A 56,938-nucleotide genomic window follows, 5' to 3' on the forward strand; every position below is an offset into this window, starting at 1 on the left:
TCCGCCCTCTTAACTGCCTCTCTACGAAACTCTTCCGTATACGCCTGAGTTCTTTTCTTACCCATGGTACACCTCCGCGTTAGGCCGAAACCTAACTATACAGGGTGTCTACTAAACGTGGGTAAGTCTTATGCATAACGCCCGGCTTTGGGGCGGACTTGGAGCTGCGAAGCTGCGGAAAGGACGTCCCAGTCCCGCAGGGACGGCAACAGCCGCTTGTTATGTGCCGCTACTAGCACGGAGCGTTGCCTCCTTGGGGAGGTAATGCTCGCCCGCTGGTGGGGATAGCAAGCTCCAAGTTAAAATTCCATCTTGCAATGACAGGGAAGCTCGCCCTTTACTTTCGGAGAAGTGGGTTTCAAACTCAAGTTCATACTTAGAGCGTGATACTTCCTTTATCAAAAATTCCTTTTCGTCATCAAGTCCACAATCCATCTTTAGGCCTCCCTGCGCTATTGCACAATAAGTGCCTGTAAAGTGATCGCCACTTTTTGCGATTTTTATGCCAAAAATATATCTGTCACTATTTCCTTCCCACTCCCAGCTTCCTTCTAGGCCGCTACTTGCATGGCTTATGCAGCTTAGCGATAGGGCTGCTATAAACGATATTACTATTCTCATTTCTTGTACCGATTGCACATAACAGTTTTATTCAGAAGCCAGTGGCCCTATATCATCCAGGCTCTTGAACACTGGCGCGCATTGGCACACATCTAAAATTTTTCTAAGATATCAAATAGATAGCTGAAGTGGCGTTTTGACAGCTACGTCAAAACGAGCCTGGGTCTCAGTTATCTTTTTGTTTATTTGGCAACAAGTCTCAACAGGACTGCCTTTAAAGTCAATCACTTAGCGCCCGCTTAGCGGTGTTTAAGAGCCATTGGCTCCTGAACACGGGCTTGACTGTCCTACTGAAGCGCCAATACTGTATATAAAAACAGTAAAAGGAGCTCTATTATGGTCATGGATGACATTCGGCCCAGGGTCCCCACTCGCCCAGTCCGTTTTTTAGACAAGTTGCGGCTGCATATGCGGGAGAGTGGGTTGGCGTTTGCCACCGAGCGGACTTATATTCACTGGGTGCGCCGTTTTATCCACTTCCACGGGAAGCAGCATCCCCAGGAGATGGGTCCAGCAGAAGTGGAGCAGTTCCTTACCCATCTTGCCCAACAGAGGGACTGCTCGGTTAACACGCAGCGGATCGCCTTAAACGCACTTGTTTACCTCTACCAACGCTTTTTTGAGGTGAAGCTCGATGACCTGACCTTCTCCCTGGCACGCACCCCACGGCGCTTGCCGGTGGTCTATAGCCGCAGCGAGATCTCGGCCATTCTTTCCCACCTGCATGGAGTCAGCCGGCTTCAGGTGCAGCTGCTTTATGGTGCGGGCTTGCGCTCCGCCGAATTGCTTTCGCTCCGGGTCAAGGATATCGATTTCGGTAGCAACAACATCTTTGTACGTGCAGGCAAAGGTAATAAGGACCGGACCACCATGTTGCCGCAATCCCTGGTGCCGGAACTGAAGCGGCAGATACAGAGGGTGGAGATTTTGCACTCCGGGGATTTGGCCGACGGCCTGGGTGAAGTTTACTTGCCTGATGCGCTGGCCAGGAAGTACCCCCGTGCAGCCCGCGAGACCGGCTGGCAATAGCTGTTCCCCGCCAGTAGAACCGGCCGCGATCCCCGTACCGGCGTAGTCCGTCGCCACCACCTCCATCCATCGGCCCTGGCCAAACAGGTGCACCGCGCGGTGAGGGCGGCAGGGATTCACAAGCCCGCGCGCAGCCATGCCTTCCGCCACAGCTTTGCCACGCACCTGCTGGAGGCGGGTTACGACCTGCGCACTATCCAGGAGTTGCTGGGCCACACGGACATCTCCATTACGGAGATTTACACCCATGTTGTGAACCGGGGCGGCAAGGGCGTACTCAGCCCAATGGACCGGACTTTACCTGGCGAGAGGGTCGAGGAGAGCGAAGCCGGATATCGACTCTGTCTATAAAAGGCAAAAAAAAAAGCCCCGCAAATGCGGGGCTTCTTTGGGTTTGGCCGGAAAGGCTGGCTTACATCATGCCGCCCATACCGCCCATGCCACCCATGCCGCCCATGTCCGGGGCAGCCGGCTTCTCTTCCGGGATCTCGGCGATCATGGCCTCGGTGGTGATCATCAGGCCGGCGATAGAGGCAGCCGCCTGCAGTGCAGAGCGGGTTACCTTGGCCGGGTCCAGGATACCCATATCCAGCATGTCACCGTACTCGCCAGTAGCAGCGTTGTAACCGTAGTTACCTTCACCCTGCTTGATCTTGTCGACTACAACAGAGGACTCGTCACCAGCGTTTTCGACGATCTGGCGCAGCGGCATTTCCATGGCGCGCAGCGCAGCGGCGATGCCATGGTTCTGGTCTTCGTTGTCACCGCTGACGGAGATGGCCTGAACGGCGCGCACCAGGGCAGTACCACCGCCGGGTACCACGCCCTCTTCCACTGCAGCGCGGGTAGCGTGCAGGGCGTCTTCAACGCGGGCCTTCTTCTCTTTCATCTCCACTTCGGTGGCAGCACCGACGCGGATTACCGCAACACCGCCAGCCAGTTTGGCGACACGCTCCTGCAGCTTCTCCTTGTCGTAGTCGGAGGAAGACTCTTCGATCTGGGCGCGGATCTGCTTGACTCGCGCTTCGATATCTTCGTTGGAGCCGGCACCGTCAACGATCACGGTGTTTTCCTTGGACAGGGTCACGCGCTTGGCGGTACCCAGGTGCTCCAGGGTAGTGGCTTCCAGTTCCAGGCCGACTTCCTCGGAAATCACGGTACCACCGGTGAGGATGGCGATGTCCTGCAGCATGGCCTTGCGGCGGTCACCGAAGCCCGGTGCCTTGACGGCGGCAACTTTCACGATACCGCGCATGCTGTTCACAACCAGGGTGGCCAGCGCTTCGCCTTCCACGTCTTCGGCAACGATCAGCAGCGGCTTGGAAGCCTTGGCTACCTGCTCCAGCAGCGGCAGCAGGTCGCGGATGTTGGAGATCTTCTTGTCTACCAGCAGGATGAACGGGTCGTCCAGCTCGGCAGTCATGTTTTCCTGGTTGGTGATGAAGTACGGGGACAGGTAGCCGCGGTCGAACTGCATGCCTTCAACCACGTCCAGCTCGTTCTCCAGGCCGGAACCTTCCTCGACGGTGATGACACCCTCTTTACCTACCTTCTCCATCGCCTCGGCGATGATGGTGCCGACGCTGGCGTCGCTGTTGGCAGAGATGGTGCCTACCTGGGCGATGGACTTGCTGTCTTCACAGGGAGTCGCCAGGCCGGCGATGTGGTCGACAGCGGCAACAACCGCCTTGTCGATACCGCGCTTCAGGTCCATCGGGTTGAAACCGGCGGCCACGGACTTGAGGCCTTCGGTGACGATGGCCTGGGCCAGTACGGTGGCGGTGGTGGTGCCGTCACCGGCGGTGTCGGAGGCCTTGGAAGCCACTTCCTTCACCATCTGCGCGCCCATGTTCTCGAACTTGTCTTTCAGCTCGATTTCCTTGGCTACGGATACACCGTCTTTGGTTACGGTCGGGGCACCGAAGGACTTGTCCAGCACCACGTTGCGGCCTTTCGGGCCCAGGGTGGTTTTTACGGCGTCTGCCAGGATGTTTACACCAGCCAGCATCTTCTGGCGGGCGTCGTCACCGAATTTAACGTCTTTTGCTGCCATGATTCTTCTTCCTCAGATTCTTTGTGTGCGTATCGAGTGCGCTGGGCTTAGCCTTCCAGCACGCCGTAGATGTCGCTTTCGCTCATGATGATCAGCTCTTCGCCGTCCACCTTGAGGGTGTTGCTGTCGGCATAGCGGCCGAACACCACGACGTCGCCTACTTTCACAGACAGCGCGCGCACGTCACCGTTGTCCAGCAGCTTGCCTTCGCCCACGGCGACCACTTCGCCCTGGTTCGGCTTTTCTTTGGCAGCGCCCGGCAGCACGATGCCACCAGCGGTCTTTTCTTCTTCTTCCTTACGGCGTACGACGACGCGGTCGTGTAAAGGACGAATTTTCATGGATAGGCTCTCCATTGAGTCGTTTTTAGGGTTTCCAGACCGGGGACCCTCGGTCCTCTCGACCTCCGGCCCCGGTGCCCGATCCTGTCGCCAGAACCGGGGCAAATTCTCAGGGTGCTCCCTATCTATGGGCGGCAAGGGAGATTTCAACAGTCTGGGGTAAAAAAATTGCCGAGAGATGTCGGCAGGGAAACTCACGTGGGCCGGGCCCGGCAAAGGGAGACCGACCTGTACATTTTTCACTCAATCCGGTCGTGATCGCGACTCCCGGGCTTCCTGTGGGAACCGTTACGGGCGTCATCACGGGAATAGTCTCCCTCGATGATGTCGTCATCCCCCGGCCGCCGGAAGGGCCCGGCCCCGGGCCCCTGTGGTCCGTAGGGCCGCACCACGATCACCCGGTTGAGGATGCGGCCCAGCAAAAGCTGGCGCAGGCCGGGCACCAGGCAGGCGAACCCCAGCGCATCGGTGAAGAACCCGGGAGTCAGCAGCAGCGCGCCCCCCACGGCGAGGAAGATGCCCTCGGCCATTTCCCGGGCCGGGAGCTCACCGGCCTGCATCTTCTGCTGGGCGCGCATCACGGTGGACAGCCCCTGGCGGCGCAGCATGGCCAGCCCCACGACGGCGGTGAGCAGCACCAGGCCGATGGTCGGCAGCGCGCCAATCTCCCGGCCCACAGTGATCAGCAGCCACATCTCGATGATTGGCACGACAATAAACAGCAACAACAGCGGGCGCATAGGGGTCCTCCGGGGCAGTCGCTTGAGGGATTCGGCGAAACTGCTATTTTCGATAGGGTCAGGGTATCGCATACACACCCCCTATGAATGCGGCCTGTCGCGGTATTTCTCAAGGCCTGGCGGTCCACACCCGGACCGATAACCCTATAACAACAGCATGGAGGCACAGATGGGGAGCAACCAACAGGATATTGTGGAGTCGCCAGTGTTGGCACGTAGACGTCACCTACTGGATGAGGCCCTGGCGCAAGCCGATGTTCGCATCAACGGCGACCGCCCCTGGGACCTGCAGCTGCACCGGGAAGCGGCACTGGATGAGATTCTCGCCCGTGGCAGCCTGGGGCTGGGCGAGACCTATATGCAGGGGGACTGGGATGTCCAGGCCCTCGACCAGTTCTTCTTCCGCATTCTGCGCGCCGACCTGACCCGCCTGGTGCGCCCCTGGCGCAATGCCCTGCGGCTGCTGCGCAGCTACCTGGTTAACCTGCAAAGCCGTCGCCGCGCCTTCGAGGTGGGCGAGCGCCACTACGACCTGGGCAACGATTTCTACCGGACCATGCTCGACCGCCGCATGGTGTACAGCTGTGGCTACTGGCACGGTGGCGCCGAGGACCTGGACCAGGCCCAGGAGGCAAAACTGGACCTGATCTGCCGCAAACTGGGCCTGCAACCGGGTATGCGCCTGCTGGATATCGGTTGCGGCTGGGGCAGCCTGGTCAGTTATGCCGCCCAGCACTACGGTGTCGAGTGCGTGGGAGTCACCGTCTCCCGGGAACAGCAGGCCTGGATCCACGAGCAATACGCCGACCTGCCGATCACCGTGCACCTGCAGGACTACCGCAACCTGGACCAGAAATTCGACCGTATCGCCAGTGTGGGGATGTTCGAGCATGTGGGCCACCGCAACCACCGCACCTTCATGAAGGTGGCCAGGCGCTGCCTGGCCCCGGACGGGCTGCTGCTGCTGCATACCATCGGCAAGAACCAGCGGCACTCAGCCACCGATCCCTGGATCGAGCGTTACATCTTCCCCAATGGCGAACTGCCCTCCGCCGGCCAGATCGGCGATGCCGCCGACCGGCTGCTGGTGACCGAGGACCTGCACAACTTCGGCAGTGACTATGACCGCACCCTGATGGCCTGGCACGCCAACTTCGAGCAGCACTGGGACCAGTTTGCCGACCGCTACGGGCAGCGCTTCTATCGCATGTGGCGCTACTACCTGCTGTCCTGCGCCGGCGCCTTCCGCGCGCGACATATCCAACTGTGGCAGTGGCTGTTCTCGGACCGGCTGGAGGGGGGCGTCGCCAGGGTCTCCTGAAGTAGCGCGCCGGGTTCCACACAATAAAAAGGGGCGGATACAGGATCCGCCCCTATCGGATGTGGCGCTGGCCCCGGAGCGGGGCTGCAGCCTGTTCAGTCTCTAGAGGCGTGCGCCGCCGTCGATTTCCAGCACACGGCCGGTGATGTAGTCGTTCTCAAGGATAAACGCCACCGTGGAGGCAATTTCATCCTGCTCACCGAGCCGGCGCAGGGGTACCTGCTTGACCAGGCTGTCGAGGATTTCGGGACGCATCTGCGCCACCATATCGGTGTTGATAAAGCCCGGCGCGATACCGGCCACGCGAATACCGTAACGGGCCAGCTCGCGGCCCCAGGATACGGTCATGGTGGCCACGCCCGCCTTGCTGGCCGAGTAATTGGTCTGGCCCATGTTACCGGCACGGGACAGGCTGGAGATATTCACGATCACCCCACCCTGCCCGCTCTCGGCCATGATGCCGGCGGCGGCACGACCACACAGGAAGACACCGGTCAGGTTCACGTCAATCACCGACTGCCACTGGGACAGGGACATGCGATCTGCCACCTTGCCGTCCTTCACCTTCAGCAACATGCCGTCCCGCATGATGCCGGCATTGTTCACCAGCACATGCAGCCCGCCGAAGTCGTCGCGAATGCGGGCAAAACCCTGGTCCACCTCACCTTCGTCGGCCACGTTGATCACATAGGTACGCACATCGGCCCCGTGTTCACGGCAGGCCTCGGCACTGGCCTGCAGTGCCTCCTCGTTTACATCCACCAGCGCCAGCCGCGCATTCTGTTTTGCCAGGTGCTCCGCCATGGCGCGCCCCAGGCCCTGGCCACCGCCGGTGATAACCACAACGCTATTTGCGATCTGCATGAATAATCCTCGTTTACCGTTTCGTTATTGTTTGTGTCCCCGGGGGGGGGAAGCGGGGTAGCGCGTCACCACGCTACCACTGGTAACCGACACCAATGGTCAACTTGGTATCTTCCTTTTCGCTCTCCAGCGAGGGGGTATTGTCGTACAGCCAGTGCTGGGCGATCTCCATCATCAGGTTTTCCATCAGCGGAGTACGCACGCCCAGCTTGACGTTGGTCTGGTAATCCTCACCGCTGTTCACTGACTGCAGTATCTCCTGGTCGTAATAGATCTCCGGGCCCAGGGCAAATTTGTAGCGGTAGTTGATCGCCGCCCGCGCGGCCGCGTAACGGTCGTCCTGGGCTTCACTCAGCTCGGTAGCGATAAACTGCTCATGCAGGCTGCTCACACCACCCTGGATGGACAGTGCCGCTTTCTCAGTGTCGAAGAACAGGTAGCCAAGGCCCAGGCCCACAGTCGTACCCAGGTCCAGGTTGCGTGCCTCTTCCTTTTCCGCCTCGGTATTGGCAGCGGCGAACCATTTCTCGGCAAAGATCCAGCGCAGATCATAGCTCAACTGGTACTTTTCCAGTGAATCCACTTCCTGGTTGCTCTGGCTCTGGTAGAGCGCATTTACCAGGTGGTGGAAGTCACCATGGCGCAGGTCCAGGTTAATATTGACATCCAGGTCCTCGCGCTCGCGGTTGCCGTGTTCAAACACCCCCCCGGCGCTGGCATTGCCGTGCAGGGTGTAGGGCTTGCCGATGTAGTTGATGTAAGGTTCAGCCCGGTTGATCGCGGGAAAATCCATCAGCCAGCCGCTGCCGCTGTCGCAATACAGCTCCCACTGTTCGCGGCGGTGGCCTGCCAGGGCACAGGGCTCCTCGCGCCCGGCGATTTTCAGGTCCTGGTCGGTATCCAGGGAGAGTACCTTGGCTTTCTCAATCCGCAGCTCGCCAAAGTTCTCGGACTGCCAGACCACGTGGTCCTGCTCTACCAGGACCAGCTCGCCGTAAATACGGTCGCCATTGTCGAGCGTCAGTACGCCGGCCCATGCTGGCAGGGCAACCAATTGTGCCAGGAACAGCAAAAATACGGGCATGCGTTTCAAGATATCAAACACTAATAGACCTTGTTTTTATCGGGATTGATTTCGGGAGAATTTTCAGTGGGGAACAAACCGCATTATCGTGACTATGATGCCACATCAAGAATCTGCCGTGTACTGGCGGAGGTTCCCTGCGGCCGCGTGATCACCTATGGCGACCTGGCGGAAATGGCCGGTTTTCCCCGCGCTGCCCGACTCGCAGGGCAGACCCTGCGCCGCCTGCCCGAGGACAGCCGGCTGCCCTGGCACCGGGTGATCAATGCACAGGGCCGGATTTCCCTGCCCGACCCGGGAGCACAGCACCAGCGCAAGCGACTGGAACAGGAGGGAGTGGTATTTGTCGGCGGGCGGGTGGACCTGGCGCAGTATCGCTGGACACCCTAGCCGGCGGCAGCAACGCCCGGGCGCCGCAGGGTCTTCGGCGCAGGACGCGCCTCTTACCCCCGCCCCGGAGTGGATTCGACAGGCTGCTGGCGGCTATCCCGCCACCAGATATAAATGGCCAACAGAATCGCCGGCACGCCAAGGATCGCGGCGTAGATGAAGAACTCGGCATACCCCTGGGTATCGACGACAATGCCCGAGAAGGCACTGATGAATTTCCCCGGTAGGGTCATCAGTGAGCTGAACAGCGCGTACTGCGTGGCGGTGTACTCCTGGTTCACCAGGCTGGAGAGATAGGCGATAAACACGGTGTTGGCGATCCCGGCACTGATATTGTCGGCACTGATCACCAGTGCCAGCCACGCCTTCTCCGGGCCGATCAGGGCCAGGTTGGCGAAGAGCACATTGGTTGCCGCCACCATCACCGCGCCGAGGATCAAGGGCCGCAGGATACCGTAGTGGACCACCAGCAGCCCGCCCAGGTACGCCCCCAGGATGGAGAAGAAAAAACCGTAAACCTTCACAATCTGGGCAATATCTGTCTTGCTGAAACCCAGATCCAGGTAAAACGGGTTGGCCATCACCCCCATGGCCAGGTCGCTGACGCGGTAAATACCGATAAACAGCAACAGCACCAGGGCAAAACGGCCATTGCGCTGGAAAAATTCCAGGAAGGGACACACTACCGCACGCACAAACCACTCTTTCAGTGGCCCGTGCGGGGGATTGCCCATGATCCGGTCGACCCAGGTGTGCTCGAAGGGCTCGGCCAGGTCCTGGGCACGGGTATGGTCCGGCTCGGCAACCAGCAACGTCGTGATGACACCCACGCCCATCAACGCTGCCATTGTCATATAGGAGGAGGACCAGGTGCCGATATCGGCGAGGAACAGCGCTCCTCCCCCGGCAACCAGCAGGGCAACCCGGTAACCGAATACATAATTGGCCGCCATGGCGCCCTGCAGCTCCTCGCGCACGGACTCGATCCGGTACGCATCGATCACCACATCCTGGGACGCGGCGCAGAAGGCGATTATGACGGATGCCACCGCAACCTGTGTCAGCGCGAGCTGGGGATTGATCTGTGACAGGGTCAGCAAGCCCAGGGCAACACCCAGCTGGGACACCACCAGCCAGCTGCGACGCTTGCCCATCCAGCGGGTGAGGAAAGGCAGTTTCAGGTGATCGATCACCGGCGCCCAGGCGAACTTGATGGAATAGGTTAGCCCCACCAGGGCAAAGAAACCGATGGTGGTCTTACTGACGCCGTAATCGGTCAGCCAGGCCGAGAGCGTGGAAAACACCAGTAGAAACGGCAGGCCGGCGGAAAAGCCGAGGAAAAACATCGCCAGTACACGGGGCTTTAGGTAAACCCGCAGTGCCTGTCCCCACGAGAGCGTCTGTTCTGGCATACCGATGCGCTGTCCTTCTTATTCCGGTTCGCAGCCCGCGTACAGGCCGATTGGTCCAGGACCGGGGGAACCCCGGCGGGCTTCACTGGCGTCAGCGCCCCCAGATCACTTCCAGCTCCGCCTCGGCCAGCTTGTTGGCATTGACCTGGAATCCCACCTGGGCCGGTGTCGCGTTTTCATCCAGCGGCAACTGCTCGACCCCTAGTGCGTAAAGGCGGAACTGGTAGCGATGATCGCCGTCTCCCCTGGGCGGGCAGGCGCCGCCGTAGCCGGGTGAGCCGTAATCATTGCGCACCTGGATCGCCTCTGGCACCAGGCCGTTCTTCAGGGTCCCGGCCCCTTCCCCCAGGCTGGTTGTGTCGGCGGGAATGTTGAACATGACCCAGTGCCACCAGCCACTGCCGGTCGGGGCATCCGGGTCGTAAACCATCAGGGCGTAACTCCTGGTTCCCTCGGGCGCACCGCTCCAGCTCAACTGAGGCGACAGGTTCTCCCCGCCACAGCCATGATAGACACTGGCCAGGGGCATTCGCTCCCCGGGGACGAGGCTTTCGGAAGACAAAGTCAGGTCCGCAGCGTTTGTCGCAGCTGAGAAAAACATAAGGACTGCGGCCGCCACCAGTTTAGCAGTCCGCCCCAGCTGCCTGCGGTGACGTCTCAAAAGGTCCAGATCAAGTTTCATGGCTCGCTTTCCTCTCCTGCAAAAAGGGACGCCGCCCGCACCAGGTCCATGTTGCCGCCACTCAGCACCAGTGCCACTTTCTTGTCGCGGAAGCGGGCGGGGTGTTCCAGGATCGCCGCCAGCGGTACAGCCGCAGAGGGCTCCACCAGCTGCTTGGTACGTGTCCACAACAGCTGCATCGCATCGACGATGCTTTTCTCACTGGCGGTAACAATATCCTTTACCGTCTGCCGGATGACGGCAAAGTTGCGCTCGCCCAGGGGGGTGCGCAACCCATCGGCAATGGTATCGGGCGTCTGCGAGGTGACGTGGACGCCACTGCGCAACGACCGCTGGGCGTCGTCGGCACCCGCAGGTTCGGCCCCGAGTACCAGCACCTCCGGTGCCATGGCCGCCATGGCCAGCCCGGTGCCCGCCAAAAGGCCGCCACCGCCGACCGGGGCCAGTACGATGTCCGGGGTAAAGCCGCGCTCACGGCACTGTTCGAGGATTTCCAGTGCCACTGTACCTTGTCCGGCAATAATACGGCGATCGTCAAACGGGGGCACCACATGCGCACCGGAATCGTCCACCACCTTCCTGAGCGCGGCCTCCCGGTCTGCCAGCGTGGGGCCACAGAGAACAATCTCGGCGCCGTATCCCGCCACCGCCGCCCGCTTGGCCAACGGCGAGGTTTCCGGCATGACCACCGTGCAGGCGATACCCCGGGCGGCAGCAGCCCAGGCCAGCGCGGCGCCATGGTTGCCTGAGGAGTGTGTCGCCACCATGGTGGTACCGGCCGGTAGTCGGCACAGTGCATTGCTGGCGCCGCGTGCCTTGAATGCACCGGTCTTCTGAAGGTGTTCACACTTGAAAAAGAGGTTGGCGCCGCAAGCACGATCGATCAGCCCGCTGGTCATCAGGGGCGTGCGATGTATCCGCTCCGCGATATCCTGGGCAGCACTGAAAACTTCAGCGCTGCCCGGCACGTCAAGGTTGTTATCAGGCATAGGGGGTACAGGTAATCCAGCTCTTTCAATAGTCTACCGCACCCTGGCGCGGCCCGGCGTTCAGCGCAACCAGCGCAGCAACTTGAATTTGCGCCGGCTGAAGGGAGCGTAACGCAGGTCCAGGTCAAGGAAGTAACCCCGCTTCATTACCGCCTTGTAGTGGCTGAACGTCTTGAAACCATGCTCTCCGTGGTAGGCCCCCATACCACTCTGGCCCACGCCACCAAACGGCAATTCATGCACCGCCATAAACATCATGCAGTCATTCACGCAGGCATTGCCAGAACTGCAGCGGTTGAGGATGCGATCGGCAGTGCCACTGTCAGCGGTAAACACATACAGAGCCAGAGGTTTTTCGCGCCGGTTGACGAAATCTTCCGCCTCACGAAAATCCTCCAGTTCAATCACCGGCAATACCGGGCCAAAGATTTCCTCCTGCATCACCTGGGCATCGGTACCGGTGCCCCGCAGCAGGGTCGGGGCGATATAGCGGTCTTCCACATCCACCTGTCCCCCCCAGGCAACCTCGCCCTCTTTTACATAAGCGGCCAGGCGCTCTGCGTGGCGACGGTTGATGATCCGTCCGTAATCGGGAGACTGGCGCGGATCGTCGCCGAACATCTTGCGCACTTCGGCTTCGATCGCCGGAACCAGCCGGTCCGCGGTGGTACTCGAGCACAGCACATAATCCGGTGCGATGCAGGTCTGCCCGGCATTGGTGAATTTGCCCCAGGCGATGCGCCGGGCGGTGACGGTTATATCCGCATCGTCAGCCACAATACAGGGGCTCTTGCCCCCCAGCTCCAGCGTAACCGGCGTCAGGTGACGGGCGGCCGCCTGCATGACGACTTTGCCTATACGACCGCCACCCGTGTAGAGGATATGATCCCAGCGCTGCTCCAGCAGGTCAGTGGTTTCCGGCACCGCCCCCTCGACACAGGCGAAAGCATCATTGTCGAGGTATCGGGGCAGTAATTCCGCCACCAGCGCGGAAGTGGCTGGTGCCAGTTCAGAGGGTTTGACCACTGCACAGTTACCTGCGGCGATGGCAGGCACAAGGGGCGACAACAAAAGCTGCAGCGGGTAATTCCAGGCGCCGATGACCAGGATCACGCCGAGCGGTTCCGGATGGACGTAACTGCGCGCGGGCTGGGCCACCAGTGGGGTCGATACCCGGCGTGGCTTTACCCAGTTTTTCAGTCGTTTGAGTGCATGATCGATGTCACCGCAGACAGCGGAGACCTCCGTCATGTAGCTCTCCTGCGGCGCCTTGTTCAGGTCATCACCCAGCGCCTGCAGAAAGCGGGATTCGTTGTCCTCCAGCATTTTACGCAGCTGGCGCAACTGTTGCCGCCGCCATGACAGGCCCGCCGTGGTGCCACTGCGGAAATAGGTTCGCAAACCGCCGACCAGCGCAGCCGCATTGGGGGGCTGGCCCCGGTCAGATCCATCACCGGTGGTCAGCGGAGGCTCCAGAGTATCTGCTTCCATGGAAATTTGTTCGCCCTTCACTAGAGTGTTCATTGTTTTTATTGGTACAGGGTAGTGAACGCCTGGTCCCCACTGTCAACCAGTGGTGGATCCCTCTTATGACGCCCTGATATTCAGGCCGCAATATCAGAGCCCTAACAGGCTCAAGTCAAGGCACAAAAAGGAACAAAGTTTCAAATTTGGCACTGGTTCACCAAACATTGCTCCAGTCTTGACACTCCGAAATTCAGTAGCCGAACAACACGGCCAGTGCCAGCACCGTCACCCACAGCAGCAATGACCGCGACAGTAACGCCTGCAGGCCTTCGAGCTGTGCGCCACAGAAGCGCTGGGCCTCGGCCACTTCCCCGCCGACACTGCACTGGCTGGCATCGATACCGCCGAGCGCGCCCTCGAGATAGGCCTCGAGGACCTCAGCCGTATCCCGCTCGCGGCAGGTAAGGCACTGGCGCCAGGCCTGGTAGCAACCGGCAAAATTGCCGACGATGGCAAAGCTGAAGCCCATTACCCTGACCGGCAGCCACTCGAGCAACCATAGCCAGCGGGATGCGGTGCCCTCATCCGCGGTGGCCCGCGCCTGCTCAGCATAGAGCGCGCTCAGGCGGAACAGTAACGCCCCGGGGACCCCCAGCAACAGGAACCAGAAAAGGACGGCAAAGAGTCTTTCGAAAGCCAGGTAGGCGGCGCCGCGAAATACCTGCTCGTGCAGCTGCTGCGGGCCGGCCGGCTCCTCGTGCAGGTCCTGTACCAGGGGTGCCGCAGCAGCCTGGGCCTGCTCCAGGTCGCCCCGGTACCAGGCGCGCAGGTAATCGGACAGCATCTCGTTGAAATTGCCACGGCCAAGGCAGTAGAGGAGAAGTATTACGCCGAATACGAGGGTGCCCAGCCAGCCCAGCAGGACTTCCGCCAGCACCATCAGCACCGCCGCCAGCAACACCGCCGGATACACCGTGGCCGCCAGCCGCAGGCCTGCATTCTGTTGCATGGCCGCGAGGCCCGCTATTTTCTCTCGCCAGCGTTCAAACCAGCCGTCGTGGTGCACCGGCCGACCGGAGCCCCACAGCTGCACCAGCGCCAGGGTCAGTAACACTATGATCAGTGCCATACGTTATTCTCGATTGCAGCTCTCCCAAGGTCAGAGAATAACGCCAAGGGCGACCAGAAAAAACCACCACGGCCCCGCGCTACGAAATCCCCGGCCTCAGTCAGCTGTCTGGCGCAGGGCCGCCACCGCGGCCAGGTAGCGCTGCCAGTCAAACCCGGGACCCGGGTCCAGCTTGCGCCCCGGGGCAATATCGGAGTGGCCGGTGATGTTTTCCGGTGTAATCCCCGGGTAGCTACGCATGATCGCCACCGTGGCCCGGGCCAGGGCGTCGTACTGGGCATCGGTATAGGTATCCGTATCCAGCCCCTCCAGCTCAATCCCGATGGAAAAGTCGTTACACCCCTCCCGGCCGCAGAATGCAGATTGCCCGGCATGCCAGGCACGCCGGTCAAATGGCACATACTGGGTCACGGCGCCCGCCCGGTCGATCAACAGGTGGGCGGACACTTTCAGCTCGCCGATCTCTGCAAAATAGGGGTGTGCCGAGGTATCCAGGTGGCCCTGGAAGAAGTCGTCAATCCAGGTGCCGCCGTACTGGCCGGGCGGCAGGCTGATGCAGTGGATTACCAGGAGGTCTACCGAACTCCCGGCGGGGCGCTCATTACAGTGGGGACTGGGTACCCTGCGGGCGGAAGAGAGCCAGCCGGATTCCACCTGATCGTCCATGCCCTGCCCTCCTTATTTCACTGGCACACTAACGAGGATTGCAGGTCATTCTAGGGAAGCACCAGGGGCATTGCCATATGGATACCCGGGGTAGCGGGTATTCCGGTATCTAGCTGACCGGCTCCCCGGCAGGGGCATCCACGTCAACCGCAAGCTTAATCTCGCCGATATTGCCGACGACATAGCGCAGCGCCCGCTCGAACAACGGTCCGTCCTCGAGAGGCTTGAGGTTGCTTTCACGCAGCGCGTGGGCCAGCTCCAGGCGCGAATAGACCGCCACCTTCACGCCACTGCGGTTTACAAACATGAACTGGTCCAGGTCCCGTATGATCGCCGCCAGGCGACAGCGTACAGGCACGCCCTCCACGGGCTGCAACATAAACCAGCTGCCCTTGAGGTGATAGGTCTGGCGCCAGTGCTCGTCGGTGTTCGCCAGTGTCGGCAGGTCCACCTGCGCGGGACGCACCGCCTCCCGGGACAAGCGATCCAGCTCTTCCGGGGCCGGCAGGTCTGTCTCGCTGTCTTCCAGCTCCCCATTCTCCGGCATAACAGCCGCCAGCTGCTCTTCACTGGTACCAGCGCAAGCCACTTGCTCCACGGCCGGTGAGGGATCAGCGTCCTCGCCCGGGTGCACCGCCGGGATCTGCATCACGCTGTCCGCCTCACGCAGCAGCTCCTGCACCAGGCGTTCGCGGGTGCGCCGTTCTCGCTCGGACTCGACCCGGTCGGCGAGGTTCTGCCGCTCGCGGTAAAACGCATCCAGGCCGCCCAGCAGGCGTTGCAACTCGGTCTTGTTGATGGACAGAGACTCTGCCCCGAGCCGCAACCGTTTGCGCAGCCCCGGCAGCAGCTGCTGCATTTTGAAGCCGCTTTCCGGCATGGGGGCCACGGCGCTCCAGACCAGGTCCCGGGCGGTCAATACACTGCGCCGCCAGTTCTCGCTGTCAGTACCCTCCTTCAGGCAGGCCCGGAACAAGACGTTGTTCCAAACCCGGTTCAGCCAGATATGGACAATCCTGGGCAGCTGCCGCTCGGCGGTCAGCGCCTCAAATACCGCGCCCACACGCGCCTTGGCCGCCTCGATGCGGGCCTTGCCCTGCACTTCATCGAGTGTGCGTTTTTCCATGATGCGGGCACGCACCCGTTCACGGGAGACAAACTTATCGAAATTTTCCAGCAGTTCGTCGAAGACGCCCTCGTCGCTGTCGAATTCCCGCAGCACCCGTTCGACAACCAGGCAGACCTCTCGGTAAAAGCGATCTTCCTTGTAGTTTTCCCTGGCCTGCCAGCCAATTGCCGCGTCGGCGAGCGCATTGAACAGTCGACGTGCCGGATGGCCGCCCTTGCTGAAAAATGTCTTGTCAGCCACCGCCAGCTTGAGCAGGGGCAGCTGCAGCCGGATCAGCTGTACCTTGACCGGCTCGGCCAGATTGCGGTCTTCCAGCATGAAGGAAAACAGCATGTCCACCATGCGGATGACTTCGGTATCCAGCTCTTCCAGCGAGGCCTTCTGCCGCGATTGCACCAGCCGCTGTTCCAGCAACGTATTGACATTCAGTACGGAGCCGATAGACGAAGCCTCCAGCGGCACGGTTACCTGCAGTTGCCCCAGATGCTCAAGCAGGTCCGGCGTCGCCATGGCAGCGACCCCCGGGGCCGCCGGCACCAGGCCGTAACCGCCGTCCCCCTGCACACCGCCGGGCCCATGGCCACCGGACGGGGCACTGCCCTGGTAACCGGGCGAATGCGCGCCGCCTGCGTCCCCGAAGCCACCGGGGCCTGCACTGCCAACCCCATGGCTCGTTCCGGATGTGGCAGTTCCCGCGGGAGCCCCCTGGCTGGCAGGCGTATTTCGGTCCCCCGCCCCCGTTGCTGGCGGCGCTGAACGCGAACCCCGTGCCCTGGCCCGCCGCAACAGCAGGGGATCCTTCAGGTCGGGCAGCACCCCTCTCTCAATCATGAGCTGGTTACACTTGCCGTACAGTTCTCCCAGCCGCGAGGCCAGCAGCTTCTCAAATTTTTTCAGGACGATAAGGCGTGCCCGCAGGTGGATATCCAGTGGCTGCAGTGCCTTGCGCAGGGCGCGGCAGATGGCCACTGGCGCCAGCGGCATAGTGGTGTCGTAGACTTTTACCGGCAGCAGCGTATCCAGCCGCAGCGACAGTTCGGCAATCGGGCTGGCCAGGTCCCGGCGTGCGGCAGCAATGATGCCTTTCAGGGCCACCTGTTGTTCCAGGTCTTCATCCTGGACCAGCGCCAGCCCCGTTTCCGCCGATTCCTCTGCTTCCTCCAGGGTGCCGTCGCCAGTGTCAGTAACGGCAATTTCCCCGAAGCCCTGGCCCACCAGGTTAACAAACCGGTCGATCAGCCGATGTCGTTCGAGCCGCAGTGTACGCAACGCCTGAAAGATACCGTCCTGCTCGTCCTGGCGATGCACTTTTTCCGCCGTCTCGAACAGGCTGTCATCAACTGCAGCAAACACTTCCTTCATGCGCGCAAACAGCCAGCTCACTGCGGAATCGCGCACAGCAATGGCCTCGCGGGGAAGTTTGATCTGGGGAACGACGTCGCGGCCACGTTGGCCAGGTGAAAAGCTGACAACGCGGGGAAATTCATCAGTGCTCATAAAGGCCTCAAATCGTCTTCCTGACTCGGGCAAATTCCGTTTACCGGGATTCCGCAGGACGCGGCCCCGGCCTTAATGTTTTTCTTTCGGGTTACATATCGGTGATCGGGGCCGGCTCCCGAACGCGTCTTCCTTCAGAAAGAAGTCCGGATCAAAAACCTGACACAGGTCACACTTTTATCGGTATTCGTGCACTTTTGAAATATCCGCCACTGGCGGTGGTTTGGCAAGGTCCGGGGGGGCACTTTAACGCCAAGTTAGTCGATTTTTTTCCACATTTAGAAGTAAAGTCAGTCCTGGCAACTAACTGGGGCGCCAAATTAGCACGATCGTACCAGTCATATTGAGAAAAAAGAGAAGAAATGGAGTGCCGACAGGAAAGGGGGGCTGGCAGGTGTTCGAGCGTCGTCGTGACCACCCAGTTCCTGTAAGGGCTCCAGGCGTGCCGGCCGACCCGGTCGATCGCAAAATGCAGATCAGGCGTGCTCGTCGCGCTTGCGCCGGCCACTGCCAATCACCGACTGCAGCGCGCGTTCAAACAGCATGCCGTCATCCATCGGGATCAGCTGGCTGCGGCGCAAGGCGTATGCCAGCTCCAGACGTGTGAACTGCGCAATCTTGGCACCGTTGCGATTGACGAAAATAAACTGCTCAATATCCCGGATAACCGCCGCCAGCCGGCACCGTAACTGCTCCTCCTCGCTTCGGTGCAGCTCAAACCAGCTGCCCTGGGAGAGGCGAAACGTTTGCATCCAGTGAGGGTCGTCCTCCGGCAGGGCCGGCATCTCGTCGTCGCATATCCTTGCCTCTACCGGGTCGGCTGCTGCCGCTACTTGCTCCAGTTCCTCCACCTGGGGAAGGTTATCGCGCCCTTCAGTCCCGGCCGGTGCTTCGGTGGGATTGTCACCGGCATTACCCGTGTCGCTTCCCTGTAGCGGTTCAGGCCCAGGCGGATGCTCCCGGCGCTCGATGGCAGCCCGGGCAGTATCAACCTTGTAGCGATATATTTCCTTAAGGCCTGCGAACAGTCGCCGCGCCTCAAACGGGTTCAGGGATATGGCCTGTACTCTGTCACGCAGGCGTCCCTGCAATGAGGGCAGCAGGGCCTGTAGCTGACGGGCATAGTCGGGCATCGGTACCTGCACACTCCACACCAGGTCGCGGACGGTCCGCACCTCGTTGCTCCAGGCCTCGCTGTCGGGCCCCAGGTTGACACAGGTAAGAAACAGTGTGCGCCGCCATACCTTTTCCAGCCAGTCACTCACTACCGGCGGCAGGTCTCGGCCATCGGTCAGAGCCTCCATCACGGCCTCGACCCTCGCCCGGGCGGCCTCTGCCCTGGCCCGGCCATCTGCCTCGTCGACTATTCGCTGTTCCAGTACCTGTGCACGCCTGCGCTGATTGCGCACGAAACTGCGGAACTGATCCAATAAGGCTTCAAACAGGCCAACGTCCTCGTCGAACTCGGCTGTCACCCGCTCGACGACCGCGCGCATTTCCCGATACAGGGGGTCGTCCTCGACATCGGAGGAAGGATGCCAGCCAGTGGCTGCATCAGCCATTTCATTGAGCAGTTTACGTGCCGGGTGTCCCGCCTTGCTGAAAAAGGTCCGGTCGGCGATAGCGACCTTCAAAAGCGGCAACTGCAGGCGACTGAGCAGGGACTTTACCGGTGCCGCCAGGTTACGGTCCTCAACAATGAACGAGAACAGCATCTCCATCAGCTTGATGACATCCTTGTCCGCCTTGGCCAGTGAAGCAGCCTGGTCGGCGTCCTGCAGCCTTTGCTGCAATAAGGCTGCCACGTCCAGGGGCTTGAGCTCCGCATTCTCCTGGCCCGGCACCAGTTCCTGCAGGACGCCCAGGTGAGCCAGCAGGTCCGGCACCGGCATCGGTGCGAGACCGCTGCCGGCCGGAACCAGTCCTGGCCGCAGTCCCGGGGCGGTCGCGGACCCCAAAGTTGCTGTGCCCACCTGGGAGCTACCAGTCTCCGTGGACTGCCGCTCCCTGGGGGAGTCGGGCACTGCCCCCTGCTCTTTCTTCACCTGGCGGCGCTGTTGAAGATCCGGCAGCACCCCGCGCTCCACCAACAGGCGATTGCAATTCTCATATAGCGGCCCCAGTTGCTGCATGACTTCGAGCTCAAATTTCTTGAGCAGCGTCAGGCGGGCGCGAATATGGATATCCAGCGGCCAGATTGCAGCGACAAAGGCATCGCAGAGGGCTAAAGGCCCGATGGGGAGGTTCTTCTCGTAAACCTTGCTCTTGTAAAGCGTGTCAAAACGCAGGCAAAGCTCGGAAATGATGGGGGAGAACTCGCGACTGGCGTTGTTGACCATGGTATCCACGGCCACCAGCTGTTCGAGTTCGTCATTGTGCACCAGCGACAGCCCGCTGCGAGAGTCGGCTTCACGCTCGGGGGGGCCAATATCCTTGAGGCTGAATGTGTCGCTGAGATTTTCGTCGAAACGCCGGGTGATATTACGCCTTTCCACCCGCAACAATCGCAGGGCCTGGAACAGGCCATCCTGCTCGGCCTGCCCGTGCGCCCGTTCGGCCATCGCAAACAGGGAGTCATCAACACGCCCGAACAGCCGCTTCAGTTGCCCTAGCAGCAACTCCCGCGCGCGCTCGGTCAACGCATCGAGGATCGCCCCCGACGGGTTGATTTTCGAGACAGTCTCTCCCGACTCTACGCGGCTCCTCGCATTGTCGAGAGACAGCACCTTGTCCGGCTTTTCCATTGGCACGTCGCTTACCACTCCTTGCACCCTCGCGGTCTCACGCCGGGGCGCGCAGACCGGGGACCTGGCCAATCCTCTGTTATCGGATCCCGGGTTGTGATTCGCACGGTGGAAGCTGCGTCCGTTGCCCCGCGCGATGAATTCATGGCCATTCTAGCGCGCGGGCATGGGAATAAAATGACTGTTTACCTGCATTTGCGACCCCAGTCACAGTTGTGCCTCAATAGCACTCGCAGCCCCGGATTCGCCTCAACGGGCCCCGACGCCCGCTATTTTGTTAAACTTGCGCCGTCACGATTGAGGTCCCGTCTATGCACCCGAGAGATACCACCATCCCCAACCTATTGGAGGATTTACAGCAACTGGTCACCCTTGCCTTGCGCGAGGATGTGGGCGATGGGGATATTACGGCCCAACTGATCCCCGCTGACCGGGAGGCCCGCGCCCGGGTGATCACCCGGGAGGATTGCACCCTGGCCGGCCGCCCCTGGGTTGAGGAGGTGTTCCGCCAGCTCGATGCGTCGCTACAGCTGCACTGGTATTTCCAGGACGGCGATCAGGTTCCGGCAGACGCGGTGATTTTCGAGCTGCAGGGTAACGCGCGCAGCATCCTGACTGGTGAGCGCGCCGCACTCAATTTTCTCCAGACCCTCTCCGGCACCGCCACCACGGCATCGGCGTACGCCAGCCTGGCGGGGGACTCCGGCATCAAGATACTCGACACCCGCAAAACCATACCCGGCCTGCGCAGTGCACAGAAGTACGCGGTGCTGTGTGGCGGTTGCCACAACCATCGCATTGGCCTGTACGACGCTTTCCTGATCAAGGAAAACCACATCGCTGCCGCCGGGGGTATTGACCAGGCCGTGGCCCAGGCACGGGTGATCAAGCCGGGCGCGCTGGTGGAAGTCGAGGTGGAGAACCTGGACGAGCTGCGCCAGGCGCTGGATAGTGGTGCGGATGTCATCATGCTGGACGAATTTTCCGATACGGACACTCGCACTGCCATCGAGCTGGCCAGGGGGCGGGCAAAGATTGAAATATCCGGCAGCGTCGACAACACACGGCTGGAGAAGCTCGCCGGGCTCGATGTCGATTACATCTCTTCCGGGAGCCTCACCAAGCACCTACGCGCTGTGGACCTGTCCCTGCGAATCGAAATGGAGTGAAGACCGGCCCCCGGAGCCATCCCGGGGCAGATGGCTATTTCATCCGATCCCGGGCATGGTCGACGGACCTTTTGAGCTCGTCCCACGCCCGCTCCACGCCGCCTTTCACCTCGTCCCAGGCGGCGCCGCTCTTGCTCTTCATATCATCCAGCTTGTGGCGCAGGTCGTCGCGTTTCTTGCGCACATCATCCAGCTGCTCGCGGTACTTGATCCTGGCATCCGCCTCAGCCTTATCTGCCCTGGCCTCCAGTTCGTCAATTTTTGCGTTCCATTCCTTCAACTGCGCCGCGACTTTGTCCTCGTATGCGCTTTTCTCGTCACCCTTGCTCATGGCAAATCCCTCGACTTGTTTATGGCCTCGTAGAGTGTAAACCGAAGTGCGGGCGAACGAGGGGGCTCCCCGGGGGAAGCCCGGTCGTAAATTGGCGCTGCTGCCCCTCCAATTGAGACCCGGGCCAGGGTATTCCACCTACCCTTGACTAACAGCCACGCCCAGCCGGGCCCCAACGAGGTATGACTTCAGGAGGATGACAGCGTGAACCAGTGTGAAACCTGCGGCAATGAATACGACAAGACCATGAAGATCACCATCGGCGACGAGGACCACACATTCGACAGTTTCGAGTGCGCGATCCAGGCCCTCGCCCCCCGGTGCGCCCAGTGCAACTGCCGCATACTCGGGCACGGCATGGAAGCCGGCGGCGACTTTTTCTGCTGTGCCCACTGCGCCACACGAGCCGGGCACAACGAGATTGTCGACCGGGCCTAGCCCGAGCCTATAGGCGGGTAACCGCGGAGTCCCGGAAGAAGTCAGTCATGGTGGTGGTGGCCGCCAGCGCCCTGCACAGGGGATTCCTGTGATGACATGGCAGCGTGACCGGCATGGCTTCCGTGGGGCAGGCCGCCCCAGATGGTCCAGATACCAAACAGCAGGATCAGCCCCGCGAACACCAGGCGCACCGATGGTCGCTGCACCAGGCCGCGGACCCGCGCCGCCGCCGCGCCGCTGGCGACAACCGCCGGCACCGTGCCCAGCCCGAAGGCGAACATGGCCAGGGCCGCACGCGGGGCACTCCCCTGCGCCAGCGCAAAAGTCAGCGCGCTGTACACCAGCCCGCATGGCAACCAGCCCCACAGGGAACCCAGGGCCACCGCCTGGGGCGTGGAGCGCACCGGCAGCAAACGTGCCGACAAAGGCTGCACATGGCGCCAGAGCCGTGCCCCACCCTTTTCCAGCCACACCAGGCCACGCCACCAGCCGGCCACGTAGAGCGCCATGGCGATCAGCATCGCCCCGGCAAATATTCGCATCGGCCCCAGCGCCGGCAGGGCTACGGCCCCCAGCGCCCCGGCCACGGCTCCCATCAATGAGTAACTGGCGAGGCGGCCGGCCGAATAACCCAGTAGCCGGCTCCACGCCGGCTGGCCACCGGGCACTGCCATGCCCAGCGCGCCGGAGATTCCCCCACACATACCGATACAGTGGCTGCTGCCGAGGAAGCCGATCGCCAGTGCCGCCGCCAGGAATCCCCACTCCCCGTTCACCGCTCTGCCTCCTCGCGGGAATCCGGCTGGGCGCTGGATGCCCCGGGGGGCGTGGCCCGCGTCGGGTCGAGCGGATCGTCGTCATCAAACAGGATGCGCCGCCCCTCGGTTTCCAGGTCGTCGTACTGGCCGTTATTCACAGCCCAGAAATATAGCTTGACCGCGGCCGCCACGAACAGGATCGCAATGGGAATCAGGAAATACAGGCTTTCCATCGTTTTACCTCCCGCTGTCCAGCACAGCTTCAACTTCCGCCCCGACCCGGGTCGCCACCGCCCGCGGCTGCCAGCGCGAAAGGCGCAGGGCGTTGAGGACTACAACCAGGGAGCTGGCCGACATACCCAGCGCCGCCATCCAGGGCGGCACCAGGCCGCACACGGCCAGCGGTAACGCCAGCGCATTGTAACCCAGCGCCCATCCCAGGTTCTGGCGCACCACCCGGCGACACCGCAGGGCCAGCGCCAGGGCCTGCGGCAGCACCTGCAGGTCGCCCCGCAGAAGGATGGCATCGGCGCGGGAATGCGCCAGGTCCGCGGCGGACATCAGCGCCACCGACGCATCGGCACCGGAGAGTACCGGTACGTCATTGAGCCCGTCACCCACCATCAGCACCCGCTCGCCGCTGCGTTGCAGTTCATGTACCCGCGCCAGCTTGTCCTCCGGCGCCGCACCGGCACGGTATTCGTCAATGCCGGCAGCCTGTGCCATACGCGCCACTTCGGCCGACTGGTCGCCGCTCAGCAACTCCACAGCCAGTCCCTGACCTGCCAGGGCCTCAACCGCCGGTACCGCAGACCCGCGCAGCCGGTCGCCAATGGCTATCCATGCAATGGCGCCGTCATCATCACCGAGCAGGAGCCACTGGCCTTCCTGTGCCGGCAATGGCTCATCCCGCCCGGCAAAATCCGCACGCCCGAGTCGCAGCCGCCTGCCGCCCACAAATCCCTCCAGCCCGCGCCCGGTATGGACCTGCACGCCAGAGGCCATTGCATTCCCGCGCCACGCGCGGAACGCCCGCGCCAGGGGGTGGTTGCTGTGGGACTCCAGCGCCGCCGCCACATCCCGCACCTGTCCGGCATCCCAGCCTTCACGCAGGCAGCGGATATCCAGTATGCGGGGCTCTCCACGGGTCAGTGTGCCCGTTTTGTCAAACACCACGCGGGTAATGCGCGGCAGGGTTTCCAGCAGACTGCCGCCCGCGACCAGCAGGCCCAGCTGCTGCAGGCGCAACGTTGCCGCCGCCATTGCCGCCGGCGTTGCCAGGGAAAGTGCACAGGGACAGGTGACCACCAGCACCGAAAGGGCGATCCAGAAGGCCCGCGCCGGCTCCACCAGCCACCAGAAAAGAAAGGCACCGCCTGCAGCCAGCAACACCGCCGCCACAAACCAGCCAGCCACCCGGTCCGCCAGGGCCACCTGGCGGGGCTTTTCCAGCTGGGCCCGCTCCACCAGCCGCTCAATGGCGGACAGGCGGGTGGATTCTCCGGCCGCGGTGACTCGGACTGTCAGCGAGGAATCACCATTGACGCTGCCAGCAAAAACGCGGCTGCCAGCCTGCTTCTGCTGCAATGCCGATTCACCGCTAAGCAGTGACTCGTCCACACCACTGCTGCCCTCCAGCACTTCCCCGTCGGCAGGAATGGTGTCCCCGGGGCGTAACAGGATACGGTCACCCGGCCGCAGCGCGGCAACCGGCACCTGCGCTTCCCCGTCGCCCTCGAGGCGTGCGGCAGTAATCGGCAACAGCTGGGCCAGCCCGCCACTGGCGAGCCCGGCACGGTGACGTGCGCGCATTTCAATGGTGCGGCCCAGCAAAAGGAAAAAGGTGAACATTGAGATGGACTCGAAGTACACCTCACCGGTATCGAACACCGTCGCATACACGCTGGAGACATAAGCGAGGCCTATCGCCAGCGACACCGGCACCTCCATGCTCAGGTGGCGGTTACGCAGGCTTCGCCAGGCGCCGCGGAAGAATGGCTGTGCGGCGAAGAAGACCACCGGGGTCGCCACCAGCAGGGAGACCCAGCGAAAATAACGCTCTAGCTCCGCCTCTATCCCGGAACTCTCGCCAAAGTAGAGTGCGATGGCGAACATCATCACCTGCATGGTGCCCAGGCCGGCCACGCCCAAACGGCGCAGTGCGGTGCGCCGCTCCCGCAGCAGCAACTGCTCACTTCCGGTTGCAGTGGCCGGTGCCGGCCGGTAACCGATATCCGCCAACGCCGTGAACAATGTAGCGGGAGTCACCTCCCCGGGATTGAAAACCACCCGCGCGCGGTGGGTACTGGCATTCACCGAGACCTTCTCCACCCCGGGAATCTTGCCCAGGTGCTGCTCGATAAGCCAGACACAGGCAGCACAGGTGATCCCGCCCACCAGCAGGCTTGCCACACGCAGGTCACCCTCCCAGTCCCGCACAAAGTCAGCCTGCACCTCGGGCAGGTCGTAGGCGGCCCAGCGCTCCGTCGGCGGCACAACATCGGGTCGCTCGCTGGTCGCATCGCGGTACCGGTAGAAGTTATCCAGCCCCCCGGCCGCAATAGCACCGGCCACGGCCTCGCATCCGGGACAGCACATAGGCTGCTCGGTCCCATTGATCAGTACCGAGTGGCGGCTGCCCGCCGGAACCGGCAAGCCACAGTGGAAGCAGGATCGATCGGCCATTAGCGGGCCGGATTGAGGGGGGCGGCGTCCCCCAGGTCAAAATTGATTTCGCCCTTCAGGCGCCACTCGGCTTCGAAGTGCCGGCCGGGGTCGGTCTCGGGCATCAGGCGCAGGTACCAGCGGTGCTTGAGCGCTTTCGGCAGGCTGGCCCGATAGCGCCCGGGCCCGGTCGCCTCGAGCAGGATGTGCCGGTCCATATCGGCTTCCACCGGGTGGCTCAGGGTAAGCAGCAGCTGTTGCGGGTACTCCAGGTCGCCGTTCAGCTCCAGGGTCACTAACTTGTCGCCGCTGGCAAATTTCACCAGCCCGGCCAGGCCCAGCTCTTCCGCGCGGCGATCCTGCTCCTCACTGAAGTGGTACATGCGGCTGTCTTTGTAATAGGTATCACTGACCGTATCGTCCGCAAAGCGCACGGCAATCGATACAAAGACGGTAGAGGCAATCACTACCAGGATCAGCGGTGCCAGCACCATCCATGCCCAGGGCTCGCGATACCATGGCCTTGGGCTGGATTTAGGGGAGTGTTCAGTCACATTTACGCTCATTTTGAATCAGGAAATACTGCCGGTCTTCCCGACCTGGGTACCGGGACCCTATTGCTTCGGCCCGATAAAGACCGTGCGATGCCGGTCCATCAGCTCCGGGTTGTCCACCGCCTGCACAATAATGGAGATATTGTGCTTGGTGTCCCTCAGCTGCTCCCTCGGGACACTCACGCGAATGGGCACGGAATAGATCTCTCCTTCCTGCAGGTAGATCTCCCGCGGCATCCGCAGGGAGTAATCGTACCCTTCCTCGCCCTCGACGCGAATGGTGAATTCGTGACCAGCACGGTCCATATTGTTGATCTTGACCGTATAGACATTCTGGATGTCACCACGGTACTCGCGGTACATGCGCGCTCCGCGATCCCGCAGGACCTCTGCCTCGACGGGGCTGCGGGTCACCACCTGCTGGGTAAACAGGCCAATCATTGCCAGCAGCACGAAGGCATAGCCAAACAATCGGGGGCGGAAATAGTTGGTTTTGCCAGTTTCCAGCTCGTCCTCGGAGGTGAAGCGGATCAGGCCGCGAGGGTAGCCCATCTTGTCCATCACGCTGTTGCAGGCATCCACGCACAGGCCACAGTTGATGCATTCATATTGCATGCCGTCGCGGATATCGATATCCACCGGGCAGACCTGCACACACCAGTAGCAGTCGATACAGTCGCCCATGCCCTCGGCCTTGTAGTCGACGCCCTTCTTGCGCGGGCCACGGACTTCGCCGCGGTCGGCATCGTAGTACACCGCCAGGGTGTCCTTGTCGTACATCACCGACTGGAAGCGGGCGTAGGGGCACATGTACTTGCACACCTGCTCGCGCATAAAACCGGCATTGAAATAGGTGGCCAGGGTAAAGAACGCGGTCCAGAAAGCGCCCTGGGGATGGGCACTGAAGGTTGCCAGGTCCACGACCAGGTCACGGATACCGTAAAAATACCCAACAAAGGCGAGTGCGGTGGCAAAGGAAATCAACAGCCAGATGGCATGGGTGCCCCCCTTGCGCAGCACTTTCTCCGCACTCCACGGCGCCGCATCCAGTTTCATGCGCTTGCTGCGGTCGCCCTCGCACACCCGCTCGGCCCACATGAACATCATGGTCCAGACCGTCTGCGGGCAGGTAAAACCGCACCATACCCGGCCCAGCCAGGTGGTGACCGCAAACAATGCAAAGGCGGCAATAATCAGCAACCAGGCCAGCAGGAAGCCATCCTGGGGACCGAAAGTGGTCCAGAGAATGTGGAACTTGCGCTCGGGCAGGTCAAAATGGACCGCCTGGCGTCCCTCAATGGTCAGCCACGGGATAAAAAAGAATGCAGCCAGCAGCGGCAGGCCGGTGTACTTGCGCACGCGGGTAAAGAAACCGCGAATATGGCGGGTATAAACCTTGTCGTCGGACTCGTAGAGCATGCGGTAGCGGACTTCGCCATCGCCTTCCTGCTCTTCCCTGGTCGGTATCAGATCGCTCACGGAACCTCACTTATACCCGGGCGCTGGGCGAACGGGCACTCTGGTCTGGTATCAAACGATGAGGCTTTTCTTATTCGTCCCTGTGGCGCCCGAGTCCTGGAAGGCCCCGCGGATGCGGGGCCTGGATTAGTTGACTGGCGTTACTGTGCCGCTTCCTGCTGGCGGGACAGGCTGTAGACGTAGGCCGCCACCAGGCGGATCTTGTCTTCCCGCAGCTTGCCCTTCTGGGCCGGCATCTGGTTGCTGCGGCCGCCGCGGATAGTATGCTGGATCTGCTCGCGACTGCTGCCGTAGAGCCAGATGTTATCCGTCAGGTTGGGAGCACCCAGGGCCTGGTTACCCTTGCCGTCCGCGCCGTGACAGGCCATGCACACGGTGCCGAAAACCTGCTTGCCCTCGGCCGCCATTTCCGCGTCGTGCTCCAGGCCATTCATGGACAGTACGTATTCAGCAGCATTCTTGACCCCCTCTTCACCAATGATGGGCCCCTGCGCCGGCATCATGCCCTGGCGACCCTTGTGCAGGGTCTCGAGGATTTTCTCAGGAGTGCCACCGTAGAGCCAGGCATCATCAGTCAGGTTGGGGAAGCCGTAGTTACCCCCACCGTCTGCGCCGTGGCAGACCGCACAGTTGTTGGCGAAGATGCGTGCACCCATTTTCAGCGCGTCGCGGTTGTCCGCAATCTGCTCGATCGGCATTTCAGCGTACTTGCCGAAAGTCTCATCGAACTTCTCAAGCGCCTTTTCCTGGCTCGCCTCCAGCTCACCGACGGAAGTCCAGCCGCTCACACCCTTGAAGTTACCCATGCCCGGGTAAACCACCAGGTACAAGGCGGAAAACACCAGCGTACCCACAAACATCAGGAACCACCAGCGCGGCAGGGGGTTATCGTATTCCTCGATGCCGTCATAGACATGACCGGTCGTCTGGTTACCCGGCTCCTGCTGGTCATCGACCGCCACCTTGCGGTTGGCGAAAAGTACCCAGATCACCAGTGCCAGGTTGGCGAGCGTGAGCACAATTACCCAAATACTCCAGAAAGTACTCATTTTTCGTCCTGCCCCTTGTTCTTGTCTGCGGTAGGCGTGCCGGAACCGCGCCGGTCCCCTGCCGCCGAATTCTCTTCAGTGTCTTTTTCATCTGCCGCCTCAGCAGAGCGCTGCGACAGCTCTTCGTCAGCAAACGGTAGCTTGGCGTCCTCCTCGAAGCGCTTGCGGCGCTTCGGGGAAAAGGCCCACCAGCAGACGGCCAGGAAGGCCACCGCGCCCAGTACAACAGCAATCTGACGCAAAATATCCATAGCTATTACCGCCTTTCCGTTAGCGCTTCTGCTGTACCAGCACCCCGAGTTGCTGCAGGTAAGCCACAAGGGCATCGATTTCCTTCACGCGCCCCCCCACAAAGGGTTCGCTCGCCTTGGCAATGTCCTCATCGGTGTACGGGACCCCGACCGCACGCATGGCGCGCATCTTGGCCGCGGTGTGTTCACCGGTGACAACATTGTCGAACAGCCAGGGGAAGGCCGGCATGTTGGATTCCGGTACCACATTGCGCGGGTTGTACAGGTGCGCCCGGTGCCACTCGTCGGAATAACGGCCGCCCACGCGTGCCAGGTCCGGGCCGGTGCGCTTGGAGCCCCACAGGAACGGGTGCTCGTAGACATATTCCTGCGCCATGGAGTAATGGCCATAGCGCTCCACCTCGGCGCGCAGCGGGCGCACCATCTGGGTGTGGCAGACGTGGCAGCCTTCGCGGATATAGATGTCGCGACCTTCCAGCACTACCGGATCCCACGGCTCGAGGCCCTCGATCGGCTCATTGTTGGCCTTGATAAAGAACTGCGGAACGATCTCCACCAGGGCACCAAAGCTGATGGCTACGCAGATCAGAACGACCATCAGACCGATGTTTTTTTCTACTATGTCATGGTTTTTCACGATCTGACCTCCTTATGCAGTCTGCGCGTGCGGCACGATGTTGTCTTCACGGCCGGCATTTTCTTTCTCCGTCACCGTGCGGAACACGTTGTAGGCCATCAGCAGCATACCGAACAGGAAGAAACCACCGCCGATAAAGCGGACCACGTAGCCCGGATGGCTGGCGATCACACTCTCGACGAAGCTGTAGGTCAGCGTGCCATCGGCATTGAAGGCGCGCCACATCAGGCCCTGGGTAATACCGTTCACCCACATTGCGGCGATGTACAGTACGGTGCCCACAGTGGCCAGCCAGAAGTGCGCATTGATCAGCTTCACACTGAACATTTCCTTGCGGCCGAACAGCACCGGCACCAGGTGATACAGGGCACCGATGGAGATCATGGCCACCCAGCCCAGTGCACCGGAGTGCACGTGGCCCACGGTCCAGTCAGTATTGTGGGACAGCGCATTCACTGTCTTGATGGACATCATCGGGCCTTCGAAAGTGGACATGCCATAGAAGGACAGGGACACGACCAGGAAGCGCAGGGTCGGGTCAGTGCGCAGTTTGTGCCAGGCACCGGACAGGGTCATGATGCCGTTGATCATACCGCCCCAGGACGGCGCCAGCAGGATCACGGACATGATCATCGCCAGGCTCTGGGTCCAGTCAGGCAGCGCCGAGTAGTGCAGGTGGTGGCCACCGGCCCAGACGTAGATGGAGATCAGCGCCCAGAAGTGCACGATGGACAACTGGTAGGAGTAAACCGGGCGGCCCGCCTGCTTGGGCACGAAGTAATACATGATGCCGAGGAAGGCCGCGGTCAGGAAGAAGCCCACCGCATTGTGGCCGTACCACCACTGGATCATGGCATCGGCGGTACCGGCAAAGATCGAATAGGACTTGAACGGGTAAACCGGAATGGCCAGGTTATTGACGATATGCAGCGCGGCAATGGTGATGATGTAGGCACCGAAGAACCAGTTGGCCACATAGATGTGACTGGTCCGGCGCTTGGCGATGGTGCCGAAGAACACCAGCGCGTATGCCACCCAGATCAGTGCGATCAGGATATCGATGGGCCATTCCAGCTCGGCGTATTCCTTGGAGGAAGTCAGGCCCATCGGCAACGTGATTGCAGCGGCAACAATAACGACCTGCCACCCCCAGAAGGTGAAAGGCACAAGCCAGCCACCCCACAATGGGGTCTGGCAGGTTCGCTGCACCACGTAATAGGACGTGGCGAACAGCACACTGCCACCAAAAGCAAAGATCACCGCGTTGGTATGCAGCGGACGCAGGCGCCCGAAGTGGGTGAAGGGCTGGAACAGGTCGTTCAGCGCCGGCCAGGCCAGCTGGGCAGCAATAAGCACGCCCACGCCCATCCCCACGATACCCCAGACCACCGACATGATGGTGAACTGGCGCACGATCTTGTAGTCATAGGCTGGCGATGAGCCAGTCTTTACCACGCTTGTCGTCATTGTATTACTTCCGTTGCTTTATTGAATTTGGTTCCAATAAACGAGCGCAGGCCCGCCCCTCGGTATTACGGCTCTATCCACTTCACGATAGACAGAGCTCGCCAGCAGGCGACGATTTAAACGCATCATTCGCCCGCCAAACCTGATTTAGATCAAGTCTCGCCCCTTGCCCGCGGCAATCCGCAACCGCAGGGCGTTGAGTTTGATGAAGCCCTCGGCGTCTTTCTGGTCGTAGGCTCCCGCGTCATCCTCAAAAGTGGCGATGCGCTCGTCGAACAGGCTGTCGGCGGAGCGGCGACCCACGGCAGTGACGCTGCCCTTGTACAGTTTCAGGCGCACCTCGCCGTTTACTACCGCCTGCGACTCATCAATGGCAGCCTGCAGCATGCGGCGCTCGGGTGACCACCAGTAGCCGTTGTAGATCAGCTTGGCGTAACGCGGCATCAGCTCGTCTTTCATGTGGGCCACCTCGCGGTCCAGGGTAATGGACTCGATCGCGCGGTGCGCCTTGAGCAGGATGGTGCCGCCGGGGGTTTCGTAGCAACCGCGGGACTTCATGCCCACATAGCGGTTCTCGACAATATCCAGGCGGCCGATACCGTTGGCGCCGCCCAGCTTGTTCAGGCGCTCAAGCATGGTCGCCGGGCTCAGGCGCTCGCCATCAATCGCTACCGGGTCGCCATTCTCGAATTCCAGGGTGATGTATGTAGGTGTGTCCGGTGCGGCTTCCGGGCTGACGCTCCAGCGCCACATGTCTTCCTCGGCCTCAGCCCAGGGATCCTCGAGGATGCCACCCTCGTAGGAGATGTGCAGCAGGTTGGCGTCCATGGAGTACGGCGACTTCTTCTTGCCGGAGGAGAAATCCACCGGAATCTTGTGCTGCTCGCAGTACTGCATCAGTTTGTCGCGGGAGTTCAGGTCCCACTCGCGCCAGGGGGCGATCACCTGGATCCCGGGCTTCAGGGCATAGGCGCCCAGCTCGAACCGTACCTGGTCGTTGCCCTTGCCGGTGGCGCCGTGGGAAATGGCATCGGCGCCGGTCTCATTGGCAATCTCGATCAGGCGCTTGGCGATCAGCGGGCGTGCGATGGAGGTGCCCAGCAGGTACTCGCCCTCGTAAATGGTGTTGGCACGGAACATGGGGAAGACAAAGTCCCGCACGTACTCCTCGCGCAGGTCATCGATGTAGATTTCCTTGACGCCCAGTGCCTCTGCCTTGGCCCGCGCCGGCTCAACCTCTTCGCCCTGGCCAATGTCAGCGGTGAAGGTCACCACTTCACAATCGTAAGTCTCCTGCAGCCATCGCACGATAACCGAGGTGTCCAGTCCGCCGGAGTATGCCAGTACAACCTTGTCGATCTTGCTCATTGTGTTCCTCAGCCAGGAGTATTACCGGCACCATGCATAGTCCCGCAGGGCAGCAAACTGCGCCGCGAATACGAGCTGATGGTGTGTTTCTGGGGGGAATTATTGTTCGAAGTGCGCCCAGGGTCGGCGGTCCCGCCGCCTTATTCGGGGCGCGATTGTAGCGCCTCAGGCGGCGATCGACTAGCACCTATGCTTACGTCACTGCATTAACCGGTCGCGCTGGTTATTTTATAAGCAATCGCACCGTCGCAATTTCCCGGCGGTTCGGTTAGCATCGGCGCCCCGACAGCCCAGAGAAAGATATCCCGCGGTACACCTCCATGGAAAAACTCACGCTTCGCACCCCTGATGACTGGCATATCCACCTGCGCGATGGCGACGCCCTGGAACGCACGGTCGGCGATGCCGCGCGCCAGTTCCGCCGCGCCATTGTCATGCCAAACCTGGTGCCGCCGGTGGTCAATGCCGAGGATGCCCTCTTCTACCAGCTGCGCATCCGCGAGCAGATTCCCGCTGGCAACCCGTTCGAGCCGCTGATGGTGATCTACCTGACCGACAAAACCGATCCAGAGGTCATCCAGCTGGCCCACAAGGCGGGCGTAGTGGCGGCCAAGCTATACCCGGCCGGCGCCACCACCAACTCGGACTCCGGGGTAACGGATATCGCCAATATCTACCCGGCGCTGGAGGCCATGCAGGAGTGCGGCATGAAGCTGCTGCTCCACGGGGAGGTCACCACCAGCGATATCGACATCTTCGACCGGGAGCAGGTCTTCATCGAGAAAATCCTGTCGCGGGTAGTCGAGGACTTCCCTGCCCTGCGCATCGTGCTGGAACATATCACCACCGCCAATGCGGCGGAGTTCGTCGGCAAGGCGCGCGACGGGGTCGCCGCCACCATCACCGCCCACCACCTGCTGTATAACCGTAACCATATGCTGGTGGGCGGTATCCGCCCGCACTATTACTGCCTGCCGATCCTCAAGCGGGGCTACCACCAGTCCGCACTGATCGAGGCTGCAACCAGCGGCAACCCGAAATTCTTCCTCGGCACCGATTCGGCCCCGCATGCACAGGGCAAGAAGGAAGCAGCCTGCGGCTGCGCCGGCTGCTACACGGCCTTCAGCGCCATCGAACTCTATGCCGAGGTGTTCGAGCGGGCCGGTAAGCTGGAGCGGCTCGAGGCCTTCGCCAGCGAGTTCGGCCCCGACTTCTACGGCCTGCCCTGCAACCAGGGCACCATCACCCTGGTGCGCGAACCCTGGCAGCTGCCGGAGAGCCTGCCCATGGGGAGTGAGCAGCTGGTCCCCCTGGCCGCCGGCGAAACCCTGAACTGGCGGCTGGTTTAACCACCTGGTCGCCGGAGCGCCGAAACAGGATGCAAAGGCCCGGATGCCGGGTGCCGATTGTGAGATGATTGCCGAGTAGGCTGACGAGCAAACGGCCACCGGCAGACGGGCCGCCCCAGAAAACCAAGCAATACCGATTAAGGAGTCCCAGTGACCCCCGCCGAAGAACCCACCGGACCGAAAAGCCTGCTGGCCCAGCGATTCCGCGGATTCCTGCCCGTCGTGGTGGACCTGGAGAGCGGTGGATTCAACTCCCGTACCGATGCCTTGCTGGAAATCTCGGCGGTAATCCTGGACATGGATGAAGACGGCCACCTGTTCGCCGAGGAGACCCACAGCTTCCACCTGGAGCCGTTCGAGGGCGCCAATATCGAACAGTCGGCGCTGGACTTTATCGGTATCGACCTGGAATCGCCGGACCGGGACGCCTGGCCCGAGGAAATCGCGCTGCCGGAACTGTTCCGCAAGATTCGCAAGGCGATCAAGAAACACAGTTGTACCCGCGCCGTAATGGTGGCCCACAACGCCCACTTTGACCTGGGGTTCCTCAACGCCGCGGTGGAACGCTGCGGTATCAAGCGCAACCCCTTCCACCCCTTCTCCTGCTTTGACACCGCCACCTTGGCCGGACTCGCTTACGGCCAGACCGTACTGGCCAAGGCCTGCCAGGTCGCGGGGCTCGAATTCGACAACAGCAGCGCCCACTCCGCCGAGTACGACGCCGAGAAAACCGCCGAACTCTTCTGCGGTATCGTCAACAAGTGGCGCGAACTGGGGGGCTGGCCCCTACCAGACGCCCCGGTGACCGAACAGGAAGAAGGCTGATTGCGCACCTGCCTTCCCCCTGGGGGGCACAGACCGCCGCCTCGCCTGACACTTCTTTTCTCTTCTAAACACCAGCAACCCCTCGTTGCCCATAGACTGCCCCGTTCAAGCACGGGCCAGGCAAAGCAACGGGGAGATCACCATGCGACCAGTTATTCTGCTGGCCATTGTCACCACAGCGGTGGGCGCGGCGAGCTGCAGCAGCAGCGCCACTGACAACGACCGGGCAATGCGGGAGTTTTTCGACACCCATATCACCGGCAACGACGCCAAGCGGTTCGAGTACACCATGCACATAAGGCCACCGGAACGCCGCGGGCGCAGCCGGAGTACGGGCAAAGGCAGGGGCGGAACAGGCACCCCGGGCAACGCTGGCAACCGCGCCGACTGGCAGGCACGTATGGAAGCGATCTGGGAGAAGTACCTGCAGCAAATGAGCCTCAAACTGCGGGAAGGCGTGAAGGCGAAACTGGCCGAAACCGGCTACTGCCAGGAAGGTTATATGGAACTGGAGCGGGTGGTGACCCGGGGACGCCTGTCGCTGCGCGGCGAGTGCCGGGACGGGGCCACCGACGAAGACCGTAAACGGTTTCCCAACCCGACTGCCCCCAAGCCGCGGGCCGACCATCGTTTGACCCCCTCAACTGATTGAGCGGGCCGCGGCGCCACAGTCACAGCGCCTACAACCAAAGTCCCATTTCCCCCGCGGCAGCGCCCGCCTAGTCTGGTCCGCCTATAACTCCATAAAAATAATGGTGAATGCGATGAAGATCCCCACTCCCCGGGGCGGCACGGCGGCGGCACTGGCTGCTGCGCTGTGCATACCGGCCGAGGCGTCTGCCGGCAACTGGCAGGAGGACGCCACCATTGGTGGTTTTGACAATGTCCATATCTACACCCCGGACGGCCGTTCCAGTATCGGCGACGGCAAGGCCCTGCTGATCATGCTGCACGGGTGCGTACAGCCCATCGATAACTACCTGGCCGCCAACCTGGAAGACGCTGCGGAGGAGTTCGGTATGGTGGTGGCAGTTCCCGAGGCCATGAACAAGGCCGGCTACGGATGCTGGTCCTACTGGGAGGGAGCCACGACTCGCGGAACAGGCGACTACCAGAACCTGATCCAGCTCGCCACTGCCCTGTCCGGTGACGCCGGGCGGGATATCGACCCGAACCAGTTGTACATTGCCGGACTCTCCTCCGGGGCCAGTTTTGCCAACACGACCGCCTGCCTGGCACCGGACGTGTTTGCCGGAGTCGGCGTCAGTGCAGGTCCCAGTATTGGCACCAGCGCCAGCGGCGCCCTCGGCCCCTGCGAATCGGCGGATGTGGCCAGCCGCTGCCGCGACTATGCCGGCAGCTATGCCGGCCACCTTGAGACGCAGCTCGCCTCGATTGCCCACGGCACCGAGGACACCACGGTTAATGCCTGTTACAACGAGCAAAACGCCAGCGGCATGGCCAAGGTCTACGGTGTGGCCCGCCTGCCAGGCATCAACACCATTTCCGATGGCGCACGCACGGCTAAAGAAACATTGTGGCAGGACGGGCGGGTTTCCATGCTTTGGCTGGACGGCGTCGCTCACTCCTGGTCCGGGGGCGAGGGCGCGGCCGGCAGCTACATCAGCAGCACCGGCATCAATTACGCCCGCTACCTGGGGCAGTTTTTCCTGGAGAACAATAGGCGGGCTGGCCGCGACCAGTCCCCGGAGTCGAGCCAGCAGGAAAGCTCCACGAATGGCGACCCTATCCCGGCCACGGGCTCCAGCAAGCCCGGGGGCGGCAGCCCGTCACCATGAGAGGGGGCGACGGCATGTTGCGGCGCTGAGGCCACGGCAGGCTGGAATCGGGCGCTGGTGGAGATCGACCCGCGTCTGTCCGGTGTGCTGTTTGGCCGGGTGTCGCCGGGGCACCGGTGGTGCCCGGTTGCCCCGGGAAATAGCGGCCGCGGGAGCGTCGCCCCCTTGTGACCTGGCGACCGCGGCCTTTCCATGACCGCGCCCTTGAATCCCCGCGCCCCTGGACGTGTGGCCCTGGCGCGGGCCTGTAGAAGCCTCCCGCCACCGGGTTTCAGGGCCCTCGGGCCCGAATAAAACGCCCGCTAAGACGCCGGGCTTTTTATGTTGCGATCGGAAAAAAACAGGGCAGGAAATGTTGCGAACTGCGCGCAACGGAGTGGCTTTCGGCGAAAAGGTGATTTTTTGTGCAAACTGCTGTAGAATAGCCCGCTCACGAAGAAACCGGATAATGACAGTGGCCAAGAAATCGACCTCTGCTGCCAAGCGCAAGCAGCCCACCGCCCTCGAGACCAGCGAGAGTATCGAAGCCCAGGTACAGGCCTTTCTCGCTTCCGGTGGCGAAATCCAGCAGGTCCCCAAAGGGGTAAGCGGACAGACCAGCACCTCCGGACCCAAGCACATCACCCTGGGTAAAAAGCCCCGCGCCTGATCCCTAATTTGAGCTCCCCCGGTAACCGGGCAGCGAGCATCCACTGCGGGTGCGGCCATCGGCCGCCCCGCGGCGTGATCAATTGCCTCAGGGCATCTCTTCCAGTTCGGCCCCTTCCTTCACTGGCGGCATCAGGTCTTCCTTGGTGATACCCAGCGCCATCAGGATATTCGCCGACACATAGATGGAGGAGTAAGTACCTACCAGTACACCTACCACCAGGGCCAATGAGAAGTTGTGGATCAACTCACCACCGAAAAACTGCAGTGCGAACAGCACCAGCAGGGTCGTCAATGACGTCATCAAGGTACGGCCCAGGGTCTGGCTCAGGGAGATATCGATAATCTCCTCGGATTCCGCCTTACGCACCTTGCGGAAGTTTTCCCGGATGCGGTCTGCCACCACGATGGTATCGTTCAACGAATAACCGATCACCGCCAGTACCGCAGCCAGCACCGTCAGGTCAAAGTCCAGCTGCAGCAGCGCGAAGAAGCCCAGCACCAGGATCACATCGTGGATCAGGGCGGCAACGGCACCGATGGAAAATTTGTACTGGAAACGCAGGGCTACATAGCCCATCACCACAGCGAGGGCGAACAACATCCCCAGACCGCCATCGTCGCGGAGCTCTTCACCGATCTGCGGGCCCACCACTTCCACGCGACGCAGGTCCACGTCGCCGTCGGAGTTCTGGCGCAGTACCGTAACCACCTTGTCACCGATGGACTGGGTGGCGTCCTCATCGCGGGCACTGGTCTGCGTCTGCTTCTCGGTCACCTCCGGCGGCAGCTTGATCAACAGTTCGTTATCGGAGCCGAAGCGCACCACGGTGGCGCCCTCGTAGCCCGCGTCAACCAGCTGACCACGCACCTCCTCGATCTGCGGTGCAATCTCGTAGCCCACCTCCACCTGGGTACCGCCGGTGAAGTCCAGGCCGAACTTGAGGCCGTTCATCGCCAGTGCGGCGATCGAGGCAACGATGGCCAGGATGGAAAGCGCCGCGGCCAGCTTGCGCCAGCGCATAAAAGAAAACACGCGCTTGCCCATATACTCGGTGATCTTGCCGTCTTCTACTTTTGTTTCGCTCATGGTCGCCTCTTCTCCTAGATCCACAGCTTCTGCACACGGCGACCGCCGTAAAACAGGTTAATCAGTGCACGGGTGCCCATGATGGCGCTGAACATGGAGGTCAGGATGCCGATGGACAGGGTCACCGCGAAACCCTGTACCGGGCCGGAGCCGATGGCGTACAGGATCACCGCCACAATCAGGGTGGTGATGTTCGCATCCACAATAGTGCTGTAGGCGTTATCGAAGCCGGCACTGATCGCCGTCTGCGGTGGCATCCCGTTGCGTAATTCTTCCCTTATTCGCGAGAAAATCAGCACATTGGCATCCACCGCCATACCCACGGTCAGCACGATACCGGCGATACCCGGCAGCGTGAGGGTGGCCCCCAGGATGGACATCACCGCCACCAGCAGCACCAGATTCACCGCCAGCGCGATATTCGCCGCCAGGCCGAAGACGCGGTAGAAAAGCAGCATGAAGACCAGCACCGCGAGCAGGCCAATCTGCACCGACTTGACCCCCACCTGGATGTTGTCAGCCCCCAGGGACGGGCCGATAACCCGCTCTTCCACGAAGTACATGGGCGCCGCCAGGGCACCGGCGCGCAGCAGCAGGGCCAGCTCCTGGGCCTCGGCAGCGCTGTCCAGTCCGGTGATGCGGAACTGACGGCCCAGCGCACTCTGCACGGTCGCCAGGCTGATGATCTTCTTCACGTCGGTGCGCTTCTGCACCACTGTCTCGTTACCCTGGTCGTCCACCACTGTCTCGGGCTCAAAGCGACTCTCGATGAACAGGGTACCCATACGGCGGCCGACGTTCTTCCAGGTGGCGCGATGCATCAGCTCGCCACCACGGGCATCCAGGGTGATGTTCACCTGCGGCAGGCCGCTCTCGTCGTAACCCACACGGGCATTGGTGACCCGGTCACCCTTGATGATCACCTTGCGCTCGAGCCAGGCACCGCCGTAGGCCTGGCGCTGCTGCTCGTTGCGATACTCGAAGTATTCCTTGTTGGTCACCAGGGTGTCGGGACGCGCCTCCATCCGGTACTCCAGATTGGCGGTCTTGCCGATAATGCGCTTGGCCTCGGCGGTGTCCTGCACGCCCGGCAGCTCCACCACAATGCGGTTGCGGCCCTGGCGCTGCACGATGGGCTCGGCCACCCCCAGCTCATTGACCCGGTTGCGCAGGGTAGTGAGGTTCTGGGTGACGGCGTAGTCCTCCAGTTGCTTGACCTCCTGCTCGGACAGGGTCGCGCGCACCTCGAGGTTGTCACCACGGCCGGCCTCGGTAATCTGCAGCTCCGGGAACTCCTTGCGCATGGTGGAAACCGCCTTGTTGCGCAGCTCCCCGGTGCGGAAGCGGGCAACAATCTCGCGATCGTCTTCCAGCTGCACACTGCGGTAGCGGGCGTCGGCGGCACGGAGCTTGGCCTTCACGTCCTGCACGTAGCCTTCCATGTTGGTGCGCACGATGGTGGCGGTATCCACCTCCATCAGGAAGTGCACGCCGCCGGCCAGGTCCAGGCCGAGCTTCATGGGGCTGGCACCCAGGTCGGCCAGCCACTCCGGGGTGGTGGAAGCCAGGTTCAGGGCCACCACGTAATCACTGTGTCCCAGGCTCTCCTGGATAACGCGCTTGGCGGGAAGCTGGTCCTCTACCGAGTCCAGCCGCAGCAACACGGCCTTCTCTCCCACTTCACCGCCGAAGTACTCGATACCGGCCTCGTCCAGGGCTTCCTGAGCCTCTTCCAGGACGCTTTCACCGATCTCCATGGCACTCGACTGACCGGAAATCTGTACCGCCGGATCCGGCTTATACAGGTTGGGCGCGGCGTACAGGAAGCCGAGCGCCACGACGATGAGAATCAGGAGGTACTTCCAGATGGGGTAGCGATTCATGCTGCTCTCGTTGTTGTAATTGGCCTTTTGGGCCGGTAAAGCCTGGCGATTTCGGGAGATATGCGGGCACATGCCGGGAATTGCAAGGCGGGCACTGCAACCGAATCGGGGGCCGATTATACGGGGATCGCCTGTGGGTACAAATCAGCCCCGGGGAAGATGGATCTCCCTGCAGGTGCGGCCGCTGGCCGCGACCGGTCACTCACGACCGGCGTTCGCGGCCAGCGGCCGCTCCTACAGGGACTGGTCTCAGGATTGGGCGGCAAGCGGTGGCACCTCGCTCCCCAGGACTGCATAAAACTTGGCCACATAGTCCTCCAGCGCCCCGGCGGCAATGGCATCGCGCAGCTGCTGCATCAGGCGCTGGTAGTGGCGCAGGTTGTGGATGGTATTGAGCTGTGAGCCCAGGATCTCGCCGCAGCGATCCAGGTGGTGCAGGTAACTGCGGGAGAAGTTCTGGCAGGTATAGCAGTCGCAGTCCTTCTCCAGCGGGCCGGTATCGTGCCGGTGCTTCGCATTGCGGATCTTGACCACCCCTTCGAACGTGAACAGGTGGCCATTGCGGGCATTGCGGGTGGGCATCACACAGTCGAACATATCCACACCGCGACGCACCGCCTCGACAATGTCTTCGGGCTTCCCCACGCCCATCAGGTAGCGCGGCCGGTCGGCGGGCATCTTGTGGGCGAGGTGGTCGAGGACCTTGATCATCTCTTCCTTGGGTTCGCCCACCGAAAGGCCACCGATGGCGTAACCGTCGAAGCCGATCCCGGTCAGCCCGCGCAGGGAGACATCCCGCAGCTCCGGGTACATGCCCCCCTGCACGATGCCGAACAGGGCCGATGGGCTGTCGCCGTGGGCCTTCTTCGAGCGTTCCGCCCAGCGCAGGGACAACTCCATGGACTTGCGCGCTTCGTCCGGCGTGGCCGGGTACGGGGTGCACTCGTCGAAGATCATCACAATGTCCGAGCCCAGCGAGCGCTGCACGCGCATGGACTCTTCCGGGTCCATGAACACCGGGCTGCCGTCCACGGGGGACTTGAAGGAGACCCCCTCCTCCGTGATCTTGCGCATCTTGCCCAGGCTGAACACCTGGAAGCCACCGGAATCCGTCAGGATGGGCCCCTGCCACTGCATGAAATCGTGCAGGTCGCCGTGCTCCTCGATCACCTCAGTGCCGGGCCGCAACATCAGGTGAAAGGTATTGCCCAGGATGATATGGGCACCAATCGCCTCCACATCCCGTGGCAGCATGCCTTTCACCGTGCCGTAGGTGCCCACCGGCATAAAGGCGGGTGTCTCCACCACCCCGCGCGGAAAGCGCAACCGGCCGCGACGCGCGTGGCCGTCGGTGGTATCCAACTCAAACTGCATAAAGCACTGGCGGCTCAAAGGAAGCTCCTGACTGTTCTCTGAAAGCGGGGGTCTGCGGGCAAATGTAAGGCCCGCCCTTACCAGCCGCTGACCTCGGGGTTGCGCTCGATCAGCATGGCATCCCCATAACTGAAGAAGCGGTAGCGCTCTTTCACCGCCTGCCGGTAGGCATTCATGGTCTGCTCATAGCCGGCGAAGGCACTCACCAGCATCATCAGCGTGGACTCCGGCAGGTGGAAATTGGTGATCAGCCGGTCCACCACCCGAAAGCGGTAGCCCGGATAGATGAAAATCTCGGTCTCGCCCACCGTGGGCTGCAGTTCACCCGAGGCCGCAGCGCTCTCCAGCGCGCGCACACTGGTGGTGCCCACGGCGATCACCCGCCCGCCGCGGGCACGGCAGTCCGCCACCGCCCGGCACACGGATTCCGGCACGTTCAGTACCTCGCTGTGCATCTGGTGGTCGTGGATATCGTCCACCCGCACCGGCTGGAAGGTACCTGCACCCACATGCAGGGTAACGAACGCTGTCTCCACTCCCATGTCCCGCAGGGTATCCAGCATCTCGTCATCAAAGTGCAGGCCTGCAGTCGGGGCGGCGACGGCTCCGGGCTCCCGGCTGTAGACCGTCTGGTAACGCTCCCGGTCAGACGCTTCATCCGGCCGGTCGATATAGGGCGGCAGCGGCATATGACCCAGCCGCTCGAGCACCGGCAATACCCCCTCGGAAGGAAACTCCAGCTCGAACAGCGCCTCGTGGCGCGCCACCATTGCCAGCGGCGTGTCGTCCTCCAGCAGCAACCGAGAGCCCGGCTTGGGCGACTTGCTGGAACGGATATGGGCCAGCACCCGCCGCTCGTCCAGCACCCGCTCCACCAGGATCTCCAGCCGGCCTCCGGTCTCCTTGCGGGCAAACAGCCGTGCAGGGATCACCCGGGTGTCGTTGAACACCAGCAGGTCCCCCGGCTTCACCAGTTCCGGCAGGTCGGCAAACCGGCGATGGCTTACCGCCCCGGAAGGCCCATCCAGGCACAGCAGGCGGCTGCCGCGCCGCTCCTCGGCGGGGGCGCGGGCAATCAGCTCATCGGGCAATTCGAAGTGAAAATCCTGGCGACGCATGGCTTCAGTTTAGGTGGTTGCGAAGTGGCGCGAAGAGTACCCGAAAGCCCTGCCCTCGCCAAATCCGGTTGACCCCCCAAGCCCCCCCGCTATAATGTGCCACCCGCCCACCGAGGCGCTTCCATCGACAGGCGGAAGCCGGCCCGACGGCGACAGAACAATGCCAGAGTGGTGAAATTGGTAGACACGACGGATTCAAAATCCGTTGGGGTAAAACCCGTGCCGGTTCGAGTCCGGCCTCTGGTACCAAACAGAAAGGCCCGCAATAGCGGGCCTTTTTTTTTGGTACCAGAGGCCGGCAAGAGCCGCCCCCCGGCTCGACCGATTGCGCCTCTTCTGCCAGAAGGTGCGCAATCAACAACAAGCAACCGCCAGGCTGCGAGGCCCGCACGGACAAAAAGGCCTTGGCCTTTTTGTCCGTGCGGGCGAAAATATGTTCATGTCGATAGCGATGTCGATCAGGAGATTGGGGACATGACGGTAACCAACTCCATGGGGGGATTGCTCTGCTATGCCTGCTCCCCATCGAAGCTTCTTCGGGCAATTACGAATGAAAAGAATAATTTGCACAGCTTTGTTTCCTGCTGCACTGCTCCTGCACGTCGATGTGACCATGGCCGGAGGGAACAGCGCCGCCCTGGACAGTGGACTAGAGCCGCCACAGTACTCCGGGTGGTCTGGTTACCTGCAGGAGTACCCGGTAGCTGGCACCGGCTGGGAGGGGCTCGAATTCGCGCGATTCAAGCAACACCTTTCCGCCATACCATACGAAACGACCGGAGTCGCCGCTGCAACTCTCGCTGTTGGGCTACTGGACTGGGGCTGGGGATCCAGCGAATTCAAGACAACCAGCGAGGGCTTCTTCCAGCTCGATACCGCCAATGGCGGCATGGACAAGCTAGGCCACATCCATGGCACCTACCTTCTGAGCGAATTTTTCGCTGACTCCATCCACCACAAGAGCGGGCATCCCGAGGGTGCTGAAGCCACCGCAGCCACCCTTGCCTGGTTAACCATGTTACTAGTGGAGCTTGGCGATGGATTTTCCAGCGAACACGGCTTCGCCAGCGAGGACATTGTTGCCAACACCACGGGCGCGGGGCTCTCATATCTGAGGCGCAATATCCCCGGCCTCCGGCAAAAGCTGGACTATCGCATCGAGTACTGGCCCTCAGGCAATCGCTCCGGGTTCAAGCCCCACTCAGACTACTCGGGCCAGAAGTATGTGCTCGCCCTTAAATTCAGCGGCTTTGGCCTGTCGCGGCACTCTCCTTCCCGCTACCTTGAATTACATGGCGGCTACTATGCACGGGGCTTTACACTTAGCGAAGAACTCAGGGGTGAACCCCGGCGTCGCGAACTCTATATCGGCCTGGGCCTGAACCTGGGAGAAATACTGTTCGACGCTTCCAGCCCGAGCAGCAGTGCCGGAGAGCGGCTCGGCCGCCGATTCTTTGAATATGTGCAACTTCCCTTGACCTATATCGCCAGCAAAAATGACTAGGCATAGACCGGCGCTTGCGACCGGCAGGACCTGCCGAAGGCTGGGAGTGCCCCGGGATCAGGTATAGACCATGCCGACTGCACAAGCCATTCTGTTGTAGCTGCACGAACGCGGTATACCTCCCTGCAAGCCTCTCACATCAGCACCGGAGGCGGACGCCCTTCACTTTTCCAGGCAACTTTGGCATAACCTCACTACAGCCATGCAGTACAGAGAATAACAATGAAAGACATCCTGATCGTCGGCGGTGGCCACAACGGCCTGGTGTGCGCCTGCTACCTGGCCAGCGCCGGAAAGAAAGTGACGGTGCTGGAGCGCCGCGATATCGTTGGCGGCGCGGCGGTTACCGAAGAGTTCCACCCCGGTTTCCGTAACTCCGTGGCCAGCTACACGGTCAGCCTGCTGAACCCCAAAATCATCCGCGACCTGAACCTGCACGAGCACGGGCTGCAGGTGAAGCTGCGTCCCCAGTCCAACTTCTTCCCCCTCTCCGGCAGTGAGAGCCTGTCGTTCTACAAGAGCCCAGAGGATACCCGGGCAGAGATAGCACGATTTTCCGAAAAAGATGCCGCGGCCCTGCCGGCGTTCTACGAGATGCTGGAAACCGTGGCCGATGTGCTGAGGGAAGAGCTGTTACGCACCCCGCCCAACGTCGGCGGTGGGCTGGCCGACCTGGTCCGCGCCGGCAGCTTCGGGATGCGTGCGAAAAAACTCAGCATGGCGCAGCGCCGGGATGCCCTGGACCTGTTCACCAAGAGCGCCACCGACGTGCTCGACGCCTGGTTCGAGAATGACCACGTCAAGGCGGCGTTCGCATTCGATTCCATCGTTGGCAACTACGGCGCGCCCAGCACACCGGGCTCGGCCTATGTACTGCTGCACCACGTCTTCGGTGAAGTGAATGGCGAGAAAGGAGCCTGGGGCCACGCCATCGGCGGCATGGGGGCCATCACCCAGGCGATGCTGAAAGAGGCGGAACGCCTCGGCGTCGAGGTGGTTACCGGAGCCGGGGTGGAAGAAGTCATTATCGATGGGGGCCAGGCCAAGGGCGTCAGACTCGCCGATGGTGAGGTACTGCATGCGCACAAGGTGGTTTCCAACGTGGGCCCGAAGCTGCTGTTCGGCAAGCTTGTCGACGAACAGCACCTGGACCCGGAATTCCAGCGCAGGGTGCGGGGTTTCAAGGTGGGCTCCGGCACTTTCCGCATGAACGTGGCCCTGTCTGAACTGCCCGATTTCACCTGCCGTCCCGGCGCACAGCTGCAGCAACACCACCAGGCCGGTATCGTGATCGGCCCCACCATGCAGTACCTGGAACAGGCCTACCTGGATGCGAAACAATTCGGCTGGTCGAGAAAACCCATTGTGGAAATGCTGATTCCGTCCACGGTCGACGACACCCTGGCGCCTGCCGGCCAGCACGTGGCCAGCCTGTTCTGCCAGCAATTCGCGCCGGAGCTGCCGGAAGGCAAGGACTGGGACGATTACCGCGAGCAGGCCGCGGATACCATCATCGACACGGTCACAGAGTACGCTCCAAATTTCCGCAACTCGGTCATTGCCCGGCAGATCCACTCACCGCTGGACCTGGAGCGCAAGTTCGGCCTGGTGGGCGGGGATATATTCCACGGCGCCCTGGGCCTCGACCAGCTCTGGTGCAACCGGCCCTTTATGGGTTTCAGTGATTACCGCACCCCGATCAGGGGGCTCTACCTGTGCGGCTCGGGCACCCACCCGGGCGGGGGTGTGACTGGTGTACCGGGGCACAATGCCGCGCGTGAAATATTGAAGGATTGATAGTCAAAATCCATCATAAAGGGGGCTCTGGCAGTCATTCACCCGGCCCCCGGTACGACCACTTGCATTGCCTCCCGGGGGCTTCATGCAACACACGGGATAATTTTACTCTGCCCCAATTATTCAAAGCTTTTCCCTTGCGGCTTACCACGTTGTCGGCAGCAGTCATTAAGCGCTGCCGCACGTACCACCTTCCTCTATCAGGTCAGGTGCCGGCCATTTGTGGTTCTGCCGACTTGCCCAGCGTTGTGATTGACAAAATCACAGCCAGCACCGAGCAGATGGCTATACTGGCCGCGAGGACCACCGGCGTTCCGTTAAACACCAGGCTGACCAGCACGATCGCCACCGCCCCCAGCAGCATCTGCATGGCGCCACCCAGAGCGGCCGCAGTGCCGGCGATGGGACCGTGGTCATCCAGGGCCAGCACCATGGAGGTCGGCACCACCAGTCCCAGGAAGGTGTTGCCGGTCAGCAGCAGGGTGACCAGTAATGCAAAGCTATTGAAGCCAGCACTGACCAGGCCGACCATCACCAGTGAAGCCAGCGCAAAGCCCGCCACGGCAACCCTGACCACCGGCTGGGCCCCGTAACGCTCCCCCAGGGTGGCGGCAAACTGGCTGGAAGTAAAAAAGCCCAGCGCGTTCAGGGCAAAGGCCAGGCTGAACTGGGTGGGGCTGAGGCCGTAGTACTCCGTATACAGGAACGAAGAGGTGGAGATAAAAATAAAGAAGCTCGACATTCCCAGCCCACCGATCAGCGTCAGGCCCATATAGGTACGATCCCGGAACAGCACACCGAAAGCTTCCAGCATGGCCGACATGCGGAACGGCACGCGGTTCCCCGGCACCAGAGTCTCCTCAAGGCTCCAGCGTGTGAGTACCAGGCTCACCACTGCCGCCAGGGCCACCGCGATAAACACCGACGGCCAGCCCAGCCACCCGATCACCGCGCTACCCGCCAGCGGCGCCAGCATCGGCGAAATGGAGATGACCAGCATCACCGTGGTCATCAGGCGGGTGCCCTCGTTGCCGGTATAGCAGTCGCGGATAATCGCCCGGGGGATGGACATTACCGCTGCCGCGCCCACGCCTTGCAGGAACCGCAGCGCAATCAGCCATTCGATCGTGGGCGCAAAAGCGCAGCCGAGAGATGCCAACAGGAACAGTCCCAGGCCAAAGTACAACGGTGGTTTGCGCCCGAACATATCCGAGGCCGGGCCGTAAAAAAGCTGGCACACACCGAAGGCCACAAAGAATGACATCAGCGTGTACTGGACCGCTTCCACCGGCGCTTTGAGGCTCACCGCGATCTGTGGCAGGGCGGGCAGGTACATATCAATCGCAAACGGACCGACACAGCTGAGGAGGCCCAGGATCAGGGCCATCTTGATAAATCCGGGTTTCATAACTTCTCTGGTGTTGGTCTCGCAGGCAGTTCCGCACTGCCAAGGGCTGGTTATTCGTCAGGATATTAGGGCATGGGGCAGGCAACTGTCAGCACAGGCGAACTCTACTCCTCTTCATTGGGAGTTATGGTTTTCCCGATTTACCCAGTACTTCTGCATTTTCAGGAACATGAAAGATGCGGTCCAGGTAATCATCACCAGCCCGGTCAGAGCCTCCAGGCCGGCGGTAAAGCGCAGGTGGCCGTAAGGCTCAATATCGCCAAACCCCAGTGAGGTGTAGGTGGTGAAGGAAAAATAGGCGCAATCGATCAGGGAGCCGTCGAAATTCCCCCCCAGCGTCTCGAAATGGCTCGAGCGCACCATAAAATAGTAACCGAGCGCGAACAGCCACATTTCGATTACATGGGCAATCAGCGCGCCGAACACTCCCATCAATAATGCCAGGTTGCGGTGCAGGGTAATCTTCTGCCCCAGGCGGAACAGGCCATTCAGTGCCTCGTGGTGAATGACCACCACCGTCGCTACCAGGGCGCAATTGATGACGAACGCAAGCAGCATGTCAGCGCCTGCCCCGAAAGAATTCCCGTACCAGCTCACCCGCTTCTTCTGCCATCACCCCGCCCTCCACGGCAATGCGGTGGTTGAAGAAGCCGGCCTCCCCCAGCTGCAGCTGGCTTTCCACCACGCCGGCGCGAGGCTCCCTGGCACCGTAGACCAGTCGCCCCACCCGGGCGTGCATCATGGCCCCGAAACACATGGTGCAGGGCTCGATGGTGACAAAGAGAGTTGTCTTTGGCAGCCGGTAATTCTGCTCCTTTTCCGCTGCCCGGCGCAGGGCGACGATTTCCGCATGGGCGCTGGGATCGCAGTTGCCTATGGGGCGGTTGCTGCCCTCGCCGATTACCTGGCCGTCACGCACCAGTACCGCGCCCACCGGTACTTCCCCACGCTCCGCGGCCACGCGGGCCAGTTCCAGGGCATGCCGCATAAAGGTGTAATCTTTCGGTGTCGCCATCGTTTCTCAATCAGGATTTACAAACCAGGCGGCGCAGGACGAAATCCGCCTCCAGTTCCAGGGAGTCGCGCTGCTCCAGATTCTCTCGCGCGCTGCTGTCGCCCTTCCACGCAAAAGGGGTCATGGCGAGAAAGTCGGCCACAGCGCCGGCGCCCTGCAGTACAAGCCGGAAACTGCAGCGCATCTCCACTTCCGGTGCAAAGCCCTCGACGGGCTTCGGCGGCGCATGCTCCCGCGGCTCCGCATAGAGCGCGCGCTTCAGGGACCAGAGGTGCTCCGGCCCCGGCGCCACATCCAGCAGGGTGCCCCCCGGGTTCACGACGCGTTGCAGCTCGCTGTCCGCCGCCGGGGCAAATACCCGCAGCAGGTGGTCGACACTGTCCGTCTGCACCGGGATGGCATAGCTGCCGGCCACCACATACTGGATGCCCGGCTGCGACCTGGCAGCCATGCGTGCGCCAGCCTTGGAGATATCGATCCCCCCGAGCGCACCAGCGGGCCAGCCGGCATGGCGCAGCTGCCGGGTATAAAATCCCTCACCGCAACCAATATCCAGCAGCTGCCGCCCGCTACGGTAGGGTAGCAACCCATTAATCGCATCTACCAGGGGGCGGTAGTGGCCCGCCTCCAGGAAACGGCGCCGTGCCCGCAGCATATCTGCGGAATCACCCGGCTCCCGACTGCGCTTGCGATTCGCCGGCAGGAGGTTGACATACCCCTCACGGGCGCGATCAAAACTGTGGCCATTGGTACAACGCCAGCTTTCACGGGTGTTTTCAATCGCCGTGTGACATACGGGGCACAACCAGATCATTCTGTCTCTTTTACCTCAGCAGGACGGTTTCGGGCGGGCTCCCGTTGCAGGATCATGTCCGCGGCTTTTTCTGCAATCGCGATAACCGGCGCGTTGGTGTTGCCGCTCACCAGGGTGGGCATGATCGAGGCATCAACCACCCGCAAGCCACCAACGCCTCGCACCCGCAGCTCACTGTCCACCACCGCCATGTCATCATCCCCCATTTTACAGGTGCCGACGGGGTGATAGATACTCTCGGCGTTTTCACGGATAAACGCCTCTATCTTTCGCCGCGTCGCCAGGGGCTCTGCCGGACTCCACCACCGCTTCTGGTAGCGCTGCATGTCAGCCTGGGAGAGGATCTCCCGCGCCATTTCGAAGGCCTCCACCATTACGTCCAGATCAACGTCCTCACTGAGGTAATTGGGCTGGATACGCGGCATTGCCGCCGGATCGCGGGAAACCAGGGAGATGGTACCGCGGCTCGCCGGGCGCAGGGCGCACGCATGCAGTGAGTAGCCATAACCACCGGGTTTCTGCAGCCCGTGCTGGAACAGAGGCGCAGCGCAAAAATGGAACTGGATATCAGGATGACCGCCGGCGTGGCTGGAGCTGGCAAAGCCTCCCGCCTCGGCGACATTGCTGCTCAGAGGCCCGCGATTCAGCAGCAGTAACTCCGGCAGGCGCAGTGCGGCCTTGAGCATCGGCCAGGGTGAATTGGAGAAGGTTACCGGTGCATTGGCTTCCACCACCTGCGTGATATCCAGGTGGTCCTGGAGGTTCTGCCCCACCCCCGGGAGGTGCGCCTGTGGCGTGATGCCCAGCCGCTTGCTCTCGGCGACATCGCCAATGCCCGACAACTGCAGCAGCTGGGGCGACTGAATGGCGCCAGCGCTCAGGATTACCTCCCGGTTGGCGATGATACGCCTGCCATCCAGCAGCTCCACACCGGTCACCCGGTCCCCGTGAAACAGCAACCGTGCCACCTGAGAACCGGTATGCACCTGGAGGTTGGGTCGATTGATGATCGGGTGCAGGTAAGCCGCCGCAGAAGAACAGCGACGGCCACGGCGCTGGGTCACCTGGTAAAATCCCACGCCATTCTGCTGCGAGCCATTGAAATCGTTGTTCAGCCGGTGGCCCGCTTTCTGCGCTGCGCGCACAAATGCGCCACCCGCCTTGCTCTTCCACTTCAGGTCCGACACCGACAGGGGGCCATAACCGCTGTGGTGGGCATCGCTGCCGCGCTCGTTGCCCTCGGCCATCAGGAAATACGGCAGCATATCCCGCCACCCCCAACCGGGGTTACCGGCGGCCTCCCAGGCATCGTAATCAGCGCCGTTGCCGCGGATGTAGATCATCGCGTTAATGGCACTGCTGCCGCCAAGTGTGCGTCCGCGAGGCCATAACAGGCGCCGCTCGTTCAGGTGCTGCTGTGGCTCGGTGTGGTGATGCAGGTTGTAACGCTGGCCCGGCACCAGGTAATTGATACCGGCCGGGACACTGATCATCAGGCTGTGATCGCGGCGGCCCGCTTCCAGCAGGCAGACCCGGTTCTGTTCTTCGGCACTGAGGCGGTTGGCCAGCACACAGCCAGCGGAACCGGCGCCGACAATGACATAATCAAAGACCATCTGACGGGACATTTATTGTTTCTCTCTTATTCCCTGTTTCACCCTCAAGGTACACTTGGCGCGCCCCTTCTCCAAGGCGAGTGGAACACCAGCCATGACCGATTCCGAATTCAGCGATAAAAAGATCCTGCAGAGCTGGGAAACCAACGCCGCACCCTGGACCCGGGCGATCGATACGGGCGAGATAGTCAGTCGCAAGCTGGTCACTGATGCAGAGATTGTAGCCGCCCTGCTCGAGCACTGGCCCGGGAGCGTGCTCGATATCGGTTGCGGGGAGGGCTGGCTGGGCAGGGTACTGGCTGCGCACGGCGTACACGTGTGGGGTATCGATGCCACTGCGGCCCTGGTGGAAACAGCCCGCCGGCGGGCCGGTCCACTGGAGACCTACCGCCAGGTTTCCTATACGGCGCTCGAATCGGGTTATCCGGGACGGCACTTCGACGCCCTGGCCTGTAACTTTTCCCTGCTGGGCAAGGAGTCGGTGGAGCAGGTATTCGCCAGTGCGCCCCGGCTGCTCAAGGGCCGGGGCCGCCTGGTGGTGCAGACCCTGCACCCGGCCGCCGCCTGTGGCGACGCGCCCTACCGGGATGGCTGGCGGCCGGGCTCATGGGCAGGGTTTGGCAGCGGGTTTTCGGACCCCGCCCCCTGGTATTTCCGCACCATCGCCAGCTGGGTCGAACTGTTCCAGCGCCACGGGCTGAAACGGGTGACACTGCGCGAACCCCTGCACCCGGAGACCGGACAGCCCGCCTCACTGATACTTGTGGGCAGTCGCGCCAGCTGACGGTCCGCTGGATCGCTGTTCAGCGGACAGCCAGCGAAAGGGATCAGTCACCCGCGACCGCCGGTGAAGCATCCCCGCTCGCGATTGCCGGCAGGGACACCGCGCGGCCCTCGCGGCGCCCGTCAGCGCTGAGCGCACGCACCGCCTTCACCCCCCCCGCAGCAGTTGACGCACCGGTGGCCAGTGATTGCCACTGCTCACCATCGAAATACTCCAGCGGCAGGCCCGGGAAGGGCATGGCAGTGTGCAGCCTGCCGTTCCGGGCAATGGCACCCGGCACCGGGATCCGGTAGCCGACACCGGCCCGGTCCAGCTTGGGCAACTCGCGCTGGCCGAGCACGGCTGCGAAACCCCGCCAGTCCTCAGCCAGCGCCCGGCGGTCAACCCGGGAGGTTTCGGCCGAGAACTCCTGGCCCGCCTCCAGCGGCAGTTCCCAGGGCGCCCGGTGCCAGGCGCGCTCCGCCAGTGCCAGCAGGCGGGGGAATACCATGTATTCCACCCGCGCGTCGGTGCGCACTACCTCACTCCACAACTGGCCCTGCACCCCTCGCACCCGCTCGGCAAAAGACGCCGCCGGGGCCCTGGCAGACCACGGCTGGCCATCGCGGTTCAGGGAGATCTCCGCCAGTTGCGCGGTGTTCAGGGGGGCATAACTGAAAGTCTTGCGTGTATCGGTGCCGCGTGATGCCCAGTAGTAACCGCTCTCCTCCGGATCCAGCTCATAGGGCATATCGAAATAGAGGAAATCCGAATGCGCTTGCACCACGTCGAAACCAGCCTCCGCCAGGTGAACGCTCTCGTCCCCCCCGCCCCAGAACAGCGGCGCCCAGGCGTTGGCATAGTTGTCCTCCGTGGCCAGCGAGGCCTCCGCATCAGCGACACTCTTCACCCCGTCATTCCAGGCGGCCAGGGTCTCGATCCCGGCGTCCGCCACCAGCTGGCTGACACGGCTGGCGTAATAGGCGCCGAGGTCATCAATACCATCCACCGCGCCACCGGCCACCAGCTTTTCGCACTGGGGCGAGCCCGACCAGGGCTGCCGGCGCGCTGCCGCGGGCACGTCCCCCCTGTCCGGATCAGTGCCGGGCGCAGCTTCGAAGGCATCGCTGGCGAGTATGTTGACCGCTTCATCGCCGCCAAAGTGCCAGCTGCGCAGTGGCTGGCCTGCTTCCCGGTGCATCGCCTGTACCTCACGCATTACCTTACCGACAAAGGCGTACGTGGATTCGATACACGGGTTGATGTAGCTGTCGTCATAGAACTGCACCGACAGGTAGCGGGTATCATCCTCCGGGTCGATAAGACGATACTGCCCGGCCCGCCCGGGTGACTCGTCCACCAGCTTGCGATAGCGCGCCTCCATTGCCACGACCGCAGCCCGGGCGTGGGCGGGCATGTCGAATTCCGGGATCACCTCGATGTGCCGCGCAGCCGCAAAGCGCACGATGTCGATATAGTCACCCACCGTGAAGTGGCCACTGCCACTGTTGTCAGTATCCGGCCCAGACCCCAGCTGCGGCAGCAGGCAGCGGGTCTCGGCCAGGTCGAAGCAGCGCCGCGCGCCGACATCGGTGAGCTCCGGCAGGCCGGGGATTTCCAGCCGCCAGCCCTCGTCGTCGGACAGGTGGAAGTGGAAGCGGTTGAGCTTGTAGGCGGCCATCTGGTCCAGCAGCTTCAGGACCAGCTCCTTGCTGTGGAAATTGCGCCCCACGTCCAGGAACATGCCACGGTGCGGAAAACGTGGCCCATCCTCCACCACCACCCGGGGCAGCGTCGCCTTTGCCGGGTCCGCCAGTGCCAACAGTGACTGGACACCGTAGAAAGCCCCGGCCGCGTCAAAACCGACGATCTCAGCGCCATCGCTGCGAATATCCAGCCGATAGGCCCCCGAACGGCCGTCATCAAAGTCACCCGGCACAATCGCCACTGTCACCGGATAGGCTGCTTCTCCGGTAGCACCCAACCCCAACTGCCGCACCCGCGCCTGAACAGCCGTGATAGTCCCAGGTGCCAGCGCGGTGGCATCCACCACAATGCCGGCATCGATCGCAAGCGGGCTACCGGTAACCCGCGTTTTCTGCGCCTGCGGAATCATGCGGTGGCGCCAATCGCCGGCGGCCCCGTGGGCGACCGCGGAGAACTCCGCATACCGCGTCGCGGCTGTGGCGAGTGTACTGGCATCCCCGGCGGTGCGCTTCCAGTTGTCCGGGTGATGGCTGTTGATGGGTGCTACCAGGCCATCGACCGCATCGCTGTCTGTGGACGCAATGACCCGTGCCCGGCCGTCGCCGTCCACCACAAACATCCGTGGCATCAGGTCAGACTCTGCCTGCAGCCAGTGCTCTGCCAGCAGGTCGATTTCCAGTAACTCGCCCTCGCCCAGGCCGCTGAACGCCGATGTGGGCCGCAACCGGTGCAGGTCGCCCTTGACGTGCTCCAGCACCAGGTCGTCGCGATTCAGCACCGCCAGCGCCCGGCGGACACTGTGGAAATACAGGGTCCAGTCCCCCACGCCCGGTGCGATGGCCGGTCCCTTCCCCCTGTTGATCAACGAAATCCGGTAAGTAGAGCAGGTGGCTCCGCTCCCCCCGGCCCGCTTGCAGCGTTCCCGCAACTCATCGCCCAGGGCCTGGAAATTCACCAGCACCGCTTGCTCAACCTCGACATTCTCGGCAATGCGTGATGCCGCTGGGAACCCGGAGCCAGTTGAAGGCATGTGCGGATCACTACAGGAGGCAGCAAGCAGTCCGGCGAACAGGGGGAAAAGGAATCTGGCAGGGCGGAAAAGGGCCATGGGCTTCTCATTGGTTATTGTCGTTGTCGGCCAAGATAGCGAAAAAGACAGCGCTGTCAACACATCTCAACCTGATAGCTCTTAACTACGGGTCGGATAGTCCGTTGAATTTAGTGTCTGGCGGTCATGGTGACTAGATCATGTTTTTATAAAAAAGATCAGAACGCCACTTCGCCGCCATAAAAAACTTTGACGCTTTGCACCCCACCGTCGCGCAGGACTGGACAACACTGTGAGAGGTGAGGAATGGCGCGGGCTGCAGAGAGAATGACCAAACAAACCCAACCATCCACGATTTTTCGTTGCAACCGCTGGCGGCTCTGTGAGATACATCGGGGTGTTCCGGGTGAGCCATAATAATTACAGCGGTTGTTCAGTAACCGTACAGGAAAAACAGACACCCTCGGGGTAGATCCAATGGAACTCTGCAGTATTCGTTTCCGTACCTCCAGGCACCTGACAGCGGTGCTGAGCCTGTGTTTGCTCCCAGCAACCTGCTTCGCCGACGATATTTTTATTCCCGATTCCAGTAACGCTCTCAACCTCCAGGCCGATAACGCCTTTTTCGTCGACAGTGCATTTGCACTGGACAATACGGCGCTCTACCAGGCCGCCGACAATCTGCGCAACAACTCCATGAGTAACGTCCAGCGCCAGCTCAATTACCAGTGGCTGCAGATGCATACGCATCCGGACAAATTCAAGCCCACCATGGGTGGCCGCGCACTCAACCAGATCCTGAAAATGGGCTGGGACACCTACCGGGAGCAGAACAAGCGCAACTCTTCCAACCCGCTCTTGCGTTATTCCAATGCCGGGCACGGCCGCATCGGCAAGTCGATGGATTACGATGTGCGCCTGTCAGACGACAAGTTCAAGGTAAGCTTTGAGTACGAGTTCTGAGGACACTCCAAAACTCACATCAGAGCGGCAGTTTGTTAGAATCTCCGCCAGTCCAATCTGGCGGAGCCTGCCGTGAGCAACCTTACCACCCCTGCAACTTTTAGTGATCTCCCCCACGCCGGTGTCGGCCGGCGCCTGGCCGCCCTACTCTATGACACCCTGATCATTGCCGGCCTCCTGATGGTCTATGGCTTTATCGCGTTGCTGGTGGCCTCTGCGGTGGTCGGGCTCGACTGCCAGCCCGGCGCACAGGATTATTCAACGCCCTGTGTCAGCGGCGACGAACCACTGTTCCGGCTGGGTGCCCTGGCGGTGATCGCAGCTTATTTCATCTGGTCGTGGCGTGCTGCGGGACAGACCATCGGCATGCGGGCCTGGCGACTGTTACTCGCCAGTCAGGGTGGTGTACAGCTGAGCTGGCGCCAGTGCGCCGTCCGTGCCCTGGTGGCACCGATATCACTGGCTTGCCTGGGAGCGGGTTACTTCTGGGCCTGGACCCGGGCGGACCGTGCCAGCTGGCACGACCTGCTGTCCGGCACCGAAGTGCGCCTGCTGCCGAAGAAGAAGAAGTAGCAACCGGGGCGCGGCCGCTACTACTAGCGCGCCCGCTTCAGCAGCATCACGCCGAGACCGAAGCACAGCAGGATTGGCACCAGTACGGCGACAAAAGGCGGGAAACCGAACACCAGGGAAGAGGGCCCAAGCATATCCTGCAGCGTCTGGAACACGATGCCCACCATCACCCCGGTGAAGACCCGCAGGCCCGTGGTCACTTCCCGCAGGGGACCGAAGATAAAGGAGATGGCAACCATCACCAGGCTGGCAATGGTCAGCGGCTGCAACAGCTTCTTCCAGAACTCCAGCCAGTAGCGGCTGGCATCCTCCCCCTTGCCATCCAGGAAGCGGCCGTAGGACCACAGGTTACGCGGGGAGAGGTCCGAAGGCAGCGGCACCACCAGTGAGAACAGTTCGGGTTGGACATCCGTCTCCCACACCTGCTTCTCGCTGGTTTCCGCAATTGCCTGCTCTTCGGTAAAGCGGGTCGAGCGATTGTTGACCAGCTCCCACTCCTCGCTGGCATAGTGACCGCGCTCAGAGAAGGTCACCCGCTCCAGGTCCCGGTCACTGCCAAACCGATAGCGGGTGACACCATAGAGGTCTCCCCCGGGCATCGCGGCGTTGAAATGCACGAATTCCCCACCCTCGCGCATCCACAGCCCCTGCTCCAGGCCCCCGCGCTTAAACTCACCCAGCGCTACCGCCTTGCGCGTCTCCGCCGTCTGGCTGGTATGCGGGATAACGAACTCGGCCAGCACCAGCCCCAGTACAATCAGGATCAGCACCGGCTTCATCACCGCCCACGCCAGTCGGCCGATGGAAACCCCCGCCGCGCGCATCACGGTGAGTTCGCTGGTGCCTGCCAGCGTGCCCAGCCCGATCATGCAGCCCACCAGCGCGGCGAACCCCAGGTATTCGTAGATCCGGTCGGGGACAGTCCAGAGCAGGTACTTCACCACGTCAGCCGGCTGATAATTGCCATCGATGTCCTGCAGTTCATCGATGTAGGCAAAAATCATGTCGAGGCCAAGGATGACCAGCAGCACGCCAGCGATCGCCGCCGCCACCGTGCGGCCGATGTACAGGTCGAGCTTACCCATCATTGCGAACCTCCCCCCCCGGACCGGCCACTGCGTTTCGGACAACGGCGGAACCTGCCACCACCCAGCAACAGCAGGCCGAGAATAAGGAAGGGTGGGTGCACCAGCCAGAGGGCTGCCGGATTGGCGATATCACCATCCTCGACCGCACCGCGCACCCAGATCAGGCTGTACAGGTAAACCATGTACAGCAGGACCGCGGGGATCATTTTCAGGTAGCGCCCCTGTCGCGGGTT

At 61.9% G+C, this 56,938-nt stretch carries 53 protein-coding genes and 1 tRNA gene (1 of these 54 cut by a window edge); 17 read left to right on the forward strand and 37 right to left on the reverse strand.

Annotation, left to right across the window (positions count from 1 at the left end; translation table 11 throughout):
* Positions 1-219: 219 nt before the first annotated feature.
* Positions 220-621 carry a hypothetical protein gene (locus LVD11_RS00005; RefSeq protein ID WP_237054674.1) on the reverse strand — a complete coding sequence of 134 codons (402 nt, stop codon included), beginning with the start codon at positions 619-621 and terminating at the stop codon, positions 220-222.
* A gap of 342 nt (positions 622-963) precedes the next feature.
* Between LVD11_RS00005 and LVD11_RS00010 the strand changes: the two genes are divergently transcribed.
* Positions 964-1,650 carry a phage integrase N-terminal SAM-like domain-containing protein gene (locus LVD11_RS00010; protein WP_305080648.1) on the forward strand — a complete coding sequence of 229 codons (687 nt, stop codon included), beginning with the start codon at positions 964-966 and terminating at the stop codon, positions 1,648-1,650.
* Entirely contained in the window at positions 1,651-2,001 is a 351-nt protein-coding gene (locus tag LVD11_RS16960) for a tyrosine-type recombinase/integrase (protein WP_305080649.1), read from the forward strand.
* 61 nt (positions 2,002-2,062) lie between these two features.
* On the opposite strand, the gene groL is transcribed toward LVD11_RS16960, so the two are convergent.
* The 3 genes from groL to LVD11_RS00025 all read right to left on the reverse strand — a co-directional run bounded on the left by groL (position 2,063) and on the right by LVD11_RS00025 (position 4,784).
* A complete protein-coding gene (gene groL / locus LVD11_RS00015) occupies positions 2,063-3,703 on the reverse strand; it encodes a chaperonin GroEL (RefSeq protein WP_237054676.1) in 1,641 nt (546 codons plus the stop codon).
* Between the two features lie 47 nt (positions 3,704-3,750).
* Positions 3,751-4,044, reverse strand: coding sequence for a co-chaperone GroES (locus LVD11_RS00020; protein ID WP_237054678.1), 294 nt, complete (start codon positions 4,042-4,044; stop codon positions 3,751-3,753).
* Between the two features lie 239 nt (positions 4,045-4,283).
* Positions 4,284-4,784, reverse strand: coding sequence for an FxsA family protein (locus LVD11_RS00025; protein WP_237054680.1), 501 nt, complete (start codon positions 4,782-4,784; stop codon positions 4,284-4,286).
* Between the two features lie 169 nt (positions 4,785-4,953).
* Here LVD11_RS00025 and cfa point away from each other — a divergent pair, with 169 nt between their 5' ends.
* The gene (gene cfa / locus LVD11_RS00030) at positions 4,954-6,105 is read left to right on the forward strand and encodes a cyclopropane fatty acyl phospholipid synthase (protein WP_237054682.1); all 1,152 of its coding nucleotides are present in this window, start codon (positions 4,954-4,956) and stop codon (positions 6,103-6,105) included.
* Between the two features lie 102 nt (positions 6,106-6,207).
* Here the strand turns inward: cfa and LVD11_RS00035 are convergent, their stop codons facing one another.
* A complete protein-coding gene (locus tag LVD11_RS00035) occupies positions 6,208-6,969 on the reverse strand; it encodes an SDR family oxidoreductase (protein ID WP_237054684.1) in 762 nt (253 codons plus the stop codon).
* Between the two features lie 73 nt (positions 6,970-7,042).
* Positions 7,043-8,053: a DUF481 domain-containing protein gene (locus LVD11_RS00040; protein ID WP_237054686.1), complete on the reverse strand. Its 1,011-nt coding sequence runs from the start codon at positions 8,051-8,053 to the stop codon at positions 7,043-7,045.
* Between the two features lie 66 nt (positions 8,054-8,119).
* Between LVD11_RS00040 and LVD11_RS00045 the strand changes: the two genes are divergently transcribed.
* On the forward strand, positions 8,120-8,443 hold the full coding sequence (locus LVD11_RS00045) for an MGMT family protein (RefSeq protein WP_237054688.1): 324 nt from the start codon (positions 8,120-8,122) through the stop codon (positions 8,441-8,443).
* A 53-nt stretch (positions 8,444-8,496) separates the two neighbouring features.
* On the opposite strand, the gene LVD11_RS00050 is transcribed toward LVD11_RS00045, so the two are convergent.
* From LVD11_RS00050 to LVD11_RS00085, 8 genes are all read right to left on the reverse strand, one after another.
* A complete protein-coding gene (locus LVD11_RS00050) occupies positions 8,497-9,855 on the reverse strand; it encodes an AmpG family muropeptide MFS transporter (RefSeq protein ID WP_237054690.1) in 1,359 nt (452 codons plus the stop codon).
* A 91-nt stretch (positions 9,856-9,946) separates the two neighbouring features.
* Entirely contained in the window at positions 9,947-10,537 is a 591-nt protein-coding gene (locus LVD11_RS00055) for a YbhB/YbcL family Raf kinase inhibitor-like protein (RefSeq protein WP_500793344.1), read from the reverse strand.
* Positions 10,534-11,526 carry a threonine ammonia-lyase gene (locus LVD11_RS00060; protein WP_237054694.1) on the reverse strand — a complete coding sequence of 331 codons (993 nt, stop codon included), beginning with the start codon at positions 11,524-11,526 and terminating at the stop codon, positions 10,534-10,536. Before LVD11_RS00060 ends, LVD11_RS00055 begins: the two co-directional genes overlap by 4 nt.
* Before the next feature lie 60 nt (positions 11,527-11,586).
* Positions 11,587-13,017: an aldehyde dehydrogenase family protein gene (locus tag LVD11_RS00065; RefSeq protein ID WP_237054696.1), complete on the reverse strand. Its 1,431-nt coding sequence runs from the start codon at positions 13,015-13,017 to the stop codon at positions 11,587-11,589.
* A 226-nt stretch (positions 13,018-13,243) separates the two neighbouring features.
* Positions 13,244-14,122, reverse strand: coding sequence for a regulatory signaling modulator protein AmpE (gene ampE, locus LVD11_RS00070; protein ID WP_237054698.1), 879 nt, complete (start codon positions 14,120-14,122; stop codon positions 13,244-13,246).
* Positions 14,123-14,218: 96 nt separating this feature from the next.
* Positions 14,219-14,788, reverse strand: a complete 570-nt coding sequence (ampD, locus tag LVD11_RS00075) for a 1,6-anhydro-N-acetylmuramyl-L-alanine amidase AmpD (RefSeq protein WP_237054700.1) — start codon at positions 14,786-14,788, stop codon at positions 14,219-14,221.
* Between the two features lie 109 nt (positions 14,789-14,897).
* Positions 14,898-17,414, reverse strand: coding sequence for a DUF1631 domain-containing protein (locus LVD11_RS00080; protein ID WP_237054702.1), 2,517 nt, complete (start codon positions 17,412-17,414; stop codon positions 14,898-14,900).
* A 476-nt stretch (positions 17,415-17,890) separates the two neighbouring features.
* Positions 17,891-20,158: a DUF1631 domain-containing protein gene (locus tag LVD11_RS00085; protein ID WP_237055749.1), complete on the reverse strand. Its 2,268-nt coding sequence runs from the start codon at positions 20,156-20,158 to the stop codon at positions 17,891-17,893.
* 311 nt (positions 20,159-20,469) lie between these two features.
* Here LVD11_RS00085 and nadC point away from each other — a divergent pair, with 311 nt between their 5' ends.
* Complete coding sequence (gene nadC, locus LVD11_RS00090) at positions 20,470-21,327, forward strand: carboxylating nicotinate-nucleotide diphosphorylase (protein WP_237054704.1); 858 nt, start codon at positions 20,470-20,472, stop codon at positions 21,325-21,327.
* 34 nt (positions 21,328-21,361) lie between these two features.
* On the opposite strand, the gene LVD11_RS00095 is transcribed toward nadC, so the two are convergent.
* A complete protein-coding gene (locus LVD11_RS00095) occupies positions 21,362-21,658 on the reverse strand; it encodes a sll1863 family stress response protein (protein WP_237054706.1) in 297 nt (98 codons plus the stop codon).
* A gap of 204 nt (positions 21,659-21,862) precedes the next feature.
* Here LVD11_RS00095 and LVD11_RS00100 point away from each other — a divergent pair, with 204 nt between their 5' ends.
* Entirely contained in the window at positions 21,863-22,096 is a 234-nt protein-coding gene (locus LVD11_RS00100; protein WP_237054707.1) for a metallothionein, read from the forward strand.
* Positions 22,097-22,137: 41 nt separating this feature from the next.
* Here the strand turns inward: LVD11_RS00100 and LVD11_RS00105 are convergent, their stop codons facing one another.
* The 10 genes from LVD11_RS00105 to LVD11_RS00150 form a co-directional block, all read right to left on the reverse strand.
* Complete coding sequence (locus tag LVD11_RS00105) at positions 22,138-22,872, reverse strand: sulfite exporter TauE/SafE family protein (RefSeq protein ID WP_237054709.1); 735 nt, start codon at positions 22,870-22,872, stop codon at positions 22,138-22,140.
* Entirely contained in the window at positions 22,869-23,087 is a 219-nt protein-coding gene (gene ccoS / locus LVD11_RS00110; protein WP_237054711.1) for a cbb3-type cytochrome oxidase assembly protein CcoS, read from the reverse strand. The genes LVD11_RS00105 and ccoS overlap by 4 nt, the downstream gene beginning before the upstream one ends.
* 4 nt (positions 23,088-23,091) lie before the next feature.
* Positions 23,092-25,539 (reverse strand): heavy metal translocating P-type ATPase, encoded by a 2,448-nt coding sequence (locus LVD11_RS00115; protein WP_237054713.1) that lies wholly within the window; start codon positions 25,537-25,539, stop codon positions 23,092-23,094.
* A complete protein-coding gene (locus tag LVD11_RS00120) occupies positions 25,539-26,072 on the reverse strand; it encodes a FixH family protein (RefSeq protein ID WP_237054715.1) in 534 nt (177 codons plus the stop codon). The genes LVD11_RS00115 and LVD11_RS00120 overlap by 1 nt, the downstream gene beginning before the upstream one ends.
* A 60-nt stretch (positions 26,073-26,132) precedes the next feature.
* Positions 26,133-27,551 carry a cytochrome c oxidase accessory protein CcoG gene (ccoG, locus tag LVD11_RS00125; RefSeq protein ID WP_237054717.1) on the reverse strand — a complete coding sequence of 473 codons (1,419 nt, stop codon included), beginning with the start codon at positions 27,549-27,551 and terminating at the stop codon, positions 26,133-26,135.
* A gap of 140 nt (positions 27,552-27,691) precedes the next feature.
* The gene (gene ccoP / locus LVD11_RS00130; protein WP_237054719.1) at positions 27,692-28,600 is read right to left on the reverse strand and encodes a cytochrome-c oxidase, cbb3-type subunit III; all 909 of its coding nucleotides are present in this window, start codon (positions 28,598-28,600) and stop codon (positions 27,692-27,694) included.
* Complete coding sequence (locus LVD11_RS00135) at positions 28,597-28,851, reverse strand: cbb3-type cytochrome oxidase subunit 3 (RefSeq protein ID WP_237054721.1); 255 nt, start codon at positions 28,849-28,851, stop codon at positions 28,597-28,599. The genes ccoP and LVD11_RS00135 overlap by 4 nt, the downstream gene beginning before the upstream one ends.
* 19 nt (positions 28,852-28,870) lie before the next feature.
* A complete protein-coding gene (gene ccoO / locus LVD11_RS00140) occupies positions 28,871-29,488 on the reverse strand; it encodes a cytochrome-c oxidase, cbb3-type subunit II (RefSeq protein ID WP_237054723.1) in 618 nt (205 codons plus the stop codon).
* A gap of 12 nt (positions 29,489-29,500) precedes the next feature.
* The gene (ccoN, locus tag LVD11_RS00145) at positions 29,501-30,955 is read right to left on the reverse strand and encodes a cytochrome-c oxidase, cbb3-type subunit I (protein WP_237054725.1); all 1,455 of its coding nucleotides are present in this window, start codon (positions 30,953-30,955) and stop codon (positions 29,501-29,503) included.
* Between the two features lie 147 nt (positions 30,956-31,102).
* Positions 31,103-32,323 carry an argininosuccinate synthase gene (locus LVD11_RS00150; RefSeq protein WP_237054727.1) on the reverse strand — a complete coding sequence of 407 codons (1,221 nt, stop codon included), beginning with the start codon at positions 32,321-32,323 and terminating at the stop codon, positions 31,103-31,105.
* A 320-nt stretch (positions 32,324-32,643) separates the two neighbouring features.
* Here LVD11_RS00150 and pyrC point away from each other — a divergent pair, with 320 nt between their 5' ends.
* From pyrC to LVD11_RS00175, 5 genes are all read left to right on the forward strand, one after another.
* Complete coding sequence (pyrC, locus tag LVD11_RS00155; RefSeq protein WP_237054729.1) at positions 32,644-33,672, forward strand: dihydroorotase; 1,029 nt, start codon at positions 32,644-32,646, stop codon at positions 33,670-33,672.
* 150 nt (positions 33,673-33,822) lie between these two features.
* Positions 33,823-34,497: a ribonuclease T gene (gene rnt / locus LVD11_RS00160; RefSeq protein ID WP_237054731.1), complete on the forward strand. Its 675-nt coding sequence runs from the start codon at positions 33,823-33,825 to the stop codon at positions 34,495-34,497.
* Positions 34,498-34,639: 142 nt separating this feature from the next.
* Complete coding sequence (locus LVD11_RS00165) at positions 34,640-35,149, forward strand: hypothetical protein (protein WP_237054733.1); 510 nt, start codon at positions 34,640-34,642, stop codon at positions 35,147-35,149.
* A 112-nt stretch (positions 35,150-35,261) separates the two neighbouring features.
* Positions 35,262-36,296, forward strand: coding sequence for an extracellular catalytic domain type 1 short-chain-length polyhydroxyalkanoate depolymerase (locus LVD11_RS00170; protein WP_237054736.1), 1,035 nt, complete (start codon positions 35,262-35,264; stop codon positions 36,294-36,296).
* Positions 36,297-36,744: 448 nt separating this feature from the next.
* Positions 36,745-36,945, forward strand: coding sequence for a PFL_1563 family small protein (locus LVD11_RS00175; RefSeq protein ID WP_237054738.1), 201 nt, complete (start codon positions 36,745-36,747; stop codon positions 36,943-36,945).
* A gap of 87 nt (positions 36,946-37,032) precedes the next feature.
* On the opposite strand, the gene secF is transcribed toward LVD11_RS00175, so the two are convergent.
* The 4 genes from secF to queA all read right to left on the reverse strand — a co-directional run bounded on the left by secF (position 37,033) and on the right by queA (position 42,409).
* Positions 37,033-38,034, reverse strand: a complete 1,002-nt coding sequence (gene secF, locus LVD11_RS00180; protein ID WP_237054740.1) for a protein translocase subunit SecF — start codon at positions 38,032-38,034, stop codon at positions 37,033-37,035.
* 14 nt (positions 38,035-38,048) lie between these two features.
* Positions 38,049-39,917 (reverse strand): protein translocase subunit SecD, encoded by a 1,869-nt coding sequence (gene secD, locus LVD11_RS00185; RefSeq protein WP_237054743.1) that lies wholly within the window; start codon positions 39,915-39,917, stop codon positions 38,049-38,051.
* Between the two features lie 249 nt (positions 39,918-40,166).
* Positions 40,167-41,291 carry a tRNA guanosine(34) transglycosylase Tgt gene (gene tgt / locus LVD11_RS00190; protein WP_305080644.1) on the reverse strand — a complete coding sequence of 375 codons (1,125 nt, stop codon included), beginning with the start codon at positions 41,289-41,291 and terminating at the stop codon, positions 40,167-40,169.
* Positions 41,292-41,368: 77 nt separating this feature from the next.
* Positions 41,369-42,409, reverse strand: a complete 1,041-nt coding sequence (queA, locus tag LVD11_RS00195; RefSeq protein ID WP_237054747.1) for a tRNA preQ1(34) S-adenosylmethionine ribosyltransferase-isomerase QueA — start codon at positions 42,407-42,409, stop codon at positions 41,369-41,371.
* Positions 42,410-42,571: 162 nt separating this feature from the next.
* Here queA and LVD11_RS00200 point away from each other — a divergent pair.
* The 3 genes from LVD11_RS00200 to LVD11_RS00210 all read left to right on the forward strand — a co-directional run bounded on the left by LVD11_RS00200 (position 42,572) and on the right by LVD11_RS00210 (position 45,710).
* Positions 42,572-42,658 (forward strand) — tRNA-Leu (locus tag LVD11_RS00200).
* Positions 42,659-42,959: 301 nt separating this feature from the next.
* Positions 42,960-43,913, forward strand: coding sequence for a DUF2279 domain-containing protein (locus LVD11_RS00205; protein WP_237054749.1), 954 nt, complete (start codon positions 42,960-42,962; stop codon positions 43,911-43,913).
* A gap of 222 nt (positions 43,914-44,135) precedes the next feature.
* Positions 44,136-45,710: a phytoene desaturase family protein gene (locus LVD11_RS00210; RefSeq protein WP_237054751.1), complete on the forward strand. Its 1,575-nt coding sequence runs from the start codon at positions 44,136-44,138 to the stop codon at positions 45,708-45,710.
* A 205-nt stretch (positions 45,711-45,915) separates the two neighbouring features.
* On the opposite strand, the gene LVD11_RS00215 is transcribed toward LVD11_RS00210, so the two are convergent.
* From LVD11_RS00215 to LVD11_RS00235, 5 genes are all read right to left on the reverse strand, one after another.
* Positions 45,916-47,118: a multidrug effflux MFS transporter gene (locus LVD11_RS00215; RefSeq protein WP_237054753.1), complete on the reverse strand. Its 1,203-nt coding sequence runs from the start codon at positions 47,116-47,118 to the stop codon at positions 45,916-45,918.
* A gap of 114 nt (positions 47,119-47,232) precedes the next feature.
* Positions 47,233-47,676: a potassium channel family protein gene (locus LVD11_RS00220; RefSeq protein ID WP_237054755.1), complete on the reverse strand. Its 444-nt coding sequence runs from the start codon at positions 47,674-47,676 to the stop codon at positions 47,233-47,235.
* A 1-nt stretch (position 47,677) separates the two neighbouring features.
* Positions 47,678-48,133 carry a tRNA adenosine(34) deaminase TadA gene (tadA, locus tag LVD11_RS00225; protein WP_237054757.1) on the reverse strand — a complete coding sequence of 152 codons (456 nt, stop codon included), beginning with the start codon at positions 48,131-48,133 and terminating at the stop codon, positions 47,678-47,680.
* A 10-nt stretch (positions 48,134-48,143) separates the two neighbouring features.
* Complete coding sequence (locus tag LVD11_RS00230; RefSeq protein WP_237054759.1) at positions 48,144-48,947, reverse strand: putative RNA methyltransferase; 804 nt, start codon at positions 48,945-48,947, stop codon at positions 48,144-48,146.
* Positions 48,944-50,575 (reverse strand): GMC family oxidoreductase, encoded by a 1,632-nt coding sequence (locus tag LVD11_RS00235; protein ID WP_237054761.1) that lies wholly within the window; start codon positions 50,573-50,575, stop codon positions 48,944-48,946. Before LVD11_RS00235 ends, LVD11_RS00230 begins: the two co-directional genes overlap by 4 nt.
* Before the next feature lie 82 nt (positions 50,576-50,657).
* On the opposite strand from LVD11_RS00235, the gene LVD11_RS00240 reads away from it, so the two are divergent.
* A complete protein-coding gene (locus tag LVD11_RS00240; protein ID WP_237054763.1) occupies positions 50,658-51,347 on the forward strand; it encodes a class I SAM-dependent methyltransferase in 690 nt (229 codons plus the stop codon).
* 43 nt (positions 51,348-51,390) lie between these two features.
* On the opposite strand, the gene LVD11_RS00245 is transcribed toward LVD11_RS00240, so the two are convergent.
* Entirely contained in the window at positions 51,391-54,063 is a 2,673-nt protein-coding gene (locus tag LVD11_RS00245; RefSeq protein ID WP_237054764.1) for a family 20 glycosylhydrolase, read from the reverse strand.
* Between the two features lie 495 nt (positions 54,064-54,558).
* Here LVD11_RS00245 and LVD11_RS00250 point away from each other — a divergent pair, with 495 nt between their 5' ends.
* Positions 54,559-55,044, forward strand: coding sequence for a hypothetical protein (locus LVD11_RS00250; protein WP_237054766.1), 486 nt, complete (start codon positions 54,559-54,561; stop codon positions 55,042-55,044).
* Between the two features lie 72 nt (positions 55,045-55,116).
* On the forward strand, positions 55,117-55,617 hold the full coding sequence (locus tag LVD11_RS00255; RefSeq protein WP_237054768.1) for an RDD family protein: 501 nt from the start codon (positions 55,117-55,119) through the stop codon (positions 55,615-55,617).
* Positions 55,618-55,640: 23 nt separating this feature from the next.
* Here LVD11_RS00255 and lptG read toward each other — a convergent pair whose 3' ends face one another.
* Together lptG and lptF are read right to left on the reverse strand one after the other, a co-directional pair.
* Positions 55,641-56,705 carry an LPS export ABC transporter permease LptG gene (gene lptG, locus LVD11_RS00260; RefSeq protein WP_237054770.1) on the reverse strand — a complete coding sequence of 355 codons (1,065 nt, stop codon included), beginning with the start codon at positions 56,703-56,705 and terminating at the stop codon, positions 55,641-55,643.
* A protein-coding gene (gene lptF / locus LVD11_RS00265; protein ID WP_237054772.1) for an LPS export ABC transporter permease LptF crosses the window boundary here: on the reverse strand, positions 56,702-56,938 show its end. It continues 891 nt past the right edge of the window; only the last 237 of its 1,128 coding nucleotides appear in the window; its start codon lies off the right edge, out of view; it ends in the stop codon at positions 56,702-56,704. Before lptF ends, lptG begins: the two co-directional genes overlap by 4 nt.

Source organism: Microbulbifer sediminum (genome assembly GCF_021729035.1).
Classification (GTDB): domain Bacteria; phylum Pseudomonadota; class Gammaproteobacteria; order Pseudomonadales; family Cellvibrionaceae; genus Microbulbifer; species Microbulbifer sediminum.

Excerpts from the sequence above, each read along its gene's own strand:
- groL (WP_237054676.1), bottom strand. The coding sequence starts at position 3,703 with ATGGCAGCAAAAGACGTTAAATTCGGTGACGACGCCCGCCAGAAGATG.
- pyrC (WP_237054729.1), top strand. The coding sequence starts at position 32,644 with ATGGAAAAACTCACGCTTCGCACCCCTGATGACTGGCATATCCACCTG.
- lptG (WP_237054770.1), bottom strand. The coding sequence starts at position 56,705 with ATGATGGGTAAGCTCGACCTGTACATCGGCCGCACGGTGGCGGCGGCG.
- LVD11_RS00085 (WP_237055749.1), bottom strand. The coding sequence starts at position 20,158 with ATGGAAAAGCCGGACAAGGTGCTGTCTCTCGACAATGCGAGGAGCCGC.
- LVD11_RS00215 (WP_237054753.1), bottom strand. The coding sequence starts at position 47,118 with ATGAAACCCGGATTTATCAAGATGGCCCTGATCCTGGGCCTCCTCAGC.
- LVD11_RS00025 (WP_237054680.1), bottom strand. The coding sequence starts at position 4,784 with ATGCGCCCGCTGTTGTTGCTGTTTATTGTCGTGCCAATCATCGAGATG.
- LVD11_RS00060 (WP_237054694.1), bottom strand. The coding sequence starts at position 11,526 with ATGCCTGATAACAACCTTGACGTGCCGGGCAGCGCTGAAGTTTTCAGT.
- LVD11_RS00175 (WP_237054738.1), top strand. The coding sequence starts at position 36,745 with ATGACAGTGGCCAAGAAATCGACCTCTGCTGCCAAGCGCAAGCAGCCC.
- LVD11_RS00165 (WP_237054733.1), top strand. The coding sequence starts at position 34,640 with ATGCGACCAGTTATTCTGCTGGCCATTGTCACCACAGCGGTGGGCGCG.
- LVD11_RS00250 (WP_237054766.1), top strand. The coding sequence starts at position 54,559 with ATGGAACTCTGCAGTATTCGTTTCCGTACCTCCAGGCACCTGACAGCG.
- secD (WP_237054743.1), bottom strand. The coding sequence starts at position 39,917 with ATGAATCGCTACCCCATCTGGAAGTACCTCCTGATTCTCATCGTCGTG.
- LVD11_RS00095 (WP_237054706.1), bottom strand. The coding sequence starts at position 21,658 with ATGAGCAAGGGTGACGAGAAAAGCGCATACGAGGACAAAGTCGCGGCG.
- LVD11_RS00220 (WP_237054755.1), bottom strand. The coding sequence starts at position 47,676 with ATGCTGCTTGCGTTCGTCATCAATTGCGCCCTGGTAGCGACGGTGGTG.
- cfa (WP_237054682.1), top strand. The coding sequence starts at position 4,954 with ATGGGGAGCAACCAACAGGATATTGTGGAGTCGCCAGTGTTGGCACGT.
- LVD11_RS00240 (WP_237054763.1), top strand. The coding sequence starts at position 50,658 with ATGACCGATTCCGAATTCAGCGATAAAAAGATCCTGCAGAGCTGGGAA.
- queA (WP_237054747.1), bottom strand. The coding sequence starts at position 42,409 with ATGCGTCGCCAGGATTTTCACTTCGAATTGCCCGATGAGCTGATTGCC.
- LVD11_RS00080 (WP_237054702.1), bottom strand. The coding sequence starts at position 17,414 with ATGAGCACTGATGAATTTCCCCGCGTTGTCAGCTTTTCACCTGGCCAA.
- LVD11_RS00065 (WP_237054696.1), bottom strand. The coding sequence starts at position 13,017 with ATGGAAGCAGATACTCTGGAGCCTCCGCTGACCACCGGTGATGGATCT.
- LVD11_RS00235 (WP_237054761.1), bottom strand. The coding sequence starts at position 50,575 with ATGTCCCGTCAGATGGTCTTTGATTATGTCATTGTCGGCGCCGGTTCC.
- LVD11_RS00205 (WP_237054749.1), top strand. The coding sequence starts at position 42,960 with ATGAAAAGAATAATTTGCACAGCTTTGTTTCCTGCTGCACTGCTCCTG.
- ccoN (WP_237054725.1), bottom strand. The coding sequence starts at position 30,955 with ATGACGACAAGCGTGGTAAAGACTGGCTCATCGCCAGCCTATGACTAC.
- ampD (WP_237054700.1), bottom strand. The coding sequence starts at position 14,788 with ATGGACGATCAGGTGGAATCCGGCTGGCTCTCTTCCGCCCGCAGGGTA.
- ampE (WP_237054698.1), bottom strand. The coding sequence starts at position 14,122 with ATGGCACTGATCATAGTGTTACTGACCCTGGCGCTGGTGCAGCTGTGG.
- ccoS (WP_237054711.1), bottom strand. The coding sequence starts at position 23,087 with ATGGAAAGCCTGTATTTCCTGATTCCCATTGCGATCCTGTTCGTGGCG.
- LVD11_RS00170 (WP_237054736.1), top strand. The coding sequence starts at position 35,262 with ATGAAGATCCCCACTCCCCGGGGCGGCACGGCGGCGGCACTGGCTGCT.
- LVD11_RS00245 (WP_237054764.1), bottom strand. The coding sequence starts at position 54,063 with ATGCCTTCAACTGGCTCCGGGTTCCCAGCGGCATCACGCATTGCCGAG.
- LVD11_RS00135 (WP_237054721.1), bottom strand. The coding sequence starts at position 28,851 with ATGGATATTTTGCGTCAGATTGCTGTTGTACTGGGCGCGGTGGCCTTC.
- LVD11_RS00150 (WP_237054727.1), bottom strand. The coding sequence starts at position 32,323 with ATGAGCAAGATCGACAAGGTTGTACTGGCATACTCCGGCGGACTGGAC.
- tadA (WP_237054757.1), bottom strand. The coding sequence starts at position 48,133 with ATGGCGACACCGAAAGATTACACCTTTATGCGGCATGCCCTGGAACTG.
- LVD11_RS00035 (WP_237054684.1), bottom strand. The coding sequence starts at position 6,969 with ATGCAGATCGCAAATAGCGTTGTGGTTATCACCGGCGGTGGCCAGGGC.
- LVD11_RS00055 (WP_500793344.1), bottom strand. The coding sequence starts at position 10,537 with ATGAAACTTGATCTGGACCTTTTGAGACGTCACCGCAGGCAGCTGGGG.
- tgt (WP_305080644.1), bottom strand. The coding sequence starts at position 41,291 with ATGCAGTTTGAGTTGGATACCACCGACGGCCACGCGCGTCGCGGCCGG.
- LVD11_RS00040 (WP_237054686.1), bottom strand. The coding sequence starts at position 8,053 with ATGCCCGTATTTTTGCTGTTCCTGGCACAATTGGTTGCCCTGCCAGCA.
- LVD11_RS00005 (WP_237054674.1), bottom strand. The coding sequence starts at position 621 with ATGAGAATAGTAATATCGTTTATAGCAGCCCTATCGCTAAGCTGCATA.
- secF (WP_237054740.1), bottom strand. The coding sequence starts at position 38,034 with ATGAGCGAAACAAAAGTAGAAGACGGCAAGATCACCGAGTATATGGGC.
- LVD11_RS00050 (WP_237054690.1), bottom strand. The coding sequence starts at position 9,855 with ATGCCAGAACAGACGCTCTCGTGGGGACAGGCACTGCGGGTTTACCTA.
- LVD11_RS00230 (WP_237054759.1), bottom strand. The coding sequence starts at position 48,947 with ATGATCTGGTTGTGCCCCGTATGTCACACGGCGATTGAAAACACCCGT.
- ccoP (WP_237054719.1), bottom strand. The coding sequence starts at position 28,600 with ATGAGTACTTTCTGGAGTATTTGGGTAATTGTGCTCACGCTCGCCAAC.
- LVD11_RS00210 (WP_237054751.1), top strand. The coding sequence starts at position 44,136 with ATGAAAGACATCCTGATCGTCGGCGGTGGCCACAACGGCCTGGTGTGC.
- LVD11_RS00010 (WP_305080648.1), top strand. The coding sequence starts at position 964 with ATGGATGACATTCGGCCCAGGGTCCCCACTCGCCCAGTCCGTTTTTTA.
- LVD11_RS00115 (WP_237054713.1), bottom strand. The coding sequence starts at position 25,539 with ATGGCCGATCGATCCTGCTTCCACTGTGGCTTGCCGGTTCCGGCGGGC.
- LVD11_RS00020 (WP_237054678.1), bottom strand. The coding sequence starts at position 4,044 with ATGAAAATTCGTCCTTTACACGACCGCGTCGTCGTACGCCGTAAGGAA.
- nadC (WP_237054704.1), top strand. The coding sequence starts at position 20,470 with ATGCACCCGAGAGATACCACCATCCCCAACCTATTGGAGGATTTACAG.